The organism is Shewanella sp. 10N.286.52.E4, from assembly GCF_041468785.1.
GTDB classification, from domain to species: Bacteria; Pseudomonadota; Gammaproteobacteria; order Enterobacterales; family Shewanellaceae; genus Shewanella; species Shewanella electrodiphila.
Genome location: NZ_JBFRJJ010000002.1, coordinates 1 through 57,671 on the forward strand (window position 1 = coordinate 1; position 57,671 = coordinate 57,671).

The following is a 57,671-nucleotide window of genomic DNA, read 5'->3' on the forward strand; positions in this document are numbered from 1 at the left end:
CAATAAGCTTGATAAACATCGTCAAGCAAATTCTGCTGCCATTTTTTCGATAAATCGATTTTGTTTAATGTTAATTAGAATGAGTGTATTAGGCCAGAATTCAGATGATAACTTACAATATTTCAGATATTAAAGCGGTAATAGATATTACTGAAAACAATTGCTGGGATGTATTTTTAAAATAGATGTCATGTTTAAATTAACCTTTTTCTAAAAGGGATTTAATGGCATTTTTAATTAATATTACTCCTTAATCAAATAGATAATGAAAGACTTTTTAGATAATAACTTGCTGGAAGGTATGGAAGATTTAATTAACGCGGTGGAGTAGTAAAACATGTATTGGAAAGTTGAAGATAAAAAGTGGATGAAGGCTCGTAAGGTATTATGGGCTGAGTTAAAAAAATGCCTCTTAGAGCATCAATACTCTAAAAAAGAAGTTAAATATATGGAGCCCTATTTTCTAAAGGGAATACGTAAACAAGAAGATATTGCATGGGCAGAACCTGTACCGCTTATCTACTGTTTAGCGTGGCATCCATCAGATGATATTAACGTTTGGTTTGCAGAGTTTCAGCGCATCAAATCTGAAGCCCGCTGTGAAGAATCAATGCTGGGCAGTATCAGTACTAGCTATTTATTAATTAAAAATAGAAGTCGATTGTTGACGCCATTAAATGCGACTGAAAATGTAAAGTCACTTTTTTTGCAGCGTGAGCAACTACTTTATCAGTTTTTATTCTTAAATCAGCAATTTCTCGATGACGCTTATGTTAAGCAGGCTGAACAATGGCGGCTTGAAGCGCTTCGGCCGTTAAATAGTGGAGCATTATTTTCTATTGATAAGTTGGGGGGGATTATTAAAGATAATAAAGAGGGTGAACCATTCGCTCCATATTTTAATGCTTTCTCTATTCAACATCTTTGTAACTTAAGTCAATATCTCTCTACAGAAATGTATAGAAGACAAATGCGATGGGATGATTCTGAAGAAATACTGGGTCGGATGCTGGCGACTAGCCTGCAGTTTTACCAGCAACGGCAGCAATATTCTGCGGCGTTTCAAACAATCGCAGAGCTTTGGTTTAAGCAACTTGATTCCGAAGAGATTGCCCCAGAATGGAAAACCATTTGGGCGAATGTCAGGGCGGGTAAGTATCTGACAGACGATGAATACTTTTCAAAAGATAAAACTGAAGAAGTGGATATTGAAAACAATAAGACTAATGTCGAGGATGAACTTAATCAGCTACTACTTGATGGTACAAATAGAACTGAAATCATAGCGTGTTTAGCTGACCATTTTGAAGCCGAAACGATTGCGTTATTTGATATTGAGGATTTAGATAATATTCGCCCACCTTACTCAGGTTTTATTGACCCCTTAGAGCAGTTAGTTAAGTTACGTGGTGAGCATGATAGTGTTAGCTACCAAGATGAAGTCAAAGATGGCGTATTAACGATTAGTTTAAATGAGAAAGTGGTAGGAGATATTAATTTGGATGAGGTTTTTAGTAATGAAACTGCAGATTACTTTCAGCATGTTATAGGTTTGGCTATGGAGTGGTTTCCGAAGCAAGCATTATTATCGACTGAGGAGGGTTCAACTTCCTTGTTTATCTTACCAAGACCTATTTTTAATCTGCTAAAAGAAAGTGGAATTGAGTCAGATTTACTCAACTAATCATAAAGTAACCCATAGAAACTTATAAAAATATTCTAATAAATAATGGCCAGCTAACTGTTCTTTCTCTTTAAATGTTCTTGTTGAAAACTACGCAGTTAGTGAGCCTTTAATTAGATTAGAAGAATCGTTTTATTGCCTATCTTGTAACTGTGTAAAATAAGGCTTAATTATCTTTGATATTTTCACGGCTTTCAATTTTATGTTAAATCAAGGTCCGCAAATTAATGTTTGGCTGGCCTTGTATTAATATGAGTTGATTGAGAATAATCGATGATTTTAAGATGTTATTGATTAACTTGCTCAAGCACTGGCAAAATTTTACTGACCTTATCAAAGGTTTCTTGATACTCAGCATCCACATCGGAATCTGCAACAATGCCGCCGCCAGCCCAGCAATAGATTGAATTGTTTTCCGTGACTAATGTGCGGATGGTGATGCTCGTGTCCATATGGCCATCTTGGCTAATATAACCAATACTTCCGCAATAGATATTTCGTCTTGATGGCTCTAACTCTTCGATAATTTCCATCGCGCGGATTTTAGGTGCGCCAGTAATTGAACCACCAGGGAAGGCCGCTTTTAATAAATCGACAGCATCATACTGAGGGGCAAGGGTGGCTTCCACTGTACTGACTAAATGATGTACTGCTGGGAAACTTTCAATATCAAATAGCTTAGGAACACTCACAGAACCTGCAGTAGCGACTTTACTGATGTCATTACGCAATAAATCCACAATCATCACGTTCTCGGCGCGATCTTTCTGTGATGCTTTAAGCTTAGCGGCATTAGCATTATCTTCTTGCGGCGTTTTACCGCGCGGTAACGTGCCTTTGATAGGTTTTGTAGAGACTTTATCGTCTGTCAGCTGGATAAACCGCTCAGGAGATATTGATAAAATACAATGATCTTTTAAGCGTATAAAACTTGAAAAAGGGGCTTTGTTGGCATCTGATAAAGCGCAATAAGCCTGCCACTCACAGCCTTCATAGCTGGCATTAAATCGCTGAGTTAAGTTGATTTGATAGCAATCACCTTGATGTAAATAGGTTTGAACTTGCTCAAATCTTTGCTGATATTGCGCTTTTGTGGTTTGGTTTTGCCAAGTCGAGGTGAGTTTAAATACATTGTTTGGATGAGATTGCTTACTGGTATTTTGTGCTTCGTCTAGTTTAGCTACATTTAGTTTAGCTTCATTGAGTTTAACTTTATTTAGTTTCGATTCAAATTTTTTCACCTCAAGATTTAGTGCCTCCTCGCCAAGATAATGCGTGCCATACCAGCATTTTTCTTGATGGCTAAATAATAAAACAAAGTCATAAAAACCGACATTAACATCAGGTAGTTGAATATCTTTCATGGCTTGTTGGGGCAAGTTTTCAATGACTCGGCCTAAATCATAGTTAAAACTACCCACTGAGCCGCCACTAAATGGCAGCTTACAATCAAACTGGGTTGGATAAAGTTTGCTTTGCATTGCTTGCAGTGTTTCAAAAACATTAGCAGTGGCAGTTGGAGTAATAGTAGCTGAGGAGTTGATATCAGATTGAGTTTGTCTTGTAGGTACTATTGAACAGTCGATACTCGTGCCATCACTGACAAGGGTGGCAATTGGGCTAAACACGATGATGTCAAAATTGGCATCTTGATGTAGGGTTTGAGTTGAATCCAATAACATTGCCCAGGGTTGATCGCTCACCACGCTGAAAACTGTGTGGGTGTCTAATGCCCAATTTAGCTTTGTTATAGCAAGAGAGTCTTGGCTCAACTGTCCCATTAATACACCTATTTAAAATGTCATGTAGCCCAAAAAGGCTGGAAAGAGTATCATATTGTCCCTGAAAGGATTAATAGCTAATTGAATGCTTTTTTAACTCTATGGTTAAATTCAATTTTAACACCGCATTCATATAAAAATAAAACAAGTTATGCCTCAATGGCTGCTGGAGCGCCCCTATATGTCTACAAATTCTTCTGCTAGTGTTGTGATTAAGCAAGCTGATTTCATCGAAAGCATTGCTGATTCTCTGCAGTATATCTCGTATTATCACCCAAAAGATTTCGTTGACGCGATGGCGAAAGCCTACGATCGCGAAGAAAGTGCAGCTGCAAAAGATGCAATCGCACAAATCTTGATTAATTCTCGTATGTCAGCTGAAGGCAAACGTCCTTTATGCCAAGACACAGGTATTGTGACCACTTTCGTTAAAATTGGTATGGCAGTTCAGTGGGATAAAACCGACATGACTGTACAAGAAATGGTTGATCAAGGCGTACGCCAAGCTTACCTGAATCCAGACAACCCATTACGTGCATCTATTGTCGCCGACCCTGCAGGCACACGTAAAAACACTCGTGATAACACGCCTTCTGTAGTACATATTGATATGGTGCCTGGCGATCACATTGAAGTGATGATTGCTGCTAAAGGCGGCGGATCAGAAAACAAATCTAAAATGGTGATGTTAAATCCGTCAGATGACATTGCAGCTTGGGTTGAAAAAACCTTACCGACAATGGGTGCGGGTTGGTGTCCACCAGGAATGCTAGGTATAGGCATTGGCGGCACTGCTGAGAAAGCCGCTGTGTTAGCAAAAGAGTCGTTAATGGATCCTGTTGATATCCATGAGCTAATGGAACGCGGCGCAGAAACTACCGAAGAAAAGCTACGTTTAGATATTTTTGAACGTGCTAACAGCACAGGTATTGGTGCACAAGGTTTAGGCGGATTAACGACAGTTTTAGATATTAAAGTTAAGTCTGTACCGACTCATGCGGCATCTAAACCTGTTGTGATGATCCCTAACTGCGCAGCGACTCGTCACGTTCACTTCCATTTAGATGGCACAGGCCCTGCAGATTTAAGCCCACCATCATTAGCTGATTGGCCAGAAATCACTCGTGAAGCGGGTGAGAACACTCATCGCGTCGATTTAGATAACGTTACCCAAGCTGAAATTGAAACCTGGAAGAGTGGTGATACCTTATTGCTAAACGGCAAAATGCTAACAGGTCGCGACGCAGCGCATAAACGTATTCAAACGCTCATCGAATCTGGCGAAGGTTTACCTGAAGGTGTCGACTTTACCGGTAAGTTTATTTACTACGTTGGCCCAGTCGATCCAGTAGGTAATGAAGTGGTTGGCCCAGCAGGCCCTACAACAGCAACCCGTATGGACAAGTTCACTGATCTTATGCTCGAAAAAACAGGGTTAATGGGCATGATTGGTAAATCAGAGCGTGGACCACAGACTGTTGAGTCAATTAAGAAACACAAAGCGGTTTACTTAATGGCTGTGGGCGGCGCAGCTTACCTTGTATCTAAAGCAATCAAAAAGTCGCGCGTTGTCGCATTTGAAGATTTAGGTATGGAAGCGATTTACGAATTTGATGTGCAAGATATGCCAGTTACTGTAGCAGTTGATACACAAGGTATTAATGCTCATGAAACGGGTCCTGCAATTTGGAAAGTTAATATTGCTAACGCTAAAAGCTAGTGTTGATATTTGACTAGCTTAATTAAGTGCTTATATGGAAACATATATAAATGCTGTCATACGTGCTTATATAGCTGCTTAAACACTCAAATTGTTTAAAAAATCACGCTCAGAAATAGATAGATTCATTTTTTTGAACCCCTCTATTGCCTGAGCGTTTTTGTTTGGGTAATGTGCTTAGCAGTATTTTTTAAACAGAGTCATTTCAGTTCACTAACTGACTGCTAACTTCACCTCATAAAACTGTGATGATGCTAGCCATAATTGATTTATTTAGAAATTGAATGTGATTGATATCAACAACAAAAAATAACAAGAGAACTTCATCAAATGAAAAAGTCGTCGCTACTACTTGCGCTTGGCGCAGCTGGACTTGCACTTTCTGTCCAAGCTGCAGAGCCAACTAAAACTCCTTTTAATGTGCAGCAGCTCGTTAAACTTAACAAATTACATTCTGCGGCAGTGTCAAATGATGGCACTCAATTGGTTTATGCAGTTAAACACATTGATGAACAAGGCGAGAGTAGTTCTGATCTTTATCTTCTCGACTTAAGCAACAAAAATGCTAAACCAGTGCAAATTACTTCCCATAAAGGGACTGAGCATGACGTTAACTTCAGTGTTGACGACCAATCAATTTACTTCCTTGCTGCGCGCGATGGTTCAAGCCAGCTTTATAACCTGTCTTTATCTGGCGGTGAAGCACTACAAGTCACTGATTTACCGTTAGACGTTAATGGTTACAAGCTTTCAAATGACGGCAAACAAGTTGTCATGAACATGCGCGTCTTTCCAGAGTGCAAGGACTTAGCTTGTACTGTTGACCGTATTGCAGAAGAAGAAAACAAAAAGACTACAGGCCGTGAATACAAGCAGTTGATGGTTCGCCATTGGGACACATGGGAAGATCATGCCCGTAATCATTTATTCGTTGGCCAGTTAAATGGTAAGCCAGTAAAAGATGTGGTTGATGTTACTTTTGGTCTAGATACTGAAACCCCGCCAAAACCTTTCTCAGGCATGGAAGAGGTCACATTTACTGCAGATGGTAAGCATATTGTTTATAGCGCAAAAGCGCCAAGTAAAGACCAAGCTTGGACAACAAATTACGATTTATGGAAAGTGCCAGTAACAGGCGGCGAAGCTGAAAACCTAACTGAGAAAAACTTAGCATGGGATGCACAGCCAACGTATTCAAAAGATGGTCGCCAATTAGCTTATTTAGCCATGAGCAAACCTGGTTTTGAAGCCGATCGTTACCGCATCATGTTACGTGACACTGTGACAGGCGCTGAAAAAGAAGTCGCACCGCTGTGGGATCGCAGCCCACATTCACTGACATTTAGTGATGATGGCCGAACCTTGTATGTTACTGCGCAAGATGTGGGGCAAGTTAGCATCTTTGAAGTTAACACCCAGTTTGGTGATGTTCGTCCACTATACAATGACGGCAGTAACAGCCTTGTAGCCGTTACTGATTCAGGCATCATCTTTAGTAATAAATCATTGGTAGAGCCAGGTGACTTATACAAAATCAGCCTGGAAGGTGAAAACCTAACCCGTTTAACTAACGTAAACGAAGAAAAACTCGCTGAGATTCAATTTGGCGAATTCCAACAGTTTAACTTTAAAGGTTGGAACAACGAGACAGTACATGGTTACTGGATCAAGCCTGCTAACTATGAGTCTGGTAAAAAGTATCCTGTTGCCTATCTAGTTCACGGCGGCCCACAAGGATCGTTTGGCAATTCATTTAGTGGTCGCTGGAATGCGCAGCTATGGGCTGGTGCAGGTTATGGCGTAGTGATGGTCGACTTCCATGGCTCTACTGGTTATGGCCAAGCATTTACTGATTCAATCTCAAAAGATTGGGGCGGTAAGCCTTTAGAAGATTTACAAAAAGGCTTAGCAGCTGTTGGTCAACAACAGAAATGGCTAGATACTGATAACGCTTGTGCATTAGGTGGTTCGTACGGTGGTTACATGATGAACTGGTTCCAAGGTAATTGGAGTGACGGCTTCCAGTGTTTAGTTAACCATGCTGGTTTATTTGATATGCGTTCTATGTATCACGTAACTGAAGAATTATGGTTCCCAGAGTATGAGTTCGGTGGTACTTACACTGAAAACAAAGAACTGTATGAGAAGTTTAACCCAGTAAACTATGTTGAAAACTGGAAAACGCCAATGCTAGTGATCCACGGTGAAAAAGATTACCGTGTACCTTATGGACAAGGCTTAGCTGCGTTTACTTACATGCAGCGTAACGATATCCCATCAGAACTATTAATGTTCCCAGATGAGAACCATTGGATTCTGAACCAAGATAACTTGCAACAATGGTACAAAAACGTACTTGGTTGGATGGATCGTTGGACTGAGAAAAAATAGTTATACCAACACGTCTGATTAAACAAAAAGAGATGCTAATAAGCATCTCTTTTTTTTGTCTGATTTTATGAAGTGGATCTTACAGCCTAATCATAGAGTCGTTAAATAGCGTTTGAGTTTTAGCTATTATCGTCAGCTATTTTAAGCTCGGTAGGCGGGCATTTATGTCCGGTTTTTGTTATCCATAGAAAATAAGCTAACCTTCTTCTAGAGCCAGTAATTTTGCGTTGACCGTTTTTTTGGCTGATCCTATTTCGTTTACCCATGGGAAACCTCAATGTACTGTATTGAATAAAATGAAAACAACAGCTAAACAGTAATTTATATTCAGAAAGAGAAATATTATAACAAATGTTGCACTCTGTAGGCTGAAAAATATTAATTTTCGCCTTTAGTTGAAATTAAATTTCACTATGAAGGCTACGTTGTTTATTTGGTACAAGAGTGGAAAATGAAGGATGAAGGCAGAAATGTGATTCAAGGCATACTTTTTCATAAGTAAATCTAATTCGAAAAAGCGAATATATTCATAGATTAGATTTTTTATTAACTGGCTCAAAGTTTTAAAAAATCTCATTTGATAAAAAGCAAATAATCAGTAAAGTTGCGCGATTATTTTTTCGGCCACAAAACCATATAATTTGAGGATTTGCTTGTGGATTTCATGCTTTACGTTAAGTTTTTCTTAGGACTGGTTGCCATCATTAACCCGGTGGGTTTATTGCCGGTTTTTGTAAGCTTGACCAGTCACCAAACAGAGGTCGAACGGAACCATACTGGCAAAGTCGCTAACTTTGCGGTTGTCGTGATTTTATTGGTGACGATATTTATCGGTCAGCATATTTTAAATATGTTCAGTATTTCACTGTCAGCGTTCAGAATCGCTGGTGGTAGCTTGATTGCAATCATTGCAATGTCGATGCTGCAAGGTAAATTAAGCCCAGTAAAGCGAAATCAAGAAGAAGATCGTGAAGCGTCAGGGATGGAGTCAGTGGCAGTAGTGCCATTAGCATTGCCATTAATGGCAGGCCCAGGAGCCATTAGTTCGGTGATTGTATTTGCATCTGATAATAATAAGATGGTCGATTTAATCGGTATGTCGATAACGGTGGTGGTCTTTGGCTTCATGAGCTTTGGTTTATTTAGACTTGCACCTGTGATTTTTAAAATATTAGGTACCACAGGTATTAACGTCATTACCCGTCTGATGGGTCTACTGATGTTATCCATAGGCATTGAGGTTGTAGCAGCGGGCTTAAAAGGCTTGTTCCCAACCTTGATGGCATAAACAACGTTAATCACCTCAGTTTGAAACCATTTTGAGCAGCAAATGCGCAATAGAATGGGAATAGGGGATTTTCTCTTGACCCACTATGCGCATTTGCGTAAAGTACCGTCCGTTCACGAACATCTTGATATCAATATCTAAATTGACTAATCAGTATTTGGCGTTTGTGGGAATTGCTACAAGATAAAAATTTGAAATGGTGACGTGTCCGAGTGGCTGAAGGAGCACGCCTGGAAAGTGTGTAAGGGGCAACCCTTCGAGAGTTCGAATCTCTCCGTCACCGCCAAATTTTCTCTCAAAATATTTTTTGTTTATCTGTTCCTATCTATTTGTTCTTTTCTATTTGTTTCTTTCTATTTGTTTCTATCTATCTGTTTTTAATTATCAGTTTCTATTGTCTATCTCTTAATGTATTTGTCATAAGTCTGTTTTCTAAAAATGATTTGCTTAATGACTATGATTACTTCTTGTACTTTACCCTAGTTAACATTCCTATTTGCTCAGCCCAGCTGTCAGCGAAAATATTGCCAGAAATCTAAATACTGTTATCGTTTCTTTAGCATAGATTTTGAACCTTAAAACAGTTTTATTCTCTTACTACAAACTTGGCCACTTTGATTCTTGGTATGTTATCTTAAAATTTCATTTTCACTTTGTGTTAAATTATAACCTATTGATACTTTGTGTTTTTTAGAATAGTTACGCTTGTATAACGAGAAGTGCTAATTCTTGGTTAACTAAATTATTGGCTTCCCCAAAAGGGATAATTGATTCTGAGGCGATATGCTGATAGCGTATTGAAATTAATGAAGAATATACCTATTAGTAATCATTTTTCACGAGAGATGATTGAATATGTTTATCTGAAATCTCACTAATAGACTGTTATAAATACAAGGAAGTAAGTCGTTGTCATCTATTCAAATAGCCCGCTATATAGTCAGCTTTAGTTGGCTTTATCATGGAATATTCCCAAAGTTAATCCATATTGCTCCGCTCGAACAATTAATGACAGCAAGCATTGGTTTTTCTGACGAAGTGTCTTATCACATTACAAAATCTGCTGGTATTATCGAAGTGATATTCGGCATTATTTTATTTGTTTTTTACCGCTCCAAGTTGATTGTTTTACTTAACATTTATGCACTTATTGGTTTATTGCTATTTGTCGCAGTTATACAGCCTCAGTTATTAATAGAGGCTTTCAACCCTATAACAACCAATATTCCCATTATCGGTTTAAGTCTTGTTTTACTAAATAATTTAAAGCAATCTAGTCAGAGCTAAGTATATATATAACAAGAAGAATAATCGAAAAAATTGGTTTGGCTGTTTCACTTACTTTAAGATTTTAGCCAACTATATATTTGCCGCTTATTGCGATATTAGAGAGTAACGAAAATGTTTGATTTAGGCATATTATGATTAGAAAACTTGATAATTCGGATGAAAAAGTAGCAAACCAGATTTTTACTGTTTTTCAACGATCATATCAAGTTGAAGCTCATCTTATAGGCACTCTTGATTTTCCGCCTCTATTCCGAAGTATTAACAATATAGAAAATTCAAAAACACAGTTTTATGGATTTATTAAAAATGAATGCGTAGTTGGAGTTATAGAGATTGTAATGGAAGACCAGCACTTAGATATTAATAGTTTAACTGTTGACCCCAATTACTTTAGGAAAGGTATTGCTGGTAAATTGGTAAGCTTTGTTCTAGAAAAAATTGAGTTTTCAGAAGCTGTTGTAGAAACCGCTGTAGTAAATATACCTGCAATTAATTTATATAAGAAACATGGCTTTATCGAATTTAAAAGGTGGACGCCAGCCCACGGTATTAGAAAAGTAGCACTGTCAGTTAAGTCTGTTATCTAAAAACAGCTTAAAAAATGGATAACAAGGGTCGTCTAACTCTGGGATAAGCAAGAGTCTGGCGAAAGCGAGAAGCAAAATTGTTAGAGGCCATCTATTGATTTTGCCATTTCATAATAGTATTACCACTGAAGGGCGTGCGTGGCAGAACAATGGAATACATAAATATCAAGTATTAAAATTGCATCAATTTATTGAAAATGAAAGACCAGAATTTACAAGTAGTTTATTTCAAAGCTTGTTCATGCTTCAACAAGGTTGGCTAAATGTCTCAAAATGAGCCTCAACAAGGAAATGTTATGTCAAATTTACCAGATGAAAGTCAGAAACGATACTTAGAGGCTCTTATTAAATTAAAAACTAGGCAGTAACGGATCCTATTGGAGCTCTTAAGTGCAGCCCATACAAGTTTGCTAGATGATAGAAAAACAAAAATAGGAAAAATCAGGGTGATGACGATGCGTTTATGGACTTACAAACGGCCTTTTCAATATAACGGTGATGACTATGAAGTGAAGTACTCATTTACACTTACTTCTTATACATCTGAACTATTTTGCAATGGGAATCTAATAGACCAATGTTCAGATTCATTCAACGGAGCTGTCAAAGTAGTTGTGCATAAGTTTCAATCGACCAGTCAAGCAGGCAACGAAACAAAACCCGTGCACGTATCAGTTGGCTACTTTAATTGGTTTAGTGTCGGTATCGAGGTTAGGAAAGGTACTGATTTAATTTATCAAAGTCATCCAGGTAAAGATATTCACTTTGCCACTAAAAAACTCGAAAACCTGAGTGTTTCTGATCAAACACCAGAGGCAACTGAAAAAAGAATGCTTCAAAGTGAAAAATGGCGGAGAAACAAACTCTCTATTGTCGCGGATATAGGCATAGGTGCTGTATTTTTCTTAGTAGCGAAAGTTACTGGCGATTTAGTCATGGCTGCATTTACGGGTGTATTTTTAGGGTTAGCACTTGTTATTATTCAACGCTTCGTAAAAGCCGATTTACTTGGTGGATTTGCAGTGTTCGGAACAATAATGCTCTTCGTATCAGCGATATTCTCGTTTGCATTTCAAAGTGAGTTTTTAGTTCAACTCAAAGGCACATTCATGGGAATACTCAGTGCATCAGCGTTAATAATCGATGGCGTGTTTAATAAAGGTGGTTACTTTGGAACTCGTTTTGAGCGCTATTTAAACTCACCTATTCAACATAGATTCTTTGTCATAGGTTTAGCATTTATTGGTTTATGTATGGCTGGGTTAAATTATTGTGTAGCAAGTCAATTAACTGAAGAACAGTGGCTCACCTATGACACCTTTGTGGAAACACCTATTTATTTTATGATGTTTTTCATACTCATGTGGCGAGCAGGTAAAAAAGTAAACTTGGTGCATTAAATCAATAATCAGTTCTTATATAGCCTTGATCTTTAAGTGATATATCACTGCGGAGTTGGGATTTATAATGATGCGATATATCACTTGTGTTCACCTATCAATTAACAAGGAAATGTTATGTCAAATTTACCAGATGAAAGTCAGAAACGATTCATAGCGGTTCTGAGTAAAAAGATGGAACTAGGCAGGTCGCTGAATGTATTAGGGCACTTGAGTGTTGGCCTTGCAAGTCAGCTAGATGATAGTGAAACTCAGTATATTGATTACCATGACATGGATGGGAATTTGCACCCGAACTTATCTCATTATCCTTTTATTGTGTTAAAAGCGGATAACTCCAATAAACTTCGTAAAGTGCGCGAGGAAGCCATAAGTCGAGATATTAAATTTACAGACTTTACCAGTTCGATGATTGAAGGTGGTTCTTTAGCACAACAGCAAAGGACCAATGAAACTAAAGAAGCAGACTTAGAATATCTAGGCGTGTGCTTATTTGGTGATACTGAATTTTTACGGGAATTCACCAAAAAATTTAGTTTGTATAGGTAAACGTCAAAATACCTAACCTGCACCTTTAAGAGCGACTAAGCGGGCATTTTTTATATACTCTGTACCGCTTTATTCTTGCTTTCTATACATTTAATAACGAAATCCTGCTGATTATCACTCTTTCAAGGCTGCAAAATCAATTGGGTATCTTTTTTGATATTAAACAGTTTAAAAGTGCGGCCTTAGCATTTGACGAAGAGCGCACTTCTTAACTTAAAATAAGTTCACTTCACTTCACTTCACTTCACTCAATGATGATTAACTCTTAGGCCTACTCAGCAATACTTTCCCTAGCCAAGAAAACCATATGATTTGGCTTAAACCAAAAATCTCTGTCAGTACATCTGCAGGGTAGATGGTGAAAATACCTACAATGCCTACAAAAAGGCCAAAATAATTGAGGGTTTTCGGTAATTCATTACCTTTTAAAGCGGCAAAACTCAGCAATAATACCCACAGACCGCCAACAACCTCGTTCCCCCCGCCTAAGCCTTCGACGACAGCATAGATAGCTCGCCAGACTGTCATTGCTTGCTCAGGGTCTTTTGTTGCCAAGCCCAATGCCGTAGCTAACCCTATATTGGCAATCATTCCACTGGCTATGACCAAACCCACCCAAATGATCCCAAAGACCGAAGCAATTTGTGACAGCAATGGAGTGTTTATTGATAATCGGTGATGCATAGCCATTACCAATATCGCTAGCAAGACACCGAATAATACATACATGATGAGATTTACAATAGACAGGGCAACTTGGTTTTCAGCAAGAAAAGCAAACTGTTGAGCGGGGTTAGCATCTATGGGATAAGCCCAGAATGCGCCAAAAAAAATGAAAGCTGATACGTAAATGCTTGCCTCCATAAGCGCTGCAATTCCACCAGCTTTTTGCAATTGATTCATGATATAAACTCCTTGTTAACTGAATGTTGCGACAGGGACCGGCTAAATCAGCGGACTGTTCTTAGGCAGTACAAATTTAATTGCATTAGGTTTGACTTCAAAACGGACTTGTTCGCAGTGATAAGGTTCACCATCGAGATTCAGAGGTAAGGCCAATGGGAAATCAATTTCTAACCATTTAGATTGAAAGTGAAAGCAAAATTCACCATTGGTATTCGAAGTCTTTATTTCTTCAATTACTTGGGGCAAATCTATTGGGGTAAAACCTTTAAGCAAAGTAACATCCATCAAACCATCATTTATTTTTGCCGTCGGTGCTAGCACCTGCCCCCCACCTGCTTGGCGACCATTACACATGGCACCTACGACTATATTGCCTTCAAATCGACCTTTTTCAGTGGTAATGGAACCTTCATAAGGTTTAAACCCGATCGCTTTAGCTAAACCTGTAAGGGTATATGCGCCGCCCCCAAGGAAATCTTTTAGCTCAACAGGAGTTTCAGCGGTGACTTGGGCGCCAAAGCCCGCAGCGGCAATATTGATAAAGTGACGATCATTAGCACTGATCTGATCGATAGGAAAACTGTCGCCTGTTATTGAAAAGTTAAGTGCTTCAGTGATAGTGGTGGGGATTTGACATGCGGTTGCAAAATCATTGGCCGTGCCAAGTGGTAAAGCAGCAATTTCCGGTAATGAATAATCACTCTGTAAGTGCATTAACGCGGTAACAGCTTCATTTAGTGAGCCATCACCGCCACCAATGATAATTCTATCAGCACCTGCAATGATTGATTCTTTTATTAGGCGCTGCATATCCGCGCCTTCCCATGTGACTTTAACGGCAAGGTCATAACCTTTATCTCTTAATGCATAAACCGCTGTACGGATCTCTGGGATACCCGCTTTTTTACCATTCAAAATCAAACTGTAACGTAGCGTTGTCATTTCAAATCCTTTTTGCGGTGCGCCTGATGACATAGTGTGCCATGGGTAATTAATCTATTAGCTCAAAGTGACTGAATAAGTTGTCACAAAAGGTGTCAAAAGACTAAATTGAGCTGAAATGAATTGAAGTTCATGATTTACTTATGCCACAAAAAGATTAACAACTAAATGTTCAACCGCTTAAAAACGTGAAATAAATAACAATAAAAATAGATCAAGGTTTCGTATTAAGGTTCCGTACTAAAGTTTCGTATTAAGGTTTGTGATTAAAGCTTCTAATCCAAGTTTCTAATTCAAGTATCTAAGTACAGCTAGCACCTTTTTATAAATTCATGATTAAGATGATCTCAAGGGATAAAGGAATACAGACAATGAAAAAAGCCACCATTTCAGTCGCTATCGCACTAGGGCTTGCTGCACTAATGGGTTGTAATAGTGCATCGACAACAAGTGATACCACAACGGCAGCTGAACAAGTTCAAGCGCCGAGTTTTAGCCAGTTCTCTGATGGATTTATTGATGACTTATGGCAGTGGTCTCCCACATGGGCGCTATACAGTGGTAAACATGTAAACGATGGCTACTTAGACATTCCAAACGAAGCATCACGAGCTAAGACATTAGTGTTTGTTGAAACCCAGCAAGCTAAATTACTGGCATTTGATAAAACCGCACTAACGACCAATGAATTGATCGATTACGAATTAATTTCAAATTTACTTGGCAGTATTAAGTGGCAACAAGAGCGCTTTAAATCTTGGCAGTGGAATCCATCACAATACAATGTGGCAGGTGGTTTTGCGCAAATCATTAATGAAGACTTTGCGCCCCTAGATGTAAGACTTAAATCTGTGGTTGAGCGTTTAGAGAATGTGCCTGCCTATTATGCTGCAGCACAAGCTAATATTGTTGACCCAACGATTGAGCATACACAACTGGCTATTATGCAAAACAAAGGCGCATTTTCTGTATTATCGGACAAGCTTAAACAGCAAGTCAGTGAGTCCGGTTTATCTGATGCTGATAAAGCGTTATTTAACCAACGTTTTACCAAAGCAACTGACGCGATTAATCAGCATATTGAATGGTTGACCCAGCTAGAAGCTAAGCTTGAAAAAGAGGGCTCACGTAGCTTTAGAATTGGTGAAGAGCTATATGAAGAAAAGTTCGCTTTTGATATTCAAGCGGGTATGTCAGGTAAAGCATTATTTGAAAAGGCGACGGCTGATAAGTCCCGCGTTCAAGCGGAAATGGCTAAAATTACCCATGATTTATGGTCTAAATACATTGATACGCCAAAACCACAAGATGACAATGCTGCGATTAAGCAACTGATTGATGTTTTGTCAGTTAAGCATGTTAAGCGTGAAGATTTTGTTGATGAAGTGCGCGCGCAAATTCCTGAATTAGTTAAATTCGTCAATGAAAAACAACTGATGACGTTAGATCCATCTAAGCCATTAGTCGTGCGTGAAACTCCTGAATACATGCGTGGTTTTGCAGGAGCATCTATCAGCGCACCTGGCCCTTATGAGAAGTCTGCTAATACTTATTACAATGTGACACCGTTAGATGGCATGAGTGATGAGTCTGCTGAAAGTTATTTACGTGAATATAATCACTGGATTTTACAAGTTCTGAATATCCATGAAGCTATTCCAGGACATTACACCCAATTAGTCTATTCAAACGAATCACCTAGCTTGGTTAAAAGCTTATTTGGTAATGGTGCAATGATTGAAGGATGGGCTGTATACACTGAGCGCATGATGCTTGAAGAAGGCTACGGTGATTTTGAACCTGAACTTTGGCTGATGTACTACAAATGGAATTTGCGCGTTATTGCCAATACTATTTTAGATTACAGTATCCAAGTGAATGGCATGACTGAAGAACAAGCACTCGATCTTATGATGAATGAGGCATTTCAGCAGCGTGCAGAGGCAGAAGGTAAATGGCGCCGTGCTACATTAAGCCAAGTTCAGTTAACCAGTTATTACTCTGGTTATCGTGAAATCTATGATTTACGTGAAGAGTTAAAAGCTGCCCAGGGTGATGACTTTGATTTGAAAGCTTTCCATGAGCAGTTCTTAAGTTATGGTAGTGCGCCAGTTAAGTACATTAAGCAGCTAATGATGACGAAATAATTTACTGTCTGACTGTATTAATAGAGCAAATAAAAAGCCGGCTATGATCATTGATTATGAATAGCCGGCTTTTTGTTTTGATAAGTTTGATTAACTGGCTTGTTGCAGCTTTTGCTCAGATTTAGCTTTCATGCGTAAGGCAATGTTCACTAAAGCAATAAGCACTGGGACTTCGATTAATGGCCCAATGACGCCGGCAAACGCCTGGTCTGAATGGATACCAAAGACTGCAATTGACACAGCGATCGCAAGTTCAAAGTTGTTTCCTGTGGCTGTGAATGCGATAGACGCATTTTTATCGTAAGGGATCCCCATCTTCTCGCCAATAAAGAAGCTGATAAAGAACATCAGTACAAAGTAAATTGCCAATGGCAGAGCAATACGCAATACATCCATGGGTAATTCAAGGATCATGTCGCCTTTTAAACTGAACATCAGCACGATGGTTGCGAGTAGGGCAACTAACGTTATAGGGGAGATTTTTGGAATAAATACTGTGTTGTACCAATCTTCTCCTTTTCTGGCGACTAAGATTTTACGAGTTAAAAACCCTGCTAAAAATGGAATGCCTAAATAAATCATCACGCTTTGGGCAATATCGGCCATTGAGATATCGACCACAAAGCCCTCGTATCCGAATATCGGTGGCAGTACGGTGATAAATAACCAAGCCATGACACTATAAGTTAAAATTTGGAACACACTGTTAATTGCCACTAATGCAGCGCCCAATTCCTTATTACCGCCACCTATATCATTCCACACTAAAACCATGGCAATACAGCGGGCAATACCAATTAAAATAATACCCACCATGTAACCTGGGTGATCGCTTAAAAACGTTAAGGCGAGGGCAAACATTAAAATTGGCCCGACAACCCAGTTCATAATGAGCGATAGCGTTATGGCTTGCTTATCTTTAGTCACTTTTCCTAATAACTTGTAGTCCACTTTTGCTAACGGTGGATACATCATCAGTATTAAACCAATGGCCAGTGGAATATTGGTTGAGCCAATACTCAGTGATTCGGTAATTTGTTCAACTTGTGGAAACAACGCACCAATAGACACACCTATGGCCATGGCAACAAAAATCCAAAGTGTTAAGTAGCGGTCAAGAAAACTCATTTTCTTAGCCCCGAGTGTTTGTATGTCAGTGTTCATCATAAATTCCAGTTATAAAAATCGGTTTCAAGCTTGGCATAACAGCTCATCGCTTGTGTGGTTTACCATTTTAGTTCGTAAGCTTTAAGTGCTTAATCGTAAATCGTCGAATAGCGATTAATCTGGGCGCAAAATAAACTATAAAACTGCCATTCATATTAGCTATAAATGTCTTTGAAACTTGTTTGAAATGTAACCAGCTCACTACGAACAATGCGATAGCATATTTTAGGCGGTTTGGGCTCAGCACTAATAAAGCCAGCCGCTTTTAAAATTCTGATGTGCTCTGAAACCGTTGATTGGGCAAGTCCTACTTCTGAAACTAAATCACTGCTTAAACATCCACCCAGCTCATCAAGAGTAAATAATATCTTGAGAATTCGGATACGGGCAGGGTGCGATAAAGCTTTTGCTTTAGCTGCAAAAGCGATTTCATTAGCAATATCTTGCTCTGTGGTTTTAAAAGCAAGTTGGTTGATTTGATCACAAGTCTTATTCACTGCAACATCCAATTTTGGGCTAGTTCATAAAGAGTGTTTACGCATCGATCATTAACCTATTTTTCTAGGACTGTTCACGTTACACATCATTCAAAATTTACATTATAGCTATTGAAGCTATAAAAGATTAAATAATAGTTAATCGACGATTAACGATGTAAGTATATTCCTCAGTTTACTACGCTTCAACTAATGATGACGAATATGTGATCGAACCCTACACACCTTGTTTATTAATTTAGCTAAGACAATGAACTATCTATAAATGTTATTAAGATCTCATCTTTACACAATTACTGTAGCAATAACTTAACTAGAGTGGTAATCTTAATGGTAATTGTTATCATTTAGATTAAAGCGTTATGAAAAAAATATTACTGATTGACCAGCAACTTACTCATAGTTTGGCACTTTGTCAGGACATGGAGTCTTTAGGCTATAGCATAGAAATAGTTGATAATGCTTTTAATGCACTGGTTGAGATAGAACGTAACGACTTTGAAGTAATTTTATTAGACTATTTTGTGCCTAAAATGGATTCATTTTGGTTATTAATGGCTAAACATTGCCAAACCCCTGTCATTGTTTTAGCGAATAACAATGATGACGTTGAGCGTATGCAGGCATATGAGCTTGGCGCAGATGACTATATTGCAGCACCATACAATGTAAAAGAGTTATTGCTGCGAGTTAATGTACTTCGCCGTAGAAGTGACAAAGTAATCCATCAGTCTGATTTTGATGATGTGTTGTTTGATGATGTCAGTAATACCGTCACCTTGAACACACAGCATCTGAAACTAACTCAAACAGAATATCGTTTGTTTAAATATTTGTTCCAGCGCAAAGGTGAAGTTGTTACTAAAGCAGAGCTACAAATGAGGGTGTTACATAAAGAGCTGGGTGAGTTTGACCGAAACCTTGATATGCACATCAGCAATACTCGACGTAAAATGGCCAAAAAATGTTTACCTCGTGAGCTTATCAACACTGTTCGTGGCAAAGGCTATTGCTTTAGTTCAAGCCTAATTTAAGTTTTTGGCACTTATCCCCATGATATTTCAAGCTGCAAAAACAACCTTTAGAGATCAACAGTCCCTAGGCATAAAATTGAAGTAAAGTTATTCTACATCGATATTTTATAACAACGGAGATTGGTGCTATTTGACTTGCCCTATGGGCGCAAACTCGAAAACCATTGCTACGTTGAAACCTTTAAAAAGTGAATCAAAATTACCTCCGCTTACGCCTTGCATTGTTATCTGAGCTTGTGTCTGACAAAGCATCTTGAGGTAACATGGGTATATATATTCACTAATGTTGTTGTAATTGATTAAAAATTCTAGAATTAACAAACATTGAATTAATGCCAAGTATGGCAGACATACTTGGCATTTTTATATCTGACTTTTTATTTTTTCACTTCCAATAATTCACTTTCAGTAACTGATTTTCTACTGATTTTTATCACATACCTTTATAGAGTACACCTGAATATTGAGCTGGAACAAAGACGGTTTGGCAATGGAATACCCTGTTAAGGGGATTAATTGTGCAGATGTTTATCAGTTGTTCTAGATTTGATTTTATTGAGTAACTGCATTTGATAAGATGCACTGATAAAAATCGATAATAACCTTACATAAGGAAGTCCTATGCGTATTAGCGCGAATTTTGATGGTGGCAACATTGAGACTATCAATTTAGACAAGCACGATGACATTCAACTGGCGATTAGACCTGATGAAGGCGGCGAGTTTTATCAGTGGTTTAACTTCCGTATGGAAGGTGAAATTGGTCAAACATATTCATTGAACATTATGAATGCTGGTACTGCATCTTACCCTAAAGGTTGGGAAGATTATCAAGCAGTGGCGAGTTACGACCGTCAACACTGGTTCCGTTTACCAACGGCCTACCAAGATGGCAAGCTAACCATTCAAGTTGATTTAGATTGTGAAGCCATTCAGATTGCTTACTTTGCACCATACAGCTACGAGCGTCACTTAGACTTGATAAGCTCTGTGCAATTACACCCATCAGTTAGCTTAGAAAACCTTGGCTTAACCCTTGATGGTCGCGATATGAGCTTACTTAAAATTGGCGATAACGATCCTGCTAAGAAAAACATCTGGATTACTGCAAGACAGCATCCTGGTGAAACCATGGCTGAATGGTTAATTGAAGGTCTATTAAACCAATTACTTGACAGTGATTGCCCAACAGCAAAACTTTTATTGGACAAAGCTAACTTCTACATTGTGCCAAACATGAATCCTGATGGAAGCGTGAGAGGGCATCTACGTACTAATGCTGTGGGAACTAACCTAAACCGTGAATGGCAGTCGCCAAGTTTAGAAAGAAGCCCTGAAGTGTTTTATGTAACGAATAAAATGAAAGAAACGGGCGTTGACTTATTTTACGATGTGCACGGTGATGAAGGTCTACCTTATGTGTTTGTTGCTGGCTGTGAAGGCGCACCAAACTACACTGAACATATGGCTAAGTTACAAGAGCAGTTCCTTGCAGCATTAGGCATGGCAAGTGCTGATTTTCAAACTAAATACGGTTATGACAAAGATGAGCCTGGAAAAGCAAACTTAACTGTTGGCTCTAACTGGGTAGGTAACACATTTAAATGTCTAGCGAATACGTTAGAAATGCCATTTAAAGACAACGATAATCTGCCTGATCCTGTAGTGGGTTGGTCTCCAGCTCGTTGTGAGTATCTTGGTGAAGCATCGCTAGTGGCAATGCTTGCCGTTGTTGATAATTTAACAGAGTAGTCAAGTTATGGCGTTAATTGAATGTCCTTCATGTCAAAAACGTATTTCTAGTAAAGCGAAACAATGTCAGTTTTGTCATTCGAGTACCGATGGCGATAATGAATCAGTTCGTGTTATTAGTCACATCCAAAAATCTAATCAGTTAATGACCCATAGTTTTGTGTTTTTAACTTTATTTATTGCAGGTGTGGTGATTTGGTTTTGGGGTGGTGAAACCGCAACCGGAATGCAGTCGTATATAGCTGTAGGTTGTTTTGTATTTGGTTTTGTGGGCTACACCATAACCCGTGCAAGAATTGTATTACACAAACGGAAAAGCGTATGAACGATATCAATAAAGTCATCGATGACATGCCTGAAGAAGTTTATCATCGACTCCGCTCAGCGGCTGAAACGGGTAAGTGGGAAGACGGCACCGTTTTATCTGATGAGCAGAAAGAATCAACGTTACAAGTTGTCATGTTATATCAAGCACGTAAATTATCTCAGACTGATCACTTTACGATTGGTGCTGGTGGCAAGATTAACGAGCTATCTAAATCTCAACTTAAAAAAGAATTCCGCGGCGAGTCCATAGCTGAATTCAAAGAATCTGACATTTAGTGTGAAGTAATTACATTGCAAACAAAAAAAGCCACATTCTTTAATGTGGCTTTTTAATGCAAATAAAACAGTAGTTTAATTTAAATGTAAATTCTACTCAGTTAACTCACCTAGTAAGTTTTTCTTCATGGCTGATTTTATTTCACTTGATGTCAAATCTTTTGATAGTAAATAATGTAATTTTGCCAGTGCTGCCTCAATGGTCATATCTGATCCACTTATTACACCCGCTTGCTCAAGGGCATTGCCCGTAGCATAACCGCCCATGTTCACTTTTCCTTGGAAACACTGGGTTAAGTTGACGATAACAATGCCACGTTCATCTGCTTGCTTTAGCGTATCTAACAATGCTTTGTCTTGCGGTGCATTGCCAACACCAAAGGTTAATAATATTAATGCTTTAACGGGTTGCATTAAAATATTGGCAAAAATCTCAGTGGAAATACCTGGATAAAGCGTAATAACGCCAACTGGTTGCGGGCTAATGTTTATCACTTCAAGAGGCATCAGTGGCGCTTCGTTTGTTGGCTCGGTAATTTGGCCAGCACGGAGGTTTATTTTTATGCCAGCCTCAAGTAGCAACGGAAAGTTAGGTGATGCAAATGCATCAAAGCCGTCAGCATGGGCTTTGGTTGAACGATTACCTCTGAAGAGTTTGTTATTAAAGAATAAACAAACTTCAGCGACAGGATAGTTTGCTGCTATATATAACGAGTTTAGTAGGTTTGTTTGACCGTCTGAGCGAAGCTGTGCCAACGGGATCTGCGATCCTGTCACAATAACCGGTTTTGATAAGCCCTGTAGCATGAAAGATAAAGCAGAGGCGGTATACGCCATAGTGTCAGTACCATGCAAAATAACAAAACCATCATACTTGTCGTAATTCGCTTTGATGTCATTGGCAATCAATTGCCAATCAGTTGGCGCCATGTTTGATGAATCAATTAGCGGCGAGTATTCATTAATGACAAAGCTTGGCATTTCTTCATGATAAAACTCTGGCATAGATTTAACACAATCGGTTAAAAAACCAGCCACAGGTGCAAAGCCATTGTCTGTTTTGCGCATACCTATGGTACCGCCTGTGTAGGCGACGTATATAGAACGTTTTGTCATTGAAGTTGATTCTCAGCACTGGAAATTATCAGATCTGCAAATTATACGTCTTAGATTGATTAAAACCCAATAAAAATGCCCGAAAAAGCGGGCATTTTTGAATAATATTCAATTTAATTGTTTTCTGTTAGCAATTAAATTGAGCTTATTAGCGATATAGAGTTAATAATTACAGTTTTCACAGTACAGGTACATGCCATTAGGGTCTTCAAACATTGAGAACTCTTCAACAACTGAAATCCACTGACTAAATAACTGTTCAAGTATCGGTGACTGAGTCGACGCTTGAGGCAAGTAAGCTGATGCTGAAGCCAGCATTTTCTGAACAAAGATTTCTTCAGTTGTGAGCTCTTGCTGAATGACCTTAGTATCAAATTTCTCAATTTCGGCTAAGGTTGCGGCTTTGGCTACTGCACTGTCAATATCACCAAGCTCATCAACTAAACCAAGTTCGACAGCGCGAGTCCCTGACCAAACACGGCCCTGTGCAATACGATCAACTTGCTCGAGAGTCATGTCACGCTCTTTGGCAACAAGAGAGATAAATTCATGGTAACCATGTTCAACGTGACGTTGAATAACGGCTGAGACATTAGGGTCCAGTGCACGAGTCGCTGAAATACCTGCCCATTCAGACGTCGATACGCCATCTGAATTTATGCCCCAGTTTGATAACACATTTTCAAATGTGGCAAACATACCAAAGATACCAATGGAACCGGTTAGGGTAGTAGGAGTCGCGTAGATATAATCTGCACTGGCTGAAATCCAATAGCCGCCTGATGCTGCAAGACTGCCCATACTGACGACAACAGGTTTACCTGCTTCTTTAAGCGCAATCACTTCTTGCCTGATCTTTTCAGAAGCAAATGCACTACCACCTGGGCTGTCGACGCGAAGTACTACTGCTTTTACTTTGTCATCAAAGCGCGCTTTTTTAAGTAGCGCGGAGGTACTTTCACCGCCAATTTGTCCAGCTTGTTGCTTACCATTTAAGATGTTGCCTTTAGCAACAATGATACCCACCGAGTCTTTTTCTATAAGACTTGGTATTGGTTGCACTGCTGCATGGTAGTCAGAGAAACTGATTTGTTTGAATGAATCACCTTCAGTATCTTGGCCTACTTTTTCTACCATGGCTAATCTAAAGGCTTCATCTGAAACAAGTTCGTCTACCCATTTCATCTTCAATGCTAACTGTGCAGAATCACCAGAAACTTTATCAAGCTCAGTTAAAAAACGTTGCGGATTTAATACAATATCGTTTTGGTCTATATTGCGGTTAGCAGCAACAGTAGATTCGTAGTTTTGCCAAATATCAGTAAGTAATGCGCTAGAGGCCTCTTTAGCTGGTGCTGACATATCATCACGAATGAAAGGTTCAACCGCAGACTTAAAAGTACCAACACGGAAAACATGGGTGCTGACATTTAATTTTTCGAGTGCGGACTTATAAAACAAGCGGTAACTGCTAAGTCCCTCAAGGGAAACTGCACCTTTATTGTTTAAGTAAATACTGTCGGCATAGCTGGCAATAAAGTACTGGTTTTGCTCATAGGAATTACCAAAAGCAACAACAGATTTACCTGCGGCTTTAAATTCATTTAATGCATCGCCAATCGCAGTCATTTTACTGATCCCGCCAGCGCGTAAATTACCCACTTGTAATACGATGCTCTGGATTCGAGGGTCTTGTGTTGCGCTGTTAATCACATAAATAATGTCAGAAAGCAGAACTTCACCTTCAGGATCATTACTTTTGCTTTGTTTAAACACCGCTTCAATCGGGTCTACATGGCGCTTTTGATCAACGATACTGCCAGCAAGGTTTAATACTAAGGCTGATTGATCTTCGACCACAATTTCGTCATCCGCACTCAACGCCACAATAATGATGGCTATGAACCCGAAAAAGATAAGGTTGAGGATGATTTTGCGAATACCGTTAATGGTTTTCCAAATCAGAGTAAAGATTCTTTTAATAAGTGATGGTTTGGCGGACATAGCCACTCCTATAACATTCTAATACTGTAATGCTAACTGATTATGTACAGCTTTGGGAAATTGAATTGTAACGGTTTTTAACAAGAGCCTTTGGAAAGCATTGAGCTTAAGTAACTCTCGTTGTATGCTAGTTTAAATCACTTGTTTAAAAAGGATGTTTGAATGTCGTTCCCACATTTATTAGAACCCTTAGATCTAGGCTTCACTCAGTTAAAAAACCGAGTGCTGATGGGCTCAATGCACACAGGTCTTGAAGAAGAAAAGGGCGGATTTGAGAAACTGGCTGCATTTTATAAAGAACGAGCAGCAGGTGGCTGCGGATTAATTGTCACTGGTGGTATTGCTCCAAATTTTCGTGGACGTTTAGCGCCACACGCTTGCCAGTTGAGTTTTCCTTGGCAGGTGAGTAAGCACCGTATCGTCACTGATGCAGTGCATGAAGCGGATGGCAAAATATGTATGCAAATTCTACATGCGGGTCGTTATGGCTATCATCCGTTTAGCCAAGCGCCAAGCAAAATAAAATCACCTATTACGCCGTTTACCCCATCAAAAATGTCAGGCAGACAAGTAAAAGGCACAATTGCTGATTACGCTAATAGCGCTAAGCTTGCTAGAAAAGCCGGTTATGATGGCGTTGAAGTGATGGGATCTGAAGGTTATCTGATTAACCAGTTCATTAGTTCTCGTACTAACAAACGTACAGATGAATGGGGTGGAAGTTTTGATAATCGTGCCCGTTTACCACTGGAAATCGTTAAAGCTATACGTGAAAAAGTAGGCAAAGACTTCATCATTATTTTTAGACTTTCAATGCTAGATTTAGTTGATAACGGCTCGACTTGGGAAGAAGTGGTTAAATTAGCTAAATGGTTAGAAAGCGCCGGTGTTTCAATTATTAACACGGGTATCGGTTGGCATGAAGCTCGTGTACCGACAATTTCTACCAGTGTCCCCCGTGGTGCGTTTTCATGGGTAACAGAAAAACTTAAGTCTGAAGTCTCCGTGCCGCTCATTGCAACTAACCGAATTAACACCCCAGAGATTGGTGAATCAATCATCGCATCTGGTCAGGCGGATATGGTATCAATGGCGCGTCCGTTCTTAGCTGATGCTGAATTTGTCAATAAAGCAGCTGCGGGCACCAGTGAACTTATTAATACCTGTATTGGTTGTAACCAAGCCTGTTTAGACCATACTTTCGCGTTAAAACGAGCGACATGTTTAGTTAATCCGCGTGCGTGTTATGAAACGGAAATCAACTTTACTCCTACGACAAACAAAAAACGTTTAGCTGTGATGGGCGCAGGCCCTGCGGGTATGGCGTTCTCGGTTTATGCGGCATCGCGTGGTCATGAAGTCGTACTATTTGAGGCTAAATCTGAAGTCGGTGGTCAGTTTAATTTAGCCCGAAAAATTCCGGGTAAAGAAGAGTTTGATGAAACTATTCGTTATTTCACAAACCAAATGAAATTACATAATGTCGAACTACGCCTTAATACTCGTTTAGATTCAGAAGTGTTTATTAATGAACAATTTGATGAAGTCATCATTGCATCTGGAGTCGTTCCACGTGCATTAGACTTACCAGGCTTTGATAACCCAAAAGTGGTTGATTATCAGCAAGTGTTAAAAGGCGAAGCCTATATTGGTGAAAGAGTTGCCCTGATTGGTGCTGGCGGTATTGGTTTTGATATTGCGCATTTCTTATGTGAGCAAGAATCAACAACATTGCAGCCTGATAAATGGTTAAAGCAATGGGGTATCGATAAAGAGTACCAGCATGCCGGTGGATTAACTGATGCAGTGCAACATAAGCCGCAGCGAGAAGTGTATTTACTGCAGCGCAAAACGACCAAAATGGGTAAAGGCCTTGGAAAGACAACTGGCTGGATCCATCGAAGTGTATTGAAACAACATCAAGTAAATATGAAAACTGGCGTCAGTTATGAAAAATTTGATGAGCAAGGCTTGCATATAAAAGTCGGTGAGCAGTCTGAAATTTTGGCTGTTGATAATGTCGTGTTATGTGCTGGACAAGAGTCTAATCGCTCATTGGTTGATGATATGAAAGCCACAGGGTTACCTGTTCATTTGATTGGTGGTGTTGATGTAGCGGCTGAACTTGATGCTAAACGTGCAATCCGTCAAGGCGCCGAGCTAGCGATGGCAATTTAATTTTTATTGTCAGTATTCAGTTCAACTGAAACTCAGTTTAGCTTTAAAAACCTAGCATTTTGCTAGGTTTTTTGCTTTGTTAGTCATTAAATGTTGATAACGACATTCTGCCATTACACTTATCGTATAGGTAACACGGGGGGATTTCGATGAATCTTAATCTGCTAAAGCAATCTTTTGACCATTTTGTCCGCCATGATGATAAGGAACATAAAGTAAAAATATGTTTCAACTCGCCATCAGTGCGAGCGTTTAATCAAATAAGAGCTGATGCTGGTTGGGGAGAAGTGGACCCAACACTGGCGCAAAACAGTTTGAATCAATCTTTATTTCATGTTTGCTTATATTGTGACAATAATTTAGCTGCTTATGGCAGGATTATTGGTGATGGAGCTTTGTTTTATTATGTACAAGATGTTGTGGTAAAAAACCATTATCAAGGTCAGGGCTTAGGGCATTTTATTATGGAACATATTCAATGTTACTTGGCTGATACGGTCTGCAATGGAGCGACTGTAGGATTATTATCTGTAAAAGGTAAAGAATCATTTTATCAGCGATACGGTTACCAAAACCGGGATGGTGAAGTTTTAGGACTTGGTATGTGTCAATTTTATTGATACTTTTCATTAATGTTATCAAAGATTTTAAGGGTATTGTAATGTCTAACGTTGTTATTACAGGGGCTAACCGAGGTATCGGTTTAGCTTTAGCACAACTATTTAAGCAACAAGGATGTAAGGTATTTGGTTTGTGTCGCCACACTTCTGATGAATTAGAAGCACTGGATATTAATGTGATTACACAAATTGATGTTGCGACAGATAAGGGGATTCATAATATGCACACTTCGCTTGCGGGTGTGGCTATTGATATTCTTATTTGCAATGCAGGTATTTTACGCGATGAGCAATTATCACATCTTAATTTAGATACCATCAGACAACAGTTTGAAGTCAATGCCGTTGCACCGCTTAGGGTTGTTGCTTCACTGCAAAATCAACTTAATCCGGGCAGTAAAGTTGCGATGATCACTTCGCGTATGGGCTCTATTGAAGATAATACTTCTGGCGGACGTTATGGTTATCGCATGTCGAAAGCGGCATTAAATGCGGCTTCAATGTCGTTAAGTCATGATCTTGCTGATAAAAATATAGCTGTTGGTATTTATCATCCAGGCTACGTGCAGACTGATATGGTTAACCATGGTGGGGATATCTCAGCAGTTGAATCAGCAAGTCGGATTGTTGGGCTGATTAATGACTTGGATATGGCATCTTCTGGTGTGTTTAAACACTCTAATGGTCAAACATTGCCTTGGTAATGGGTTATTCAATATTCTAATAAATAGGGAGCAGTGCTCCCTTTTTTTATTACTTAGATGACAGATCGTTTGCTACACAGTAAAAGTAATTAAGATTGATATTCTAAGTAACCATTAAAAGTGTAATTAACTGCTTGCTTAATGTACTACTTAAGTTTGAATTTAAGTTTAATTACAGATTGATTGCTTATTCTTGAAGGCTAAAAAATATATTAAGCAGATTCGAGTGGGTTTTCTGTGTAATGATAATTATATCATTGGCATAGAGATTTGCCGAAAACTGACAAGGTAGGAAGTGATGACAATAAAAAGTGAATCTGCAGAAAAAGCGCCTGGCTTTTTAGGTAGAGCTTTAGATGGTATTGAGCGAGTGGGTAATAAATTACCTGATCCAGCGATGTTGTTTTTAATTTTGATGTTTGCTGTGTGGGGGATTTCTGCGCTGCTTTCCGGCGTGAGTTTTGAAGCGATAGATCCTCGTACAAACAGTCCTATTGAAGTGAATAATTTATTGAGCGCAGATGCGTTAACCCATTTTTTAACCTCAATGGTAACTACTTTTACCGCATTTGCGCCATTAGGTGTTGTGTTAGTTGCTATGCTGGGTGTGGGTATTGCTGAACAATCTGGCTTTATTAATACTGCATTAAAGCAAATGCTAAAAGTCACACCCGCTAAGTTCCTGACGCCAGCTGTCGTACTTGTGGGGATTATATCTCATACTGCTACAGATGCAGGTTATGTGGTGGTTATTCCTTTAGCAGGGGTTATTTTCTTTACGGTTGGCCGCCATCCATTAGCGGGTATTGCGGCAGCGTTTGCGGGCGTTTCAGGTGGATTTTGTGCCAACTTTATCCCATCAGGTATCGACCCATTATTGCAAAGTTTTACTCAGTCAGCAGCGCAAATTGTCGACCCTGATATCCAAGTAAACCCTCTGAATAACTGGTTTTTTGCTGCGTCTTCTTGTATTCCTATTACATTAGTAATTTGGTATTTAACCGATAAAATCTTAGAGCCTAGATTGAATAAATCTCATAAAGTTAACCGTGACGAAGTTGACTTACCTAAGATGGATCAAGCTAGTGCGAAAGAAATGAAAGCTTTTAGGATTGCTTCAGCTGTGATGTTAGCTGCAATTGTGGGTTTCTTTTCACTCGCCATTCCAGAAACGTCGACATTGCGAGATGCTAATGGATCACTTACCAGTTTTAGCGCACCGCTAATGCAATCGATTGTTCCGCTAATCTTTATCTTCTTTATGTTGCCGGGTTTAGTTTATGGTTACATGACTGGAAGCTTTAAAACTTCAGCTGATGTTGTACAAGCCATGTCTAAGTCAATGAGTGGTATGTCTCACTATATTGTGATGGCATTTTTCTGTGCACAGTTTGTAGCAGCATTTTCAGCATCGAACTTAGGCGCATTAATTGCCGTTGAAGGCGCTGGTGGGCTTAAAGCCTTAAACCTACCTGCAGAAGTGACTGTGGTAGGTATGATCTTACTAGTGGGCTTCGTTAACTTGTTTGTGGGTTCTTCATCTGCTAAATGGGCGTTGATTGGTCCAGTGCTCGTGCCTATGTTGATGCAACTTAATATCAGCCCTGATTTATCTCAAGCGGCTTACCGTATTGGTGATTCAAGCTCCAACATTATTACGCCATTAATGCCTTACTTCCCATTAGTTGTTGTTTATTGTCAACGCTACGTGAAGGGGATTGGGATAGGTACGCTCATTTCAATGATGCTCCCATTTAGCTTGGCGCTACTGTCGATTTGGAGTGTGTGGTTATTAATTTATTGGTCAATTGGATTCCCATTAGGATTAGGTGCTAGCTACACTTACGGCTAAGACATTCAGTACAGAACCTTAAAACAAAGAAAGGACTGCATTTGCAGTCCTTTCTTTTATTTTATTGTTACATTTTAACGAGTTCTAAGCTTGTTGTAGCCTTTGTTCTATATATTGATCGATGACTGTTTCCAATAAATCTAAAGGCATTGCACCATTTTTAAGGACCGCATCATGAAACTCACGTATATCATATTTATCCTGGAGTTTATCTTGAGCTTTTTGTCGCAGCTCTAGAATTTTCATCATGCCAACTTTGTAAGATGTCGCTTGGCCTGGCATGACAATATAGCGTTCAATTTCTGATATGACATCACGCTCCGCACGGCCAGTATTAGCGCTCATGTATGCTATCGACTCTTCTCGAGTCCAGCGTTTGTGATGCAAGCCAGTATCGACGACAAGGCGAACGGCACGTAATAACTCATCTGTTAAGCGGCCTATGTTATCTGCTGGTGTGTTTTGAAAACCTTGCTCATAAGCTAAACGCTCAGCATATAATGCCCAACCTTCTGAGTAAGCTGTAAAAGGTGCAAATCTGCGCAACAAAGGCATACCTTCAAGTTCCATAGCAATGGATACTTGAAAGTGATGTCCTGGAATGCCCTCATGGTAGGCTAATGTACGCATCGCATATTTAGGTGAAGTCTTTATATCATATAGATTTGCAAAGAAACGCCCTGGGCGACTTCCATCTAATGAGGGGCCTTGATAATAAGCTCCTGGTGCTGTTTTTTCTTTAAACTCAGGTATTCTAACCACTTCCATGCCAGCTTTTGGGCGAATGTTAAAACTGTCATCTAGACCGTCATTAATTTGATCCAGTATGGTTTGGTAGTCGACGAGGATTTGAGCTCTACCTTCATCACTGTCTTCATAATAATATTCTGGTTTATCAGAAAACGTGTTCATTGCTGCAAGGTAACCATCACTGGTATCAATGCCTTCTTGCTCAAATATAACTAACATTTCTGCTTGGATACGCGCGACTTCGGTTAAACCCAATTCATGAATATAATCAGGGGTGTAATCTGTTGTAGTAAATAGCTTTAAAGCTAACGCATAGGCTTGCTCGCCTTGAGGTAAATGCCAATATCCATCGTCAGTGCCAGCCTTGGGTTTTAATGCTTCAAAATAATTGATGAATAAATCATAGGCGGGATATATTGAATCTATAATCGCTTGCTCTGTTTGCGCAAGTAGTCTAGCTTTTTCAGCGTCTGATATTTCTTCAGTCGCATCAAATTTTGTTACAAGCGAAGTATAAAGAATATTTTCATTTGCAGGTGTTGCAACAAAACCATGCATTTCATCAAGCACTCGCTGAATCACAAAGCGTGGCGGAATGATATTGCGATCTTCACGCTCTTGAAGTGCTAATAGGTACTGTGAAAATTTGCGGTTTAGTTCACCCATTCTTGAAAGATAGTTTTCGGCATCTTCAACTGTGGCCACTTGATGTGATGACTCCATAAAACTTGGGAAGCCACTTTGAATGCCAAACATTTGATTTGCCGGATAGGTGTGATACTGAAACTTGTCGAAATCATCGATAAGACCTGTCAAATATAGGGCTATTTGTTTCGATATAAGCTGATTTTCATCTAAATTATTATCTTCATATTGATGCAAGCCATCACGAAAGCTTTTCATTTCATCAAACATGGCTTTGCTGTTAGATGGATCGACATCATCAAGGTGAGCATTATGTCCTTTTATACCAACTGACTCGAGAAATCCAAGAGAGGTTAACCCTTCAGGATCTTTAAAAGCCATCTTAACCATTTGGCGATCTAGATAAGATCTAAACATAAATGGTTTATCGGCATACCACTCATGGGCAGCGAAACTCGCACCAATAGTGGCAACACCTAACGTGCCAAGTCCTAACCATTTCAATGATTTTTTAATCATGATTGTCCCTATTTATTGTTGTTTTAATCCATTTTAGATAATGATTTAATCTTATTTTACGCCAGTGGATATTAACAACTAACTAACATAAGTCGAAGTTATTGAACACTAAAAGTGTAAAATTGTATGCCAAAGATGAATATTGCTGATTGCTAATAACTTTTTGCTTAGTACTTAAGCTTGTAAACAGCAGGTATTTTGAGCTGAAGACGAGCGGATTAAATACAACTCTTTTTCATGGCAGGTTATGAAGGATTTTGAAGGGTTATGACAATGCTGAATCTACACTCGCCACATAATGGATGTATATATATGGCGAGTTTATTTTATCAAGTTGTAATGAGCATTAACTGCGGAGCAATATTCATCCATGCATCGATTAAGAGGCGTTAAGTTCACTGAAAGTATGCAAATCCCTCTTTGTTGGCTGCTCACCTAATTGATTGATCCGTTTAATCTCACTGAAAATTAATGGTGACAGAATAATACACAAAGCGATATTAGATAAGGGCACTGATAACCAAATGCCATTAACCCCAAGTAAAGAAGGTAGCATTAATAGAAAGGGTATTTGAATTAGCATATTACCCAATGAAATCGTTAATGAACGACCACCTTGGTTAACTGCCATAAAATACATGGTAGCGATAAAAATAAGTCCATCTAACACCAAAGCAAATAAATGTAATCTCATCCCAATCAAGGTTTCAGCCATTAAAGCTTGGTCTTGACTGCTAAAAAAACCGATAACAAACTCAGGGAACACATTGATAAAGGTCACTGTTGATACGGCTAATACCATAATGACTTTAACAGCGAGTTTTACCGTCGCTTTGATATTGCTGACTTCTTTTGCGCCGTAGTAGTAACTCACAGGTGGTTGCATACCACTTGCAATACCTTCAGCTAATAAAAAGAAGGTGGTAGCCACGTATCCTACGATGGCAAAAGCGGCAACATGAACAGCAGAGCCGAACTTCATAAACAAATAGTTATGCAGCGCAATAATAAAACTGAAGTATAAAAACATAAACAAACTGGAGCTACCGAGCACAATGATATGTTTCATTTGAGAAAAGCAAATAGAACTTAGATTAAGTTTGGCTTTTGTATTGGCTTTTGATGAGAAAAAGTAGCTGAAACCGAGTACAACTACGACCGCTTGTGACACTAATGTCGCAATCGCTGCGCCCTTTAAGCCCAATGGATAGACGGCAATTAACAAATAATCCAATGCAATATTTAGCGTGGCACCAACGATTAAAAGCTTTGTGGCAAGACCTGGGTTTTCATCGTTTCGTACTAATAGCGGTAAAGCTGTTGCCGCTGCAGTAAAGAATGCACCATAAGCAAATACTTCAATATAGTCCATTGCCATGGTGTAGTTAGCGCCGCTAGCTGACTGTAACAATAATAACGATTCACCCCATAGTTGAATGAATACGGCAGCAGCAATACTTAACAACACAATTAGTGCGATGGCATTATTTAATACACGCTGTCCGTCTTCAGGTTTATTTTCGCCACGGCTGATGGATAATAAACTACCACCGCCCATGCCAATCATCATTCCAACACCGGCGATACAGCAGATTACTGGCCAAGCCATGTTGATCCCAGCTAAACCTTCAAAACCCACATAGTGACCAACAAAAATGCCATCAATAATCTGATATAAGCCGCTGACGAGCATAGCAGCAATAGAAGGGATGGCATATTTCCAGAAATGCTGGCTGACCGTCAAACTTGATGGTTTTGAAATAAGGTTAGACATTCTACACACTCAAATAAATTTACAGACTTAATGTTGTCCATTATGGCTATTTATAAGATAGAATAAAGTTAGTATCTATCCGATTTTCGGATAGTGTTTTAGCGGGAGTCAACATGAACTGGTCTATAGAACAGTTACAAGCATTTGTTGCGGCGGCGAATATGGGATCATTTTCCTCTGCTGCGCGTTCATTAGGTAAAGCGCAGTCTCGCGTGAGTACTGCGGTAGCCAATTTAGAAATAGATTTAGGTTTTAAACTTTTCGATAGAACAGGGCGTATGCCAGTACTTACAGAGCAAGGCGAACAGATGTTCATCGAAGCGAAAGCAGTACTAGCACAATGTGAACGATTAAATTCACGTGCAATGACAGTGCAAACAGAGGATGAGCTTGCATTGACTATTGCTATTGACGAAGCTGTACCAATTTCTACATTTGAGGCTTTTTTTGATAAAACGGCCAATACATTCCCTTTGTTAAAACTGACTATTTTGAATGGTTCAAGAGATGACATTGCTCAATGGGTTGATGATGGCAAAGCAGATTTAGGTATTTTGTTTCGTAATGAACAACTCTGTGAGCGACTTGAGTTTTTTAGCATAGACAGTTTTCATCAATCTTTGATTGTTTCAGTAAATCATCCGCTAGCAAATGTTCCAACACCCAATATAGCTGAACTGAATCAGTATCGACAGTTGGTTATATGTGATTTACAAACCCAGAGTAAGCCCATTTCGGCAAACTGTTGGCATGTTGATAGCTATTACTATATTACGTCTTTGGTCATAAGAGGTTTAGGTTGGGCGCTAGTGCCTGAGCACATTGCTGACTCGTCTTGGTATTCTGGTGAAATTAAAGAATTGAGTTGTTATCACATTCCAGATTCTTTATTGATTGAAATGGGATTGGTAAAGCGTCGCGATAAAGGGGCGGGTAATATTATGAATTGGATGTTTGGTGAAGTTGATAAAATGTTTAATGAGGCAAAGAAAGCCAAGGGTTAGTGCTTTTTTTAAGACAATTCACCTTAGCTTAATCTAAGAAAACCACAGACTTGTTATGTTGAACATATAAGTTACTGGGCTCATCTGTGGTCAAATCTAGATCTAGATTTGTATCAGGCACGCAGCAACAAGGTAAGCATTCATCTTGTTTAAGCTCAATCAATGGCTTAGTAAGGTAACGAACGCTGCCTTTGTTGACCTTGGTTTTACAAGCGCCACAAAAACCATTTCTACATTCAGAGAAAATATTTACTTTTTTAGTTTCTAATACTTCAAGTAGTGTGTGTTGCTGCTGGTTGAACAGCAACACTGGTTCGCCATTTAAACTGACAATGGGCGCTTTTTTAAAATCGTGCTTATAGGTCAAAATCAGAGAACTCATCACTGTCGACTGCAGAGTCAATCTGTCCCACTAAGTATGATGAAACTTCAACTTCCTGCGGCGCTACTTGAACAGCGTCACTTTCTAACCAGTTTTTCATCCAAGGCAGTGGATTAGTTTGCTCTGGGTAGGGTTGCGGTAAGTTAACAGCCTTCATACGTTGGTTGGTTATATACTCAACATACTGACATAAAATTTGTTCATTTAAGCCAATCATTGAACCATCTTTGAATAGGTATTGTGCCCATTCTTTTTCTTGTTCAGCCGCTTTATAAAAAATATCGTAGGCTTGATCGTGACATTCTTTAGCGATTTCGCCCATTTCAGGATCGTCTTTACCACCTTGCATGATATTCACTATGTGCTGCGTACTATTTAAGTGCAATGCTTCATCGCGAGCAATTAAGCGAATAATTTTAGCATTACCTTCCATCAACTTACGTTCCGCGAAAGCAAATGAACAGGCAAAACTGACATAGAAACGAATCGCTTCTAAAGCGTTGACTGACATCATGCACAGGTAAAGTGATTTTTTAAGGATACGAGAGCTAACAGCTATCTCTTTACCATTAATCGTGTGCGTGCCTTCACCATGCAGATTGAATACTTGAGTTAACTCAATGAGGTCATCATAGTACTGAGCAATATCACCAGCACGTTTCAGAATTTCTTCGTTCACAACGATATCGTCAAATACAACCGAAGGATCGTTAACGATGTTACGAATAATATGGGTATACGAACGTGAGTGAATGGTTTCTGAGAATGACCAAGTTTCAATCCAAGTTTCTAATTCAGGTAACGACACTAACGGCAAAAGGGCAACGTTTGGTGAACGGCCTTGAATAGAATCAAGTAACGTTTGGTATTTAAGGTTTGAGATGAAAATGTGCTTTTCATGCTCAGGCAAACTTTGATAATCGATTTTATCTTTACTTACATCTACTTCTTCTGGGCGCCAGAAAAAAGATAATTGCTTTTCAATTAACTTTTCAAAAACTTCATATTTTTGTTGATCGTAACGCGCAACATTAACTGATTGGCCCATGAACATTGGTTCGTTCATTGGATTGTTCGGTGTTTGACAAAAAGTAGAGTAAGCCATTTATATATCCCAAAAAAGCGGCGAAAGTCCCCGCAATTATATGCTAATTATTGATTAAATTTTACAAGCGCCGCCGGCACAATCGTCATCTTCTTTTTCGACTACAGTAATGTCGTCTAAGTTGTCTGATGCACCATCACGAGTGTTGTGATAGTAAAGGGTTTTTACCCCCAACTTGTAGGCTGTAAGCAAATCTTTAAGCAAGGTTTGCATTGGAACTTTTTGACCGTCAAAGCGAGTAGGGTCGTAGTTAGTGTTGGCAGAAATTGCTTGGTCGATAAACTTCTGCATAATCCCGACTAATTCTAAATAACCGTTATTGTTCGGCATATTCCAAAGCAATTCGTACTGATGCTTAAGCTCATCAAAATCTGGTACTACTTGCTTTAACTGACCGTCTTTACTTGCTTTAACGCTGATTAATCCACGTGGTGGTTCAATACCGTTGGTCGCGTTAGAAATCTGCGAAGAGGTTTCTGAAGGCATCAATGCTGATAACGTAGAGTTACGTAAACCGTGCGCTTTAATGTCGCTACGTAATCCTTCCCAATCCATGTGTAATGGTTCATCACAGATTTTGTCTAAGTCACGTTTGTAAGTATCAATTGGCAAGATACCTTCTGCATAAGTCGTTTCGTTAAATAACGGACATGCACCTTGCTCTTTGGCTAAGTTCATTGACGCTTTCAATAAGTAGAATTGAATTGCTTCAAAGGTTTTGTGAGTCAAGTTGTTACCTGAGCCATCAGAATATTTCATGCCATTCTTTGCTAAGTAATTTGCAAAGTTAATTACACCTATACCTAGCGTACGACGATTCATTGAACCAAGTTGCGCAGAGATAATTGGGTAATCTTGGTAATCGAGTAAGTTATCCAAAGCACGAACGGCTAAATCAGCTAAAGGCTCTAGCTCTGATAAATCATTGATTGCACCAAGGTTTAGCGCTGAAAGAGTACAAAGGGCAATTTCACCATTTGGATCTTCAATGTTTTTCATTGGCTTAGTTGGCAAGGCAATTTCTAAACAAAGGTTAGATTGTTTGATTGGTGCAACTTTCGGATCAAACGGGCTGTGGGTATTACAATGGTCAACATTTTGAATGTAAATACGACCAGTGGAAGCACGTTCTTGCATCATTAGTGAAAATAATTCAACCGCTTTAATCTCTTTACGACGAATGCTAGTGTCAGCTTCATACTGCAAATAAAGGCGTTCAAACTCAACTTGGTCAGCAAAGAATGCATCGTACAAACCAGGCACATCAGATGGGCTGAATAAGCTGATGTTTTGTGACTTAATTAAACGCTGATACATCAGCTTGTTTAATTGCACACCATAATCAAGGTGACGAACACGGTTATCGTCAACACCACGGTTATTTTTCAGTACCAGCAGAGATTCAACTTCTAGATGCCAAATTGGGTAGAACAAGGTTGCTGCACCGCCGCGAACACCGCCCTGTGAACATGACTTAACTGCTGTTTGGAAATATTTGTAAAAAGGTAAGCAACCGGTGTGGAATGCTTCTCCGCCACGAATAGGGCTTCCTAATGCACGAATACGACCAGCGTTAATACCAATACCAGCACGTTGGCTAACGTATTTAACGATTGAAGAGGCTGTAGCATTGATTGAATCTAAGCTGTCATCACATTCAATTAATACACACGAGCTGAACTGACGAGTCGGCGTACGTACACCAGCCATAATCGGCGTAGGTAATGAAATCTTAAAAGTAGAAACCGCATCATAAAAGCGCTTGATGTAGTCAAGGCGGGTTTCTTTTGGATACTTAGCGAATAAACATGCAGCGACCAGAATATAAAGGAACTGGGCACTCTCGTATATTTCGTTAGTCACACGGTTTTGTACTAGATACTTACCTTCTAACTGCTTAACTGCAGCATATGAAAAGTTCATATCACGCCAATGATCCATGTAGCTGTCAAGAATGGTTAATTCTTCAGCTGTGTAGTCTTCAACGATGTGCTTATCGTATTTACCGATTTCTACTAAACGGTTAACTTGGTCGACTAACTTTGGAGGCTCAAATTGGCCAAAGGCTTTTTTACGAAGATGGAAAACAGCTAAGCGTGCAGCAAGAAATTGATAATCTGGCGATTCTGGAGAAATTAAATCCGCAGCGGCTTTAATAATAGTTTCATGAATAGCTTCAGTTGGAATACCATCAAAAAACTGCAGGTGTGATCGTAATTCTACTTCAGAGACTGATACGTTATTCAGTCCTTTTGCTGCCCATTCGATAACGCGATGAATTTTGTCTAAATCGATTGTTTCGCGCTCGCCACTACGTTTAGTGACTGTCATATTGCTGTTCATTAAAAAGAGACCTTGGTTCTATATTTATTGGTGTAATTTATTATTTGGATCTTGTTTAACCGTACTGCTTACGATCGCCAATAAATCACATTACGTTCCCTTGTAAGTCGATCATCCAAAAGCATTTACAACATTAAATTTACAAAAATACTAGTGATACAGCGAGATACTGAGCTTTTTAAGCTAGTGTCTCGTGGTGATGTCATACACAAGATATGGTGTTTTTAAATTTGATACATACAAGATAGTGAGGTTGGCGTACTTTTGCAAGCAAGATTTTACTGAATAACTTGTGGATATCTTATGTATAGTGAAACAAGTTAGTAAAAGCTAACCTGCTAACGCAAATTACGCTTTGAATAATTAGGCTAGGTTAAATTTTGAACGAAGAACGAGTTCGGTTTGATCGCTACAATATTCAGCGATCGATTGTTTTGTTGAAAAAATAGTTTGATCTTTATAGAAAGGTTTTGCTAAGCCAAACTGATATTATTTAATCCATTAAAACACTGTCAAAATTAGTCTTAAAGTACGGTAAACGAATGAAAATGCCCCAGTACTTAGAGAAGAGTGTTTAGATAACAGTGTTTAGAGAACAGTTTTTAGAGCTCAGTGATTAGAGCACAGTGTTTAGAGCACAGTGTTTAGAAAGTATTGCTGGAGCGCATGAACTGATTCGAATTCAAGTTGGCTTGGCCATTGTGACGGTGTATCAGATTCAGACAAATAACCCCACAATGCCGTCCCACCAATCATACCTGCTTTTTCTGCCGCGACTAAGTCACGCTCAGCGTCACCAAGGTATAAGATGTGCTCTGGTAGACAGTCAATTTGTTGAGCGGCTAATAACATTGGCGCAGTATGTGGTTTTGGATATTGAGTTGAGTCACCGCTAATTACCGTTTTGGCCCTTTTAGTCAGCCCTAAAGCACAGACTAGAGGGCGAGTAAACTTAGCTTGCTTGTTAGTGACGATCCCAAATGGGATATTATGACTATCTAATAAAGTTAGGAAGGCTTCGAATCCTTGAAATAATTTCGCTTTCTCACCATTGACTAGTTTGTAGTAGGCCAATAAGGATTGTTGAATTTCAATTTGAGATGCTTCATCAAGGTGTGGCACTCCGGCTTTAACCAGTGCCAAACTTCCATGAGAAGCTGAGTAACGTAATTCATCAACGCTTTTAGACTCAATGCCGCGTTCTTGTAGGCTTAAATTTAATGCATGAATCAAATCTGGGGCGGTATCAGCAAGAGTACCATCTAAATCAAACAACACTGCTTTAATCGAATTCATACATCCCTTAGTTACGTAATCGACACTTTATCAATGAGCAAAACGGATTAGCACTCTTTGTCAAAGCCAATTCTGCCAACGAAGCATTTTGCCTCTGGCAGCACCGTATTTGATGCTACCTATGAAAACTATTAATTAGTCAGCCACTTTTTGAGTGGCAATCATATAATTAACGTCAACTTTATTAGTGTACTTATATACACCCGATAATGGGTTATGGGTAATGCCTAGGGCATCACGACAAATTAGATCTGTTTTATCCACTAAATTTATTAACTCAGATGGTTTAATAAACTTACTGTGATCGTGTGTGCCGACTGGCAGCATTTTTAATACATATTCAGCACCTACAATGGCTTGTATATAAGACATCATATTGCGGTTAATGGTTGAGAAGAACACATAACCTTCAGGTTTTACCATGTCACAACAGGCTTGAATCACAGATAATGGGTCAGGGACGTGCTCAAGCATCTCCATACAAGTGACAACATCGTATTTAGCAGGGTTTGCACCAGCATGCTCTTCAGCTGTCATTGTGTCGTAATCCACTGTCACGCCTGTTTCTAATGCATGCAGCTTTGCCACTTCTATTTGGGCTTCACCCATATCAAGCCCAGTCACTTTCGCGCCTATTTTTGCCATGCTTTCAGACAAAATGCCACCACCGCAACCAATATCAACGACTGTTTTACCAAACAAACCACCACAGGTTTGGTCGATATAATTTAATCGCAATGGGTTCAGCAAATGTAAAGGTTTAAAGTCACCATTTGGATCCCACCAAGACTCAGCCATATTGGCAAATTTTTCGATTTCTTGATGATCAACATTTTGTTGAGTGGTGTGTTCTTGATTCGACATTGCAAGGACCCATGATTTATTAGTGATTATTGCATGCATTATAACCATCCGTTGCAATAAACATAGTGAGATGAAACAAGATTCATTTCTAGTTGGTTATATATTCAACACTATTTGTAGATAAAAAGGACATCCGATATTTGTTAAACCATTTTCGTAATTTAAATAGTAGAGAAACCTAAACAATATTGACTTATTCTTGCTGTTTTTATTCAGTTTTTCACTTGCTTTAACTTTTCGTTGTCCTAGGGTCTAGCCACTTTTTATATCTGTGTTAGAATGCCAAATCACGTTTTTGAGCTACACAATAAAATGGAATAATTATTGTGCGCTAATTTTAGGGGAACGAGCAGTTTATGACTGATCTGGCATCATCAATTTCGCCAATTAACATCGAAGACGAACTAAAAAATTCTTATTTAGATTATGCAATGAGTGTAATCGTAGGTCGTGCATTACCCGACGTTCGTGACGGTTTAAAACCGGTTCACCGTCGTGTGCTTTTTGCAATGAACGAATTAAAGAACGACTTTAATAAGCCTTATAAAAAATCAGCTCGTGTTGTTGGTGACGTAATCGGTAAGTATCACCCACATGGTGACTCTGCTGTATACGATACAATCGTACGTATGGCTCAGCCATTCTCTATGCGTTATACGCTTGTTGACGGCCAAGGTAACTTTGGTTCAGTTGATGGCGATTCTGCAGCAGCAATGCGTTATACAGAAATTCGCATGGAAAAATTGGCTCATTCATTATTAGCCGATTTAGAAAAAGAAACAGTAGATTATGTACCTAACTATGATGGTACTGAGTTTATTCCTGCTGTATTACCAACGCGTGTACCGACATTATTAATTAATGGTTCTTCTGGTATCGCTGTCGGTATGGCAACCAATATACCTCCTCACAACATTTCTGAAGTGATCGGTGGTTGCTTAGCGTTAATTGAAGAGCCAAGTCTTTCAATTGAACAGCTAATGGAACACATTCCAGGTCCTGACTTCCCAACAGCAGCATCTATCAATGGCCGTAAAGGTATCATTGATGCATACAAAACTGGCCGTGGCCGTGCTGTTATGCGCTCAAAAGCTGCAGTTGAAGAAGAGAATGGCCGTGAACGTATTATCGTTACTGAAATTCCTTATCAGGTTAACAAAGCGCGTTTGATTGAAAAAATCGCTGAGCTTGTAAAAGATAAGAAAATAGAAGGTATCAGTGGCTTACGCGACGAGTCTGATAAAGACGGTATGCGTATTGTTATTGAAATTAAACGTGGTGAAGTTGGCGAGGTTGTACTTAATAACCTATACGCTCAAACTCAAATGCAGTGCTCTTTTGGTATTAACATGGTTGCGTTGACAAATGGTCAACCAAAACTGTTTAACTTAAAAGAAATGCTTGAGTGTTTCATCCTTCACCGCCGTGAAGTCGTTACACGTAGAACCGTATTTGAATTACGTAAAGCACGTGAACGTGCACATATCCTAGAAGCACTTGCTATTGCATTGGCTAACATTGATCCAATCATTGCGTTAATTAAGGCTTCACCAACTCCTGCAGAAGCTAAGGTTAAATTAGTAGAGCAAGGTTGGAAGCTAGGAAATGTACAAGGCATGCTTGAAAAAGCAGGTGATGAAGCAGCTCGTCCTGAGTGGTTAGAGCCAGAATTTGGTATTCGTGATGGCGAATACTTCTTAACTGAGCAGCAAGCACAGGCAATTCTAGAGCTTCGTTTACATCGCCTAACGGGCCTTGAACATGAAAAAATTCTTGCTGAATATGAAGAGTTACTCGAGTTCATTGCAGGTCTATTGTTTATTCTACGTAGCCCTGAACGCTTGATGGAAGTCATCAAAGAAGAGTTAGAAGAGATTCTAGAACAATACGGTGATGCTCGTCGTACTGTGATTAATCAAAACGAAGTTGATATGAGTCTTGAAGACTTAATTAACGAAGAAGATGTCGTGGTGACACTATCACACATGGGTTACGCTAAATATCAGCCATTGACTGATTACCAAGCGCAGCGCCGTGGTGGTAAAGGTAAAGCTGCAACGAAAGTGAAAGATGAAGATTTCGTTGAAAAACTGCTTGTTGCCAATACGCATGACACGATTCTTTGTTTCTCTGACTTCGGTAAAATGTACTGGCTTAAAGTTTACCAGTTACCGTTGGCAAGCCGCACAGCGCGTGGCCGTCCAATCATTAACTTGTTACCGCTTTCTGATGGTGAACGTATTACTGCGATTCTACCTGTGCGTGAATATGCTGATGATAAGTTTATTGTCATGGCTACCGCTCACGGTACCGTTAAGAAAACAGCATTAACTGCTTATAGTAATCCTCGTGCAAACGGTATTATTGCAGTTAACCTGAAAGATGATGACCAGTTAATTGGTGTTGATATTACTAATGGTAGTGATGACATCATGTTGTTCTCGAATGAAGGTAAAGTTGTTCGCTTTAACGAGAAAGTACGTGATTCTGAAACGGGTGAAGTGAAGAAAGATCCTGAGACTGGTGAAGATCTGATTGCTATCCGTCCAATGGGTCGTACGGCAACGGGTGTTCGTGGTATCAAACTTGAAGATGGTCAAAAAGTTGTTTCAATGATCATTCCTAAAGAAGATGGCTCTATTCTTACGGTAACTGAAAATGGTTACGGTAAGCGTACAGACCTATCTGAGTACCCAGCTAAGAGCCGTGGCACTAAAGGTGTTGTTTCAATCAAGGTGAGTGAGCGTAACGGTGCAGTCGTTGGCGCTGTTCAGGTGACTGAATCTGAAGAAATCATGCTGATTAGTAACAAAGGTACTCTGGTACGTACTCCTTCTAACGGTGTTTCATTGATTGGTCGTAACACACAAGGTGTGACAATCATTCGTACTGCTGAAGATGAAAAAGTAGTCGGTTTGCAAAGACTTGATGAAATTGAAGTCCCAGAAGAAGAGTTTGTTGAAGGCGAAGAGTCTGAAACAGCTGCAGTAGAAAATACTGCTGACGATGCGACTGATACACCAGAAGCAGATGCTTAATCGAGTTATTTGCTGAAACAAAAAAAGGATGCCAATGGCATCCTTTTTTATTGGTTCTTTTTTATAATCGATAACGTTAAACTTAGCGTAAACACAGCTTTAGTGTTTTTAATTATAGGTTTGTAAATTGTCTCAAACTACAGTGTTTGGTTTAGTGTTGTTTGCTCACTTACTTACCTACTTAATGCGTAAATGGCTACAGTTATTCGCTGTCACAAGTATTCACCACTCGATGGATTAACTTGTTTAAGACCGCTTGATTACTTAACTTAATTTAACTTATATTAGTTCAGCTATAGTTCAGCTCAGTTCTATTCAGTTTTAGTTCGCTGATGTATTACTGGCGAGGACATCTGCACGTTTAAATGTATCACGCCAAAATGCCGAACTAAGTTTAGCAATAACCCTTGATTCTCCATTAAGTAACATTGCCATACCGATATTTAATTCAGGTGAGTAGGAGACTTCGGCAACATAACCAGCCACCCATCCAGCATGATAGATTAATGGTCTACCTTCAAATTCATAAACTCGCCAACCTTTACCGTAATGAGCATTATCTAGATAAGTTCTCCAATCGCGGCGGCGTAGTTCTTTTGTTGTTCTAACACCTGGGGTAGTAACATCTTTAATCACACTGTTGGACAGAACCCCAGGGTTTTCACCTAGATTGGCAATTAGCCATTTTGACATATCAGTAATGCTGGCATTAACACCAGCAGCAGGTGCTAATTTGTAATAATTGGGTTTTACTTTTACTTTTCTGAACCCTGATTTCGTTTTTACGTGTGGTTCAGCGCGATTACTTTGCTGATCGAATGCGTCATAACCAATGGATGCTGACTTCATATCTAAAGGTGAAAATATCTTATTTTGCAGTAAAGATTCATAAGATTGACCCGATTGCTGTTCTATTGCGTCTTGAATAAATGAAAATGCTACATTCTGGTAGCTGTAACAGACCCCAGGAGAACACATCGGGGTGAGCTCAGAGAATTTGTTGATAATTCTTTCCATGCCCACATTGGCATTGATTAAATTATCATAGCTATTTGGCATCAAGCCGGTACTTTGTCCAATGATATGACCGAGATTGATTTGCTGCGCTTTTTGTTTGTCGGCAAGGGTAAACTCTGGCAAGTAGCTTTTGATCGGCTGTTGCCAATTTAATTTTTTCTCATTGACCAACATACTGGCTAACGTGCCAGCAAAAGTTTTAGATACAGACGCTAATCTAAATACAGTGTCTGCATTGACATTCAAACTGCCGCCTTTTGTTCGTTTACCATATGTACTGAGTTTCAGCACTTTGTCGCCCTCAACTATCACAAATGCGCCACCTGGCACTTTGCTTGTTTTAAGCTGTTGATGAAAACGCTGTTTAAAGCTGTCGGCTAAAGGAGAATAGTCAGATTGCTCTGCAGCTATTAAGGAAGTAGGGAGCAAACTAACAAAAGATACAGCGCCTAAAAATAATATAGGTTTTAAAAACATGTACAGTTCCAATGACCGTTAATACGGTTTATTTATTATTGTGTTGACGTCTATAACTAAAAAGGACGTTTGTTACTCATTTGTATACAAGTATTGTTGTTTAATTTAATGATATTTACTAGTGACTCGTCATGTAAATTCAAAAAATCTGTTTCATTTTAAACATAAAAATAGTGCCGTAGTTTACTTATGCAGCACTTAATAAAATAGCAGGTTATTTATTGATAATTGACCAGTAGATTCTATCAAAAAATGCTTTGTTGATAGTATTTAAAAGTATATTTTGAGTAATTAAATCATGCTTGATCTGCTTTATGATTATTTTTCATTTTAGCTGTGAAACAGTTGGGATATACTGCATGTCAAAATGCTATCAATTTAATGTTTTAACTAAAAACGATAAAGGACAATGCTGTGAGCGCTATTTATAATTTTTGTGCTGGACCTGCCATGTTACCACAAGCTGTAATGCAAAAAGCGCAGCAAGAACTAATTGATTGGAATGGTTTAGGTGTCTCCGTCATGGAAATTAGCCATCGAAGTAAAGAGTTCATTGCATTAACTCAACATGCTGAAAAAACATTACGCGCATTAATGGAGATCCCAGAAAACTATCATGTGTTATTTATGCATGGTGGTGGTCGTGGTCAATTCACCAATGTTGTTAATAACTTTTTAGGTGATAACGGTAAGGCTTTGTATTTAGTTAATGGCCAATGGTCAACAGCAGCGGTTAAAGAAGCGGTTAAATTGGTGGGTGATGACAATATTGATCAAATGAACATTGTCGAGAAATGTGATGGTGTCAATCAAGTTGTTCTTCCTGATCTCAATGCCATTGATAAAGATTATCGCTATGTCCATTTTTGTGCCAATGAGACCGTTGACGGCATAGAAATATTTGAATCACTTGAAAGCCCATGGCCTGTGGTGGTTGATTTATCTTCAACGATTATGTCACGCCAAATAGACGTTAGTAAGTATGGGCTGATCTATGCCGGCGCTCAAAAAAATATCGGCCCATCAGGTTTATCTATTGTCATTGTTCGTGACGATATGTTGAAACTGCCGAGCTTAGCTCAGTCTTCAATTATGGATTACAGTGTCGCGCAGGCGAACGATTCTATGTTTAATACACCACCAACTTTTGCATGGTATCTTGCCGCAGAAGTGTTTGATTGGTTGACTGCGCAAGGTGGCGTTACTGAGATAGAAAAAATCAATAAACAAAAAGCGGATTTACTGTATCAGTGCATAGACAGTAATCCGTTTTATAAAAATGGTGTTAAAGCAGAAAACCGTTCAAGAATGAACGTCACTTTTCAGTTAACTGACAACAGTCTAGATAGTGAGTTTTTAAAGCAAGCGGAGCAGGTGGGTCTTGTTGCGCTTAAAGGACATCGTATTGTCGGTGGCATGAGAGCAAGTATTTATAATGCGATGCCATTATCAGGTGTTCAAGCTTTGGTTAACTTTATGGAAACGTTTGCAAAGCAACATAGCGCATAACTGTTTAAGCTAATCATAAATAAAAAAGCGAATGACATTAATGTCGTTCGCTTTTTAGTTTATATGTATTTAGTGATGTTGATTATAAAATTGTCGCGATTGATTTAGCCAGATAATCAACGTTTGCTTCACTGATACCAGCAATACTCATCCGGCTTGAACCTACCATATAAATACTGTGTTGCTGCTTAAGCGTTTCTACTTGTTCAGGGTTAATACCTAAGAAGGAGAACATTCCTTTTTGTTTAGCAATGAAGCTGAAATCTTGCTCAACACCGTTTTCAATTAACTTACTCACCAGCATTTGACGGTTGCCGTTAATGCGATCGCGCATGACTGTTAATTCATTTAACCATGCTTGTTTTAACTCTGGATTTCCAAGTATGGTCTCAACCAATGCTGCTCCGTGTGCTGGCGGCATAGAGTAGATACAACGCACAACATACAGTAGAACAGAAAAAGCAACGTTTGCAGCTTGGCTATTATCAGCGACAATAGTACATGCGCCAATACGCTCACGGTATAAACCGAAGTTTTTAGAGCACGAACTACATAAAATCATTTCCTCTACAGCCGCAGCCATCTGGCGAACGCCATAGGCATCTTCATCGACACCATCACCAAAACCTTGATAAGCCATATCAATCAGTGGTGTGAAGCCTTGCTGAGCTGTGATGCTAATTACTTCATCCCATTGCGATTGAGTTAAATCCATTCCACTCGGGTTGTGACAACATGCATGCAATAAAACGACGTCATCTTTATTGATTTGTTTTAATGCATCGACCATTTGATCAAATTTAAGGGTTTTAGTGTCATAGTCATAATAAGGATAGGTTTTAACCGTTAAGCCAGCAGCTTCAAATAGGCCAGTGTGATTTGCCCAAGTTGGATCGCTAACCCAAATGACGGCATTGGGGTTACAACTTTTAATAAATTCAGCTGCCACTCTCAATGCGCCAGTACCGCCTGGTGTTGACACTGTGCGAATACGATCAGCAAGCAATGCTGTATGACTTTGTCCAAATGCAAGTTCAGACATTAATTGATTAAACGACTCTGATCCGGTTGGGCCAATGTAAACTTTGGTGGTTTCAGTTTCTGTACGCATTTTTTCTGCTGTTTTTACACATTCCAGAATGGGTGTGTGACCCGCTGGATCTTTATAGACGCCAACACCTAAATCTATTTTCTGTGAGTGATTGTCTTGGCGGTATTGAGTGAGCAAACCTAAGATTGGATCGGCTGGCATAGCAGTTAATGTTTTGAACATGACTGTTGACCTTATTTATTATTCAGTTTTAGTAGGATTAACTTAAGGGTAACGTAGATTAAATACTGAATGAAATGCCTTTTTTTTAATAACACCAAAAAGCTTATTTTTATGAGCCGAAAGTTTACAGTTTACGGTTCAATAGTGCAGAACAGGCTCTGACTTTAAGTTAAACAGGCTGTTTTTCATTCATTTTATTCAAGTTGGCTTAAAAACAGTAAATAAATGTCATATTTCCCTTGAATCATGGGCTGCAATCAGTAAATTTGTAGGCAAGAATAATTATTCAATTTGATAGTGCCCAAATCGTATAGATAAATTGACAAAGCTGTCTTTATCTTTTGCCTTCAGTCATTCTCGCGTTTAGCTAGAAATCATTTAAGAAGAATCGCTAATGAAACAATTGCGTCTAGAACCCGTTAACAAAGTAAATGGTGTCGTTAATATCCCTGGCTCAAAGAGCATATCAAATAGAGCATTATTGTTAGCTACGCTAGCAAAAGGGAAAACAACCCTGACAAATTTATTAGATTCAGACGATATTCGCTATATGTTGGCATCATTAAAGCAATTAGGCGTTGAGTACCAATTGTCTGAAAACAACACCGTGTGTGAATTAGAAGGTTTAGGCAAGCCATTAAGTGCTCAGCAAGCACAGACTTTATTTTTAGGTAATGCAGGCACGGCAATGCGCCCATTATGTGCAGCACTTACGTTAGGTTCAGGTGAGTTTACCTTAACAGGTGAACCTCGCATGGAAGAAAGACCTATTGGAGATTTAGTTGATTCGTTACGTCAGTTAGGTGCAAATATAACTTACCTTAAGAATGATGGCTTTCCACCTTTAACTATTAATGCTGACGGCTTAAATGGCGGAGAAGTTGAAATCGCAGGTGATTTATCTAGCCAATTTTTAACGGCATTATTAATGGTTGCCCCATTAACTAAAGACACAGTAAACATAAATATCAAGGGCGAGTTAGTTTCAAAGCCTTATATTGATATTACCATTGCATTAATGGCTCAGTTTGGTGTTGAAGTCATTAATCATGATTACCGCCGTTTTGAAATTCAAACTGGTCAGCAATATGCTTCACCGGGCAAAGTGCTTGTTGAAGGTGATGCATCATCAGCTTCTTATTTTCTCGCTGCTGGTGCAATTCAAGGTGGTGAAGTTAAAGTTACTGGTGTTGGTAAATTAAGTATTCAAGGGGATGTGAAATTTGCAGATGTACTTGAAAAAATGGGTGCAGACATTGAGTGGGGTGATGATTACATTATTGCACGCCAAGCAAAGCTAACGGCTGTTGATTTAGATATGAATCATATTCCTGATGCGGCAATGACCATCGCGACAGCTGCGTTATTTGCTGAGGGGACCACACGTATAACAAATATTTACAATTGGAGAATTAAAGAAACTGACCGCTTATCAGCTATGGCAACTGAACTCCGTAAAGTCGGTGCCACTGTAGAAGAAGGTCATGACTTTATTGCTGTTACTCCGCCAGCTAAGTTAAATACTGCAGCAATTGATACTTATAATGATCATCGTATGGCTATGTGTTTTTCTATGTTAGCCTTTGCTGACTGCGGGATTACCATCAATGACCCAGATTGCACGTCTAAAACATTCCCTACCTATTTCGCTGAGTTTGCTCGTTTAGCTCAATAAGGCTGTTGATTTCATCGACCAATTAAATGACGGCAGTCAATATACTGCCGTTGTTTTGATCTGGTTAGTGAACTTACAAAATACTCCAGTTTTTTCATCAAAATTGTTATACAATGCCGCCCGCTCATTTTGATGAACCTTTTTATACTTTCATGGAAGATTGTTTTTTTTCGGAGGAATTTATGTCTGAACGTGCTCCAGTAGTCACAATCGACGGACCAAGCGGTGCAGGGAAAGGGACCATATGTCAATTAGTCGCAGAGAAACTAGATTGGCACTTATTAGATAGCGGTGCTATCTATCGCGTATTAGCCCTTGCTGCGATTCATCACAATGTTGAATTAGAGAATGAAGAAGCTATTACCTTACTTGCTGCTCATTTAGATGTGCAGTTTTTAACAGGTACTGAACAAGTTAAAGTGATTCTTGAAGGCGAAGATGTATCTACCAGCATCCGTACTCAAGAATGTGGCAATGCAGCGTCAAAAATTGCTGCATTTCCTCGAGTTCGCGAAGCATTATTGCGTCGTCAGCGTGCTTTTAGTAACACACCTGGTTTAGTCGCCGATGGCAGAGACATGGGGACGGTCGTTTTTCCTAATGCTCCAGCTAAGATTTTCCTTACTGCATCAGCAGAGGAAAGGGCGCAGCGACGCTATAAACAGTTGCAGGACAAGGGCTTCGATGTTAATATCGATCGCCTTTTATCTGAAATCATTGAACGTGATGACCGCGATATTAATCGTTCAGTCTCACCTTTAGTGCCTGCAGATGATGCGCTAGTGATTGATACTAGTGGTATAGGTATTAATGAAGTGCTTGAGCTTGTGCTTGAACACATCAATAAAAACTTAACGTAATTTCTTAATTCTGAGAGATTATGAAACAACATTTATATCACGGATGATGTAAATAAATTAATTGACTCCACATCCAGGATGGATGGTGGTTTATAAAAGAAAGTAATCATAAAATGACTGAATCTTTTGCTGATCTATTTGAACAATCCCTAAATGAACTTGAGTTCCGTCCTGGTTCTATCGTACGTGGTGTAGTTGTACGCATCGAAAACGGTACTGTACTAGTTGACGCTGGTCTTAAGTCTGAAAGCCCAATTTCTGCTGACGAATTCAAAAACGCTCAAGGTGTTTTAGAAATCGCTGTTGGCGACGAAGTTGATGTTGCACTTGACTCTGTTGAAGACGGTTTCGGTGAAACTCAATTATCTCGTGAAAAAGCGAAACGTCACGAAGCTTGGATTGTTCTAGAAAAAGCTTACGAAGATGCTGAAACTGTTATCGGTATCATCAATGGTAAAGTTAAAGGTGGTTTCACTGTTGAATTAAACGGTATCCGTGCCTTCTTACCAGGTTCTCTAGTAGACGTTCGCCCAGTTCGCGATACTGCTCACCTAGAGTACAAAGAATTAGAATTCAAAGTTATCAAACTTGACCAGAAGCGTAACAACGTTGTTGTTTCACGTCGTGCTGTTATCGAATCAGAAAGCAGTGCAGAGCGTGATGCTCTTCTTGAGAACCTTCAAGAAGGTCAAGCAGTTAAGGGTATCGTTAAGAACCTTACTGACTACGGTGCATTCGTAGACTTAGGTGGCGTTGACGGTCTTCTACATATCACTGATATGGCTTGGAAGCGTGTTAAGCACCCATCTGAAATCGTTAATGTTGGTGACGAAATCAACGTTAAAGTTCTTAAGTATGACCGTGAGCGTACTCGCGTATCACTAGGTCTTAAGCAACTTGGCGAAGATCCATGGTTAGAAATCAGCAAGCGCTACCCAGAAAGCACTCGTCTTACTGGTCGCGTAACGAACTTAACTGACTACGGTTGTTTCGTTGAAATCGAAGAAGGCGTTGAAGGTCTTGTTCACGTTTCTGAAATGGATTGGACTAACAAGAACATCCACCCATCTAAAGTTGTTAACTTAGGTGATGAAGTTGAAGTTCTAGTTCTAGACATCGATGAAGAACGTCGTCGTATTTCTCTAGGTCTTAAGCAATGTAAGACCAATCCATGGGATGATTTCGCTACTCGTTTCAACAAGGGCGATAAAGTTTCTGGTAAGATCAAGTCTATCACTGACTTCGGTATCTTCATTGGTCTTGACGGCGGCATCGACGGTCTTGTTCACTTATCTGACATTTCTTGGAACGGTACTGGCGAAGACGCTGTATCTGAGTACAAGAAAGGTGACGAAATCCACGCAGTAGTTCTTTCTGTTGACCCTGAGCGTGAGCGTATCAGCTTAGGCGTTAAGCAAACTGAAGACGATCCTTTCAATGCTTACTTGGCAGACAAGAAGAAAGGTACTATTGTAAATGGTGTAGTTACTGCTGTTGACGCTAAAGGCGTTACAATTGAACTAGCTGAAACTGTTGAAGGTTACCTTCGCGTTGCAGATATCTCTCGCGAGCGTATCGAAGACGCATCTACACAATTCTCTGTAGGTGACAAAGTTGAATCTAAGTTCATGGGCGTAGATCGCAAGAACCGTTCTATCAGCTTATCTATCAAAGCGAAAGATGAAGCAGATGAGAAAGAAGCAATGGCAACTATTAACAAGCAAGACGATGCTGTTATTAGTAATGCAATGGCTGAAGCGTTTAAAGCAGCTCGTAAGTAATAAATCGCCTGTTGTGTGGGAAACGCACTTTGTTTCCCATTAGGCGACTGTGTTTGGCTTGATAATAGAGGGTATAGGATGACGAAATCCGAACTGATCGAAAAACTTGCCACTAGGCAGTCGCAGCTGTCGGCGAAAGAAGTGGAAAGTGCTATAAAGGAAATGTTAGAGCAAATGGCGACAACATTAGAAGGCGGTGATCGCATAGAGATCCGTGGCTTTGGTAGTTTTTCACTTCATTTCCGTGCACCACGTGTTGGCCGTAATCCTAAAACTGGAACCTCAGTTGACTTGGAAGGCAAATATGTACCGCACTTTAAGCCTGGCAAAGAACTGCGTGAACGTGTCGATGCGGTTAATCAATGATTAACGCTTGATTAAAAAGCCTCCTTTTGGAGGCTTTTTTGTATCTAATGCTCAGCAAAGCTGGTTAGTTGACTAAAATTCTTGGATAATCATTATATTGGTAAATTTCGATCTTATCTTTCACAGATAGAATGGAGCTGCACGTGAAATCTTTTATTGCCATTGTCATTGTTGGTTTATTCTTTGTTCTTGCGCTACTTTTTGGTGCTAAGAATGAGCAAATTGTTACTGTCAGTTATTTTATCGCTGAAGGACAGTATCGATTACCTGTTGTCCTCGCGGTTGTATTTTTAGCAGGCTTCATCATTAGTTGGTTATTTGCTGCTTATTATATTATTAAGTTGAAAATGGTCGTTAGAAAAAGGAACAAAACTATTGCTCAACTAACGAACAACATTTCTGAGCCAACTGTACAGGATACCGTCGCGTAATATGCTAGAAATCCTCTTTCTGTTGTTACCTATAGCGGCTGGTTATGGCTGGTATATGGGACGAAGAAGTATACGACAGAATCAAAAACAGCAAAGTAAAAAACTCAGTAGAGACTATTTTACTGGGCTTAATTTTTTACTTTCAAACGAATCTGACAAAGCAGTCGATTTGTTTATTACCATGTTAGATGTCGATGATGAAACCATTGATACTCACCTTTCATTAGGTTCGCTTTTTAGAAAACGCGGCGAAGTCGACCGCTCCATCAGAATTCATCAAAACTTAATTGCCAGACCTAGCTTAACCACAGAACAACGTGATATTGCTATGATGGAGTTGGGTAAAGATTATTTAGCGGCTGGTTTCTACGACAGAGCTGAAGAAATATTTTTAAACCTTGTTAGTCAAGATGATCATAGTGAAGAAGCTGAAACTCAGCTGATCTCTATTTATCAAGTTACCAAAGAATGGCAGAACGCCATTAACATCACTAAAGGTTTAAGCCGCAAGCGTCAGCAAGTTTTAAAATCAATTACAGCCCATTTTTATTGTCAGCTTGCTGATGAATCTACAGATGGCGCTGAGAAAATCAAATTACTACAACAAGCAATTAAACACGATGATAAATGTGGTCGTGCTTGGTTAACTTTGGCAAAAATTTATCTCGATTCAAATCAAGTTAATTTATGTAAAAAAGCTATCTTGGAACTAAAACTAGCTGATATTGAATTATTTTCTGATGTCATTGCTGTTGCAAAACAAGTCTATCGCGACACAAACGACGCTGAAGGTTATCAATCCTTGTTACAACAAGCCCTAGAGGCTGGCGCTGGGGCAAGTGTCATTATTGCACTAGCAAAACACATGATTGAACAAGGTAATACCAAAAATGCTGAAAAGATGGTGTTAGATCATCTTTACCGTCACCCAACGATGAAGGGTTTTCAGCATTTAATGCAACTACATATCAAACAAGCAGAAGATGGCCAAGCTAAACAAAGTTTATCTATGCTTGAAAAGTTAGTTGAACAACAGATTAAATTTAGACCCAGTTATCGTTGCTGCTCATGTGGTTTCCCAGCGCACAGTTTGTATTGGCATTGTCCGTCTTGTAAAGAATGGGGCAGCATCAAACGTGTTAAAGGCTTAGACGGAGAATAACGCCAGAGCATGGCAATATGCGTGGCCAAAGGTAACAACGATAACCGATTAAAACATTGGGTTACCAATCAAACATTTCATTTAATACCCTATAGCTGAAATGCGTTAATAAACACCTTACGGAGTAAACATGGCAGATAAACCGATTGTAGTAGCCTTAGATTATAACAATAAAAATGAGGCACTATCACTGATTGATAAGCTTGATCCATCTATGTGTCGCCTTAAAGTAGGCAAAGAAATGTTTACTTTATTTGGACCACAATTGGTAAAAGACATCCATGATCGTGACTTCGATTTATTTCTAGATTTAAAATTTCATGATATTCCTAATACCGTAGCAAAAGCCGTGTCTGCAGCAGCGGACCTTGGTGTTTGGATGACGAACGTCCATGCAAGTGGTGGTTTAGCGATGATGCAGGCAGCAAAAAATGCATTAGGCAATTATGGTCATGACGCACCTTTGCTAATCGCTGTAACAGTATTAACGTCAATGAGTGATGAAGATTTATCATTATTAGGGATAAATGTTCCTGCATCTGAACATGTTAAACGTTTAGCTGCGCTAACACATCAAGCTGGTCTTGATGGCGTTGTGTGTTCAGCTCAAGAAGCCACTATGCTTAAAACAAGCTTTGGTAAAGACTTTAATCTAATCACTCCTGGTATTCGTCCTGTTGGTGCTGATGTTGGTGATCAACATCGCGTTATGACGCCACCGAAGGCGATTGCTGCGGGCTCTGATTATTTAGTGATTGGTCGCCCAATTACTCAAGCAACTGATCCATTAGCTTCATTACATCAAATCGTTAATTCATTAACGTAAACTTATAGATATTGAACAATATTCTAATAGTATCACCTAAGCAGGAGTGCAGAATGTTTGATTATCATGGAAATAACGTTGTTGTTATTGGTGGTACAAGCGGCATTAATCTTGGTATTGCTTGCGCTTTTTCTCAGCAAGGGGCAAATGTTGCTGTTGCCAGTCGCAGTGTTGAAAAAGTGACAGCAGCCGTAGATGCTTTAAAGTCAGCTAACCCTCAAGGTCAGCACATAGGCGTGAGTTTTGATGTCAGAGATCCTGAAGCTGTCGCTTCGGGTTTTTCAGAGATTGAAGCACAGTTCGGCCATATTGATGTGTTGGTCAGTGGCGCTGCAGGAAACTTTCCAGCACGAGCGAAAGATTTATCGGTAAATGGCTTTAAATCGGTTATGGATATTGATTTACTTGGCAGCTTTCAAGTGATTAAACAAGCATATCCATTATTGGTGAGAGGCATAAAAGAGACTGATGGCAAAACGTCTGCCAGTGTCATTCAAATTTCAGCACCTCAAGCCTATGTGCCAATGGCGTTACAAGTGCACGTATGTGCAGCAAAAGCGGGTGTTGATATGCTGACACGTACCTTAGCCATAGAATGGGGCGTTGAAGGTATTCGAGTCAATTCTATTGTGCCGGGTCCTATCGCAGAAACTGAAGGTTTTGATCGCTTAGCACCGAGTAAAGCATTAAAATCTATGATAGCTGATAGTGTGCCGCTTAAACGTAACGGACAAAAACAAGATATTGCCAATGCTGCGTTATTTCTAGCATCTGACATGGCTTCATACATTACCGGAACAATATTACCTGTCGATGGTGGTTGGTCATTAGGTGGTGCAGGTGCTGCAATGGATGCATTAGCAAAACATTTACCTGAACAGTAATACAATTTTTTTAAAGGTGATTTAAATGGCCAACGCATTGCAAGAGCAATTGCTAAAAGCAGGACTCGCGAGTAAGCAAAAAGCGCGAGACGTTAAAACTCAAAAACGTAAACAGAAAAAAGCCAAGGTCGATGACGGCAGTGCTGATTTGAAACAGCAAATTGCAGATCAAAAGTTAGCGCAAGCAGAAAAAGATCGCGCTTTAAACGAGAAACGATTTGCAGAGGCGAGTGAGAAAGGTCAAGTTCGTGGTCTTATTACCGAGTTTAATAAGTTTGCCATTAGCATTCCTAAAGATGCTGAAATCAAATTTAATTTCACTATGAGCACTAAGATTTTATCTATTTACGTAACAGAAAAGCTGCAAGGTCAGTTATTATCTGGCGCTGTAGGTATCGTACGCCACGAAGATAAGAGCTACCTTGTACCTCACAAACTGGCTGAGCGTGTAAACTTATTGGTACCTGAGTGGTGTGGTTATTTATGGGAAGAAAATAGCAATACCCAAACTGAACAAGTTGAACAAGCAGATGACCCATACGCAGATTATGCAATTCCTGATGATTTAATGTGGTAAACACGGAGTAAACTCTCATTATTCAAATGATGTGTCTAATGGCGAATTCGTTTATCTAAATCATAATTATTAAAGCCTCTTTACGGGGCTTTTTTATTGCTTAAATTTATAATTAAATACCATTTCATTCATGCTTTACTAGGTAATCATCGTGCTTAAAAAAACTCACTACTATAGAAATGGTGCTGATTACCGAGAAGGGCAGCAAGCCAATTTTATTGATATCAAACATACTTTTGGTTTGAGGCATATTAGTGTCGGCAAATGGGTTACTAGAGAAGAGTCTGACATTGCAGCTAATCTAGTTTTTGATTCATTAGCTGATTTATCACAGATATTACAAGTGCCTACAAGATTACTGGGGTTGCGACAAACATTGAACTTGTTATTTGGTCGAGGGGGTCAAAAAGGTGTGCAGGCTCATTATTCCCCGACCACGAAAGAACTAGCTTTAGCTAAAAATGCAGGTGCAGGAGCTTTAGCACATGAGTTCTGGCATGCATTTGATCATTACATTGTTGATAAGGCTTTTGATGTTGGTAGCAATATGAGGAGTTCCCATTCTGCCTTTAGCGTTAAATACAGCTGTGCATCTGATTTATGGCTCAAAGATGTGTTGTTAAAACCTCACCAACTAAATGACAAACTGTCAGCGTTATTTAAATTGGTATTGTTGAGTGATGACGGCAAGAGTGCAAGTGATTATGTGAACAAGGCTATCGCCATTGATAAGCAGCAAGGAAGTTACTATTTTTCTAAACCTACAGAGCTAATGGCAAGGGCATTTGAGGCTGCAATTGAATCAGACGGTCATATTTATAACCAGTATTTGGTCTCAGGGACATTAGATACCGATACTGTTTCAAAAATGATATATCCCTCTATGGAGCATCGCAAACAG

Annotated in this window: 46 protein-coding genes and 1 tRNA gene (1 of these 47 running past the window's edge); 31 read left to right on the forward strand and 16 right to left on the reverse strand. The window is 39.3% G+C overall.

Annotation, left to right across the window (positions count from 1 at the left end):
• Positions 1-337 precede the first annotated feature (337 nt).
• Positions 338-1,684, forward strand: a complete 1,347-nt coding sequence (locus AB4153_RS00365; RefSeq protein WP_371995947.1) for a hypothetical protein — start codon at positions 338-340, stop codon at positions 1,682-1,684.
• Between the two features lie 287 nt (positions 1,685-1,971).
• On the opposite strand, the gene pabB is transcribed toward AB4153_RS00365, so the two are convergent.
• The gene (gene pabB, locus AB4153_RS00370; RefSeq protein WP_371995948.1) at positions 1,972-3,465 is read right to left on the reverse strand and encodes an aminodeoxychorismate synthase component I; all 1,494 of its coding nucleotides are present in this window, start codon (positions 3,463-3,465) and stop codon (positions 1,972-1,974) included.
• Between the two features lie 181 nt (positions 3,466-3,646).
• Between pabB and AB4153_RS00375 the strand changes: the two genes are divergently transcribed.
• The 8 genes from AB4153_RS00375 to AB4153_RS00410 all read left to right on the forward strand — a co-directional run bounded on the left by AB4153_RS00375 (position 3,647) and on the right by AB4153_RS00410 (position 12,690).
• The gene (locus tag AB4153_RS00375) at positions 3,647-5,185 is read left to right on the forward strand and encodes a fumarate hydratase (RefSeq protein WP_102527517.1); all 1,539 of its coding nucleotides are present in this window, start codon (positions 3,647-3,649) and stop codon (positions 5,183-5,185) included.
• 330 nt (positions 5,186-5,515) lie between these two features.
• Positions 5,516-7,576, forward strand: a complete 2,061-nt coding sequence (locus tag AB4153_RS00380; protein ID WP_371995951.1) for a prolyl oligopeptidase family serine peptidase — start codon at positions 5,516-5,518, stop codon at positions 7,574-7,576.
• A 655-nt stretch (positions 7,577-8,231) separates the two neighbouring features.
• Complete coding sequence (locus AB4153_RS00385; protein ID WP_102527515.1) at positions 8,232-8,864, forward strand: YchE family NAAT transporter; 633 nt, start codon at positions 8,232-8,234, stop codon at positions 8,862-8,864.
• Positions 8,865-9,062: 198 nt separating this feature from the next.
• Positions 9,063-9,150: transfer RNA gene (locus AB4153_RS00390), tRNA-Ser, on the forward strand.
• Between the two features lie 623 nt (positions 9,151-9,773).
• Positions 9,774-10,151 (forward strand): DoxX-like family protein, encoded by a 378-nt coding sequence (locus AB4153_RS00395; protein ID WP_371995953.1) that lies wholly within the window; start codon positions 9,774-9,776, stop codon positions 10,149-10,151.
• 134 nt (positions 10,152-10,285) lie between these two features.
• On the forward strand, positions 10,286-10,741 hold the full coding sequence (locus tag AB4153_RS00400; protein WP_371995955.1) for a GNAT family N-acetyltransferase: 456 nt from the start codon (positions 10,286-10,288) through the stop codon (positions 10,739-10,741).
• 455 nt (positions 10,742-11,196) lie between these two features.
• On the forward strand, positions 11,197-12,141 hold the full coding sequence (locus AB4153_RS00405) for a hypothetical protein (RefSeq protein ID WP_371995956.1): 945 nt from the start codon (positions 11,197-11,199) through the stop codon (positions 12,139-12,141).
• A gap of 117 nt (positions 12,142-12,258) precedes the next feature.
• Positions 12,259-12,690 (forward strand): DUF2000 domain-containing protein, encoded by a 432-nt coding sequence (locus AB4153_RS00410; RefSeq protein ID WP_371995958.1) that lies wholly within the window; start codon positions 12,259-12,261, stop codon positions 12,688-12,690.
• Positions 12,691-12,948: 258 nt separating this feature from the next.
• Here the strand turns inward: AB4153_RS00410 and AB4153_RS00415 are convergent, their stop codons facing one another.
• Both AB4153_RS00415 and yegS read right to left on the reverse strand, forming a co-directional pair.
• Positions 12,949-13,593, reverse strand: coding sequence for a hypothetical protein (locus tag AB4153_RS00415; protein WP_371995959.1), 645 nt, complete (start codon positions 13,591-13,593; stop codon positions 12,949-12,951).
• Positions 13,594-13,635: 42 nt separating this feature from the next.
• Positions 13,636-14,538, reverse strand: a complete 903-nt coding sequence (gene yegS / locus AB4153_RS00420) for a lipid kinase YegS (RefSeq protein ID WP_371995960.1) — start codon at positions 14,536-14,538, stop codon at positions 13,636-13,638.
• 371 nt (positions 14,539-14,909) lie between these two features.
• Here yegS and AB4153_RS00425 point away from each other — a divergent pair, with 371 nt between their 5' ends.
• Positions 14,910-16,685 (forward strand): DUF885 domain-containing protein, encoded by a 1,776-nt coding sequence (locus tag AB4153_RS00425; RefSeq protein ID WP_371995962.1) that lies wholly within the window; start codon positions 14,910-14,912, stop codon positions 16,683-16,685.
• A 90-nt stretch (positions 16,686-16,775) separates the two neighbouring features.
• On the opposite strand, the gene arsB is transcribed toward AB4153_RS00425, so the two are convergent.
• Together arsB and AB4153_RS00435 are read right to left on the reverse strand one after the other, a co-directional pair.
• A complete protein-coding gene (gene arsB, locus AB4153_RS00430) occupies positions 16,776-17,849 on the reverse strand; it encodes an ACR3 family arsenite efflux transporter (RefSeq protein WP_371995964.1) in 1,074 nt (357 codons plus the stop codon).
• Positions 17,850-18,007: 158 nt separating this feature from the next.
• Complete coding sequence (locus AB4153_RS00435) at positions 18,008-18,349, reverse strand: helix-turn-helix transcriptional regulator (RefSeq protein ID WP_102527507.1); 342 nt, start codon at positions 18,347-18,349, stop codon at positions 18,008-18,010.
• Positions 18,350-18,711: 362 nt separating this feature from the next.
• On the opposite strand from AB4153_RS00435, the gene AB4153_RS00440 reads away from it, so the two are divergent.
• The 4 genes from AB4153_RS00440 (at position 18,712) to AB4153_RS00455 (ending at position 21,738) form a co-directional block, all read left to right on the forward strand.
• A complete protein-coding gene (locus AB4153_RS00440) occupies positions 18,712-19,383 on the forward strand; it encodes a response regulator transcription factor (RefSeq protein ID WP_102527506.1) in 672 nt (223 codons plus the stop codon).
• Positions 19,384-20,004: 621 nt separating this feature from the next.
• Positions 20,005-21,135 carry a M14-type cytosolic carboxypeptidase gene (locus tag AB4153_RS00445; RefSeq protein WP_102527505.1) on the forward strand — a complete coding sequence of 377 codons (1,131 nt, stop codon included), beginning with the start codon at positions 20,005-20,007 and terminating at the stop codon, positions 21,133-21,135.
• 7 nt (positions 21,136-21,142) lie between these two features.
• On the forward strand, positions 21,143-21,460 hold the full coding sequence (locus tag AB4153_RS00450; protein WP_102527504.1) for a zinc ribbon domain-containing protein: 318 nt from the start codon (positions 21,143-21,145) through the stop codon (positions 21,458-21,460).
• Positions 21,457-21,738, forward strand: coding sequence for a YeaC family protein (locus AB4153_RS00455; RefSeq protein ID WP_102527503.1), 282 nt, complete (start codon positions 21,457-21,459; stop codon positions 21,736-21,738). The genes AB4153_RS00450 and AB4153_RS00455 overlap by 4 nt, the downstream gene beginning before the upstream one ends.
• Before the next feature lie 93 nt (positions 21,739-21,831).
• Here AB4153_RS00455 and ansA read toward each other — a convergent pair whose 3' ends face one another.
• Both ansA and sppA read right to left on the reverse strand, forming a co-directional pair.
• On the reverse strand, positions 21,832-22,854 hold the full coding sequence (gene ansA, locus AB4153_RS00460; RefSeq protein ID WP_102527502.1) for an asparaginase: 1,023 nt from the start codon (positions 22,852-22,854) through the stop codon (positions 21,832-21,834).
• Between the two features lie 162 nt (positions 22,855-23,016).
• Positions 23,017-24,858, reverse strand: a complete 1,842-nt coding sequence (sppA, locus tag AB4153_RS00465) for a signal peptide peptidase SppA (protein WP_371995967.1) — start codon at positions 24,856-24,858, stop codon at positions 23,017-23,019.
• A gap of 162 nt (positions 24,859-25,020) precedes the next feature.
• On the opposite strand from sppA, the gene AB4153_RS00470 reads away from it, so the two are divergent.
• The 4 genes from AB4153_RS00470 (at position 25,021) to AB4153_RS00485 (ending at position 30,212) form a co-directional block, all read left to right on the forward strand.
• Entirely contained in the window at positions 25,021-27,036 is a 2,016-nt protein-coding gene (locus tag AB4153_RS00470) for an NADPH-dependent 2,4-dienoyl-CoA reductase (RefSeq protein ID WP_102527500.1), read from the forward strand.
• A 149-nt stretch (positions 27,037-27,185) separates the two neighbouring features.
• A complete protein-coding gene (locus AB4153_RS00475; RefSeq protein ID WP_371995969.1) occupies positions 27,186-27,656 on the forward strand; it encodes a GNAT family N-acetyltransferase in 471 nt (156 codons plus the stop codon).
• Between the two features lie 41 nt (positions 27,657-27,697).
• Positions 27,698-28,360 carry an SDR family oxidoreductase gene (locus AB4153_RS00480; RefSeq protein WP_371995970.1) on the forward strand — a complete coding sequence of 221 codons (663 nt, stop codon included), beginning with the start codon at positions 27,698-27,700 and terminating at the stop codon, positions 28,358-28,360.
• Positions 28,361-28,658: 298 nt separating this feature from the next.
• Positions 28,659-30,212 carry an AbgT family transporter gene (locus AB4153_RS00485; protein WP_371995971.1) on the forward strand — a complete coding sequence of 518 codons (1,554 nt, stop codon included), beginning with the start codon at positions 28,659-28,661 and terminating at the stop codon, positions 30,210-30,212.
• 84 nt (positions 30,213-30,296) lie between these two features.
• Here the strand turns inward: AB4153_RS00485 and AB4153_RS00490 are convergent, their stop codons facing one another.
• Together AB4153_RS00490 and AB4153_RS00495 are read right to left on the reverse strand one after the other, a co-directional pair.
• The gene (locus tag AB4153_RS00490) at positions 30,297-32,126 is read right to left on the reverse strand and encodes a DUF885 family protein (protein WP_371995973.1); all 1,830 of its coding nucleotides are present in this window, start codon (positions 32,124-32,126) and stop codon (positions 30,297-30,299) included.
• A gap of 379 nt (positions 32,127-32,505) precedes the next feature.
• The gene (locus tag AB4153_RS00495) at positions 32,506-33,900 is read right to left on the reverse strand and encodes an MATE family efflux transporter (RefSeq protein ID WP_102527383.1); all 1,395 of its coding nucleotides are present in this window, start codon (positions 33,898-33,900) and stop codon (positions 32,506-32,508) included.
• 113 nt (positions 33,901-34,013) lie between these two features.
• On the opposite strand from AB4153_RS00495, the gene AB4153_RS00500 reads away from it, so the two are divergent.
• Positions 34,014-34,904 (forward strand): LysR family transcriptional regulator, encoded by an 891-nt coding sequence (locus AB4153_RS00500; protein WP_371995975.1) that lies wholly within the window; start codon positions 34,014-34,016, stop codon positions 34,902-34,904.
• 28 nt (positions 34,905-34,932) lie between these two features.
• Here the strand turns inward: AB4153_RS00500 and yfaE are convergent, their stop codons facing one another.
• From yfaE to ubiG, 5 genes are all read right to left on the reverse strand, one after another.
• A complete protein-coding gene (gene yfaE, locus AB4153_RS00505; RefSeq protein ID WP_371995977.1) occupies positions 34,933-35,286 on the reverse strand; it encodes a class I ribonucleotide reductase maintenance protein YfaE in 354 nt (117 codons plus the stop codon).
• Positions 35,261-36,391 carry a class Ia ribonucleoside-diphosphate reductase subunit beta gene (gene nrdB, locus AB4153_RS00510; protein WP_102527380.1) on the reverse strand — a complete coding sequence of 377 codons (1,131 nt, stop codon included), beginning with the start codon at positions 36,389-36,391 and terminating at the stop codon, positions 35,261-35,263. Before nrdB ends, yfaE begins: the two co-directional genes overlap by 26 nt.
• A gap of 54 nt (positions 36,392-36,445) precedes the next feature.
• Positions 36,446-38,734, reverse strand: coding sequence for a class 1a ribonucleoside-diphosphate reductase subunit alpha (gene nrdA / locus AB4153_RS00515; protein ID WP_371995979.1), 2,289 nt, complete (start codon positions 38,732-38,734; stop codon positions 36,446-36,448).
• A gap of 630 nt (positions 38,735-39,364) precedes the next feature.
• On the reverse strand, positions 39,365-40,030 hold the full coding sequence (locus tag AB4153_RS00520) for an HAD family hydrolase (RefSeq protein ID WP_371995981.1): 666 nt from the start codon (positions 40,028-40,030) through the stop codon (positions 39,365-39,367).
• A 135-nt stretch (positions 40,031-40,165) separates the two neighbouring features.
• Positions 40,166-40,894, reverse strand: a complete 729-nt coding sequence (gene ubiG, locus AB4153_RS00525; protein WP_102527403.1) for a bifunctional 2-polyprenyl-6-hydroxyphenol methylase/3-demethylubiquinol 3-O-methyltransferase UbiG — start codon at positions 40,892-40,894, stop codon at positions 40,166-40,168.
• 356 nt (positions 40,895-41,250) lie between these two features.
• On the opposite strand from ubiG, the gene gyrA reads away from it, so the two are divergent.
• Positions 41,251-43,932, forward strand: a complete 2,682-nt coding sequence (gene gyrA, locus AB4153_RS00530) for a DNA gyrase subunit A (protein ID WP_371995983.1) — start codon at positions 41,251-41,253, stop codon at positions 43,930-43,932.
• 321 nt (positions 43,933-44,253) lie between these two features.
• On the opposite strand, the gene AB4153_RS00535 is transcribed toward gyrA, so the two are convergent.
• Positions 44,254-45,426 carry a serine hydrolase gene (locus tag AB4153_RS00535; protein ID WP_229368746.1) on the reverse strand — a complete coding sequence of 391 codons (1,173 nt, stop codon included), beginning with the start codon at positions 45,424-45,426 and terminating at the stop codon, positions 44,254-44,256.
• A 414-nt stretch (positions 45,427-45,840) separates the two neighbouring features.
• Between AB4153_RS00535 and serC the strand changes: the two genes are divergently transcribed.
• A complete protein-coding gene (gene serC / locus AB4153_RS00540) occupies positions 45,841-46,935 on the forward strand; it encodes a 3-phosphoserine/phosphohydroxythreonine transaminase (RefSeq protein ID WP_371995985.1) in 1,095 nt (364 codons plus the stop codon).
• Between the two features lie 82 nt (positions 46,936-47,017).
• On the opposite strand, the gene AB4153_RS00545 is transcribed toward serC, so the two are convergent.
• A complete protein-coding gene (locus tag AB4153_RS00545; RefSeq protein ID WP_102527374.1) occupies positions 47,018-48,208 on the reverse strand; it encodes an amino acid aminotransferase in 1,191 nt (396 codons plus the stop codon).
• A 394-nt stretch (positions 48,209-48,602) separates the two neighbouring features.
• Here AB4153_RS00545 and aroA point away from each other — a divergent pair, with 394 nt between their 5' ends.
• From aroA to AB4153_RS00595, 10 genes are all read left to right on the forward strand, one after another.
• On the forward strand, positions 48,603-49,883 hold the full coding sequence (gene aroA / locus AB4153_RS00550) for a 3-phosphoshikimate 1-carboxyvinyltransferase (RefSeq protein ID WP_371995987.1): 1,281 nt from the start codon (positions 48,603-48,605) through the stop codon (positions 49,881-49,883).
• A 182-nt stretch (positions 49,884-50,065) separates the two neighbouring features.
• Complete coding sequence (gene cmk, locus AB4153_RS00555; RefSeq protein WP_229368742.1) at positions 50,066-50,743, forward strand: (d)CMP kinase; 678 nt, start codon at positions 50,066-50,068, stop codon at positions 50,741-50,743.
• Between the two features lie 92 nt (positions 50,744-50,835).
• Complete coding sequence (gene rpsA / locus AB4153_RS00560; protein WP_277868760.1) at positions 50,836-52,524, forward strand: 30S ribosomal protein S1; 1,689 nt, start codon at positions 50,836-50,838, stop codon at positions 52,522-52,524.
• 78 nt (positions 52,525-52,602) lie between these two features.
• A complete protein-coding gene (gene ihfB / locus AB4153_RS00565; protein ID WP_229368741.1) occupies positions 52,603-52,890 on the forward strand; it encodes an integration host factor subunit beta in 288 nt (95 codons plus the stop codon).
• A 143-nt stretch (positions 52,891-53,033) separates the two neighbouring features.
• A complete protein-coding gene (locus tag AB4153_RS00570) occupies positions 53,034-53,321 on the forward strand; it encodes a LapA family protein (protein WP_102527369.1) in 288 nt (95 codons plus the stop codon).
• Position 53,322: 1 nt separating this feature from the next.
• Complete coding sequence (gene lapB / locus AB4153_RS00575) at positions 53,323-54,483, forward strand: lipopolysaccharide assembly protein LapB (RefSeq protein ID WP_371995989.1); 1,161 nt, start codon at positions 53,323-53,325, stop codon at positions 54,481-54,483.
• A 130-nt stretch (positions 54,484-54,613) separates the two neighbouring features.
• Positions 54,614-55,309: an orotidine-5'-phosphate decarboxylase gene (gene pyrF / locus AB4153_RS00580; protein ID WP_371995990.1), complete on the forward strand. Its 696-nt coding sequence runs from the start codon at positions 54,614-54,616 to the stop codon at positions 55,307-55,309.
• A gap of 53 nt (positions 55,310-55,362) precedes the next feature.
• Positions 55,363-56,193, forward strand: a complete 831-nt coding sequence (locus tag AB4153_RS00585; RefSeq protein WP_371995992.1) for an SDR family oxidoreductase — start codon at positions 55,363-55,365, stop codon at positions 56,191-56,193.
• Between the two features lie 25 nt (positions 56,194-56,218).
• Positions 56,219-56,770, forward strand: coding sequence for a DUF2058 domain-containing protein (locus tag AB4153_RS00590; protein ID WP_371995993.1), 552 nt, complete (start codon positions 56,219-56,221; stop codon positions 56,768-56,770).
• A 151-nt stretch (positions 56,771-56,921) separates the two neighbouring features.
• Positions 56,922-57,671 carry the 5' portion of a CLCA_X family protein gene (locus tag AB4153_RS00595; protein ID WP_303516858.1) on the forward strand. 63 nt of this gene lie beyond the right edge of the window, so only the first 750 of its 813 coding nucleotides appear in the window; the start codon lies at positions 56,922-56,924; its stop codon lies off the right edge, out of view.

Bases quoted from the DNA above. Each gene is read 5' to 3' on its own strand.
- AB4153_RS00365 (WP_371995947.1), top strand. From the start codon at position 338: ATGTATTGGAAAGTTGAAGATAAAAAGTGGATGAAGGCTCGTAAGGTA.
- pabB (WP_371995948.1), bottom strand. From the start codon at position 3,465: ATGGGACAGTTGAGCCAAGACTCTCTTGCTATAACAAAGCTAAATTGG.
- AB4153_RS00375 (WP_102527517.1), top strand. From the start codon at position 3,647: ATGTCTACAAATTCTTCTGCTAGTGTTGTGATTAAGCAAGCTGATTTC.
- AB4153_RS00380 (WP_371995951.1), top strand. From the start codon at position 5,516: ATGAAAAAGTCGTCGCTACTACTTGCGCTTGGCGCAGCTGGACTTGCA.
- AB4153_RS00400 (WP_371995955.1), top strand. From the start codon at position 10,286: ATGATTAGAAAACTTGATAATTCGGATGAAAAAGTAGCAAACCAGATT.
- AB4153_RS00405 (WP_371995956.1), top strand. From the start codon at position 11,197: ATGCGTTTATGGACTTACAAACGGCCTTTTCAATATAACGGTGATGAC.
- AB4153_RS00410 (WP_371995958.1), top strand. From the start codon at position 12,259: ATGTCAAATTTACCAGATGAAAGTCAGAAACGATTCATAGCGGTTCTG.
- AB4153_RS00415 (WP_371995959.1), bottom strand. From the start codon at position 13,593: ATGAATCAATTGCAAAAAGCTGGTGGAATTGCAGCGCTTATGGAGGCA.
- yegS (WP_371995960.1), bottom strand. From the start codon at position 14,538: ATGACAACGCTACGTTACAGTTTGATTTTGAATGGTAAAAAAGCGGGT.
- AB4153_RS00425 (WP_371995962.1), top strand. From the start codon at position 14,910: ATGAAAAAAGCCACCATTTCAGTCGCTATCGCACTAGGGCTTGCTGCA.
- arsB (WP_371995964.1), bottom strand. From the start codon at position 17,849: ATGAACACTGACATACAAACACTCGGGGCTAAGAAAATGAGTTTTCTT.
- AB4153_RS00440 (WP_102527506.1), top strand. From the start codon at position 18,712: ATGAAAAAAATATTACTGATTGACCAGCAACTTACTCATAGTTTGGCA.
- AB4153_RS00445 (WP_102527505.1), top strand. From the start codon at position 20,005: ATGCGTATTAGCGCGAATTTTGATGGTGGCAACATTGAGACTATCAAT.
- AB4153_RS00450 (WP_102527504.1), top strand. From the start codon at position 21,143: ATGGCGTTAATTGAATGTCCTTCATGTCAAAAACGTATTTCTAGTAAA.
- AB4153_RS00455 (WP_102527503.1), top strand. From the start codon at position 21,457: ATGAACGATATCAATAAAGTCATCGATGACATGCCTGAAGAAGTTTAT.
- ansA (WP_102527502.1), bottom strand. From the start codon at position 22,854: ATGACAAAACGTTCTATATACGTCGCCTACACAGGCGGTACCATAGGT.
- sppA (WP_371995967.1), bottom strand. From the start codon at position 24,858: ATGTCCGCCAAACCATCACTTATTAAAAGAATCTTTACTCTGATTTGG.
- AB4153_RS00470 (WP_102527500.1), top strand. From the start codon at position 25,021: ATGTCGTTCCCACATTTATTAGAACCCTTAGATCTAGGCTTCACTCAG.
- AB4153_RS00475 (WP_371995969.1), top strand. From the start codon at position 27,186: ATGAATCTTAATCTGCTAAAGCAATCTTTTGACCATTTTGTCCGCCAT.
- AB4153_RS00480 (WP_371995970.1), top strand. From the start codon at position 27,698: ATGTCTAACGTTGTTATTACAGGGGCTAACCGAGGTATCGGTTTAGCT.
- AB4153_RS00485 (WP_371995971.1), top strand. From the start codon at position 28,659: ATGACAATAAAAAGTGAATCTGCAGAAAAAGCGCCTGGCTTTTTAGGT.
- AB4153_RS00490 (WP_371995973.1), bottom strand. From the start codon at position 32,126: ATGATTAAAAAATCATTGAAATGGTTAGGACTTGGCACGTTAGGTGTT.
- AB4153_RS00495 (WP_102527383.1), bottom strand. From the start codon at position 33,900: ATGTCTAACCTTATTTCAAAACCATCAAGTTTGACGGTCAGCCAGCAT.
- AB4153_RS00500 (WP_371995975.1), top strand. From the start codon at position 34,014: ATGAACTGGTCTATAGAACAGTTACAAGCATTTGTTGCGGCGGCGAAT.
- yfaE (WP_371995977.1), bottom strand. From the start codon at position 35,286: ATGAGTTCTCTGATTTTGACCTATAAGCACGATTTTAAAAAAGCGCCC.
- nrdB (WP_102527380.1), bottom strand. From the start codon at position 36,391: ATGGCTTACTCTACTTTTTGTCAAACACCGAACAATCCAATGAACGAA.
- nrdA (WP_371995979.1), bottom strand. From the start codon at position 38,734: ATGAACAGCAATATGACAGTCACTAAACGTAGTGGCGAGCGCGAAACA.
- AB4153_RS00520 (WP_371995981.1), bottom strand. From the start codon at position 40,030: ATGAATTCGATTAAAGCAGTGTTGTTTGATTTAGATGGTACTCTTGCT.
- ubiG (WP_102527403.1), bottom strand. From the start codon at position 40,894: ATGTCGAATCAAGAACACACCACTCAACAAAATGTTGATCATCAAGAA.
- gyrA (WP_371995983.1), top strand. From the start codon at position 41,251: ATGACTGATCTGGCATCATCAATTTCGCCAATTAACATCGAAGACGAA.
- AB4153_RS00535 (WP_229368746.1), bottom strand. From the start codon at position 45,426: ATGTTTTTAAAACCTATATTATTTTTAGGCGCTGTATCTTTTGTTAGT.
- AB4153_RS00545 (WP_102527374.1), bottom strand. From the start codon at position 48,208: ATGTTCAAAACATTAACTGCTATGCCAGCCGATCCAATCTTAGGTTTG.
- aroA (WP_371995987.1), top strand. From the start codon at position 48,603: ATGAAACAATTGCGTCTAGAACCCGTTAACAAAGTAAATGGTGTCGTT.
- cmk (WP_229368742.1), top strand. From the start codon at position 50,066: ATGTCTGAACGTGCTCCAGTAGTCACAATCGACGGACCAAGCGGTGCA.
- ihfB (WP_229368741.1), top strand. From the start codon at position 52,603: ATGACGAAATCCGAACTGATCGAAAAACTTGCCACTAGGCAGTCGCAG.
- lapB (WP_371995989.1), top strand. From the start codon at position 53,323: ATGCTAGAAATCCTCTTTCTGTTGTTACCTATAGCGGCTGGTTATGGC.
- pyrF (WP_371995990.1), top strand. From the start codon at position 54,614: ATGGCAGATAAACCGATTGTAGTAGCCTTAGATTATAACAATAAAAAT.
- AB4153_RS00585 (WP_371995992.1), top strand. From the start codon at position 55,363: ATGTTTGATTATCATGGAAATAACGTTGTTGTTATTGGTGGTACAAGC.
- AB4153_RS00590 (WP_371995993.1), top strand. From the start codon at position 56,219: ATGGCCAACGCATTGCAAGAGCAATTGCTAAAAGCAGGACTCGCGAGT.